The sequence below is a fragment of the Myxococcus sp. CA051A genome (assembly GCF_013336705.1).
In the GTDB taxonomy this organism is placed as follows: Bacteria; Myxococcota; Myxococcia; order Myxococcales; family Myxococcaceae; genus Myxococcus; species Myxococcus llanfairpwllgwyngyllgogerychwyrndrobwllllantysiliogogogochensis.
In genome coordinates, this window is sequence record NZ_JABUMS010000017.1 from 1 (window position 1) to 56142 (window position 56142).

General features: G+C 69.4%; 48 protein-coding genes and 1 rRNA gene (1 of these 49 only partly in view). 27 read left to right on the plus strand and 22 right to left on the minus strand.

Features of this window, described 5'->3' with window-relative positions; translation table 11 throughout:
• Positions 1-3: 3 nt before the first annotated feature.
• Positions 4-120: ribosomal RNA gene (gene rrf / locus HUA74_RS35640) — 5S ribosomal RNA — on the plus strand.
• A gap of 164 nt (positions 121-284) precedes the next feature.
• On the opposite strand, the gene HUA74_RS35645 is transcribed toward rrf, so the two are convergent.
• A complete protein-coding gene (locus HUA74_RS35645) occupies positions 285-1256 on the minus strand; it encodes a quinone oxidoreductase (RefSeq protein ID WP_174458139.1) in 972 nt (323 codons plus the stop codon).
• A gap of 536 nt (positions 1257-1792) precedes the next feature.
• On the opposite strand from HUA74_RS35645, the gene HUA74_RS35650 reads away from it, so the two are divergent.
• Complete coding sequence (locus HUA74_RS35650; protein WP_141642761.1) at positions 1793-2239, plus strand: hypothetical protein; 447 nt, start codon at positions 1793-1795, stop codon at positions 2237-2239.
• 4 nt (positions 2240-2243) lie between these two features.
• On the opposite strand, the gene HUA74_RS35655 is transcribed toward HUA74_RS35650, so the two are convergent.
• Entirely contained in the window at positions 2244-2444 is a 201-nt protein-coding gene (locus tag HUA74_RS35655; protein WP_174458140.1) for a SlyX family protein, read from the minus strand.
• A 64-nt stretch (positions 2445-2508) separates the two neighbouring features.
• Here HUA74_RS35655 and HUA74_RS35660 point away from each other — a divergent pair, with 64 nt between their 5' ends.
• On the plus strand, positions 2509-2808 hold the full coding sequence (locus tag HUA74_RS35660; RefSeq protein ID WP_141642763.1) for a hypothetical protein: 300 nt from the start codon (positions 2509-2511) through the stop codon (positions 2806-2808).
• Between the two features lie 22 nt (positions 2809-2830).
• On the opposite strand, the gene HUA74_RS35665 is transcribed toward HUA74_RS35660, so the two are convergent.
• Together HUA74_RS35665 and HUA74_RS35670 are read right to left on the minus strand one after the other, a co-directional pair.
• Positions 2831-3733, minus strand: a complete 903-nt coding sequence (locus HUA74_RS35665; protein ID WP_174458141.1) for a tetratricopeptide repeat protein — start codon at positions 3731-3733, stop codon at positions 2831-2833.
• 131 nt (positions 3734-3864) lie between these two features.
• The gene (locus HUA74_RS35670; protein ID WP_141642764.1) at positions 3865-4209 is read right to left on the minus strand and encodes a DUF2007 domain-containing protein; all 345 of its coding nucleotides are present in this window, start codon (positions 4207-4209) and stop codon (positions 3865-3867) included.
• 265 nt (positions 4210-4474) lie between these two features.
• Between HUA74_RS35670 and HUA74_RS35675 the strand changes: the two genes are divergently transcribed.
• Positions 4475-6418 (plus strand): ATP-binding protein, encoded by a 1944-nt coding sequence (locus HUA74_RS35675; RefSeq protein ID WP_174458142.1) that lies wholly within the window; start codon positions 4475-4477, stop codon positions 6416-6418.
• A gap of 24 nt (positions 6419-6442) precedes the next feature.
• On the opposite strand, the gene HUA74_RS35680 is transcribed toward HUA74_RS35675, so the two are convergent.
• Positions 6443-6865, minus strand: coding sequence for a hypothetical protein (locus HUA74_RS35680; RefSeq protein ID WP_141642766.1), 423 nt, complete (start codon positions 6863-6865; stop codon positions 6443-6445).
• A gap of 215 nt (positions 6866-7080) precedes the next feature.
• Here HUA74_RS35680 and HUA74_RS35685 point away from each other — a divergent pair, with 215 nt between their 5' ends.
• Positions 7081-7293, plus strand: a complete 213-nt coding sequence (locus tag HUA74_RS35685; protein WP_174458143.1) for a hypothetical protein — start codon at positions 7081-7083, stop codon at positions 7291-7293.
• An 82-nt stretch (positions 7294-7375) separates the two neighbouring features.
• On the opposite strand, the gene HUA74_RS35690 is transcribed toward HUA74_RS35685, so the two are convergent.
• Genes HUA74_RS35690 through HUA74_RS35700 form a run of 3 tightly spaced genes read right to left on the minus strand, consistent with a single transcriptional unit; the run spans position 7376 to position 11291 of the window.
• Complete coding sequence (locus tag HUA74_RS35690; RefSeq protein ID WP_141642768.1) at positions 7376-8215, minus strand: hypothetical protein; 840 nt, start codon at positions 8213-8215, stop codon at positions 7376-7378.
• Positions 8212-8979 carry a hypothetical protein gene (locus tag HUA74_RS35695; RefSeq protein WP_174458144.1) on the minus strand — a complete coding sequence of 256 codons (768 nt, stop codon included), beginning with the start codon at positions 8977-8979 and terminating at the stop codon, positions 8212-8214. The genes HUA74_RS35690 and HUA74_RS35695 overlap by 4 nt, the downstream gene beginning before the upstream one ends.
• Positions 8976-11291 (minus strand): TonB-dependent receptor, encoded by a 2316-nt coding sequence (locus HUA74_RS35700; protein ID WP_254625415.1) that lies wholly within the window; start codon positions 11289-11291, stop codon positions 8976-8978. The genes HUA74_RS35695 and HUA74_RS35700 overlap by 4 nt, the downstream gene beginning before the upstream one ends.
• Before the next feature lie 1276 nt (positions 11292-12567).
• Here HUA74_RS35700 and glpD point away from each other — a divergent pair.
• Both glpD and HUA74_RS35710 read left to right on the plus strand, forming a co-directional pair.
• Positions 12568-14265 (plus strand): glycerol-3-phosphate dehydrogenase, encoded by a 1698-nt coding sequence (gene glpD / locus HUA74_RS35705; RefSeq protein ID WP_174458145.1) that lies wholly within the window; start codon positions 12568-12570, stop codon positions 14263-14265.
• A 228-nt stretch (positions 14266-14493) separates the two neighbouring features.
• Positions 14494-16269, plus strand: coding sequence for a S8 family serine peptidase (locus HUA74_RS35710; RefSeq protein WP_174458146.1), 1776 nt, complete (start codon positions 14494-14496; stop codon positions 16267-16269).
• 12 nt (positions 16270-16281) lie between these two features.
• Here HUA74_RS35710 and HUA74_RS35715 read toward each other — a convergent pair whose 3' ends face one another.
• Complete coding sequence (locus HUA74_RS35715) at positions 16282-16773, minus strand: anti-sigma factor (protein ID WP_174458147.1); 492 nt, start codon at positions 16771-16773, stop codon at positions 16282-16284.
• Positions 16770-17387 (minus strand): RNA polymerase sigma factor, encoded by a 618-nt coding sequence (locus HUA74_RS35720; RefSeq protein ID WP_174458148.1) that lies wholly within the window; start codon positions 17385-17387, stop codon positions 16770-16772. The genes HUA74_RS35715 and HUA74_RS35720 overlap by 4 nt, the downstream gene beginning before the upstream one ends.
• Before the next feature lie 148 nt (positions 17388-17535).
• Between HUA74_RS35720 and HUA74_RS35725 the strand changes: the two genes are divergently transcribed.
• Entirely contained in the window at positions 17536-18762 is a 1227-nt protein-coding gene (locus HUA74_RS35725; RefSeq protein WP_174458149.1) for an acyltransferase, read from the plus strand.
• 53 nt (positions 18763-18815) lie between these two features.
• On the opposite strand, the gene HUA74_RS35730 is transcribed toward HUA74_RS35725, so the two are convergent.
• Together HUA74_RS35730 and HUA74_RS35735 are read right to left on the minus strand one after the other, a co-directional pair.
• Positions 18816-19106, minus strand: coding sequence for a FruA-associating protein, FapA (locus HUA74_RS35730; RefSeq protein WP_174458150.1), 291 nt, complete (start codon positions 19104-19106; stop codon positions 18816-18818).
• Positions 19107-19247: 141 nt separating this feature from the next.
• Positions 19248-20294: an NAD(P)-dependent alcohol dehydrogenase gene (locus tag HUA74_RS35735; RefSeq protein WP_174458151.1), complete on the minus strand. Its 1047-nt coding sequence runs from the start codon at positions 20292-20294 to the stop codon at positions 19248-19250.
• A gap of 102 nt (positions 20295-20396) precedes the next feature.
• Between HUA74_RS35735 and HUA74_RS35740 the strand changes: the two genes are divergently transcribed.
• Positions 20397-21332 (plus strand): LysR substrate-binding domain-containing protein, encoded by a 936-nt coding sequence (locus tag HUA74_RS35740; protein WP_174458152.1) that lies wholly within the window; start codon positions 20397-20399, stop codon positions 21330-21332.
• Positions 21333-21346: 14 nt separating this feature from the next.
• On the opposite strand, the gene HUA74_RS35745 is transcribed toward HUA74_RS35740, so the two are convergent.
• Entirely contained in the window at positions 21347-23419 is a 2073-nt protein-coding gene (locus HUA74_RS35745) for a BTAD domain-containing putative transcriptional regulator (RefSeq protein WP_174458153.1), read from the minus strand.
• Between the two features lie 249 nt (positions 23420-23668).
• Here HUA74_RS35745 and HUA74_RS35750 point away from each other — a divergent pair, with 249 nt between their 5' ends.
• From HUA74_RS35750 to HUA74_RS35775, 6 genes are all read left to right on the plus strand, one after another.
• Positions 23669-25255 carry a bifunctional 3-(3-hydroxy-phenyl)propionate/3-hydroxycinnamic acid hydroxylase gene (locus HUA74_RS35750; RefSeq protein WP_174458154.1) on the plus strand — a complete coding sequence of 529 codons (1587 nt, stop codon included), beginning with the start codon at positions 23669-23671 and terminating at the stop codon, positions 25253-25255.
• A gap of 192 nt (positions 25256-25447) precedes the next feature.
• Entirely contained in the window at positions 25448-26590 is a 1143-nt protein-coding gene (locus tag HUA74_RS35755) for a M4 family metallopeptidase (RefSeq protein WP_174458155.1), read from the plus strand.
• A gap of 3 nt (positions 26591-26593) precedes the next feature.
• Entirely contained in the window at positions 26594-26929 is a 336-nt protein-coding gene (locus tag HUA74_RS35760; protein ID WP_174458156.1) for a protealysin inhibitor emfourin, read from the plus strand.
• A 64-nt stretch (positions 26930-26993) separates the two neighbouring features.
• The gene (locus tag HUA74_RS35765; protein ID WP_174458157.1) at positions 26994-27392 is read left to right on the plus strand and encodes a BlaI/MecI/CopY family transcriptional regulator; all 399 of its coding nucleotides are present in this window, start codon (positions 26994-26996) and stop codon (positions 27390-27392) included.
• On the plus strand, positions 27389-28993 hold the full coding sequence (locus tag HUA74_RS35770) for a transglycosylase SLT domain-containing protein (protein WP_174458158.1): 1605 nt from the start codon (positions 27389-27391) through the stop codon (positions 28991-28993). Before HUA74_RS35765 ends, HUA74_RS35770 begins: the two co-directional genes overlap by 4 nt.
• Before the next feature lie 86 nt (positions 28994-29079).
• Entirely contained in the window at positions 29080-30591 is a 1512-nt protein-coding gene (locus HUA74_RS35775) for a hypothetical protein (RefSeq protein WP_174458159.1), read from the plus strand.
• A gap of 174 nt (positions 30592-30765) precedes the next feature.
• Here HUA74_RS35775 and HUA74_RS35780 read toward each other — a convergent pair whose 3' ends face one another.
• On the minus strand, positions 30766-31410 hold the full coding sequence (locus HUA74_RS35780; RefSeq protein WP_174458160.1) for a TetR/AcrR family transcriptional regulator: 645 nt from the start codon (positions 31408-31410) through the stop codon (positions 30766-30768).
• 72 nt (positions 31411-31482) lie between these two features.
• On the opposite strand from HUA74_RS35780, the gene HUA74_RS35785 reads away from it, so the two are divergent.
• Together HUA74_RS35785 and HUA74_RS35790 are read left to right on the plus strand one after the other, a co-directional pair.
• Positions 31483-32298 (plus strand): alpha/beta fold hydrolase, encoded by an 816-nt coding sequence (locus HUA74_RS35785; RefSeq protein WP_174458161.1) that lies wholly within the window; start codon positions 31483-31485, stop codon positions 32296-32298.
• A 43-nt stretch (positions 32299-32341) separates the two neighbouring features.
• Positions 32342-33352 (plus strand): PHB depolymerase family esterase, encoded by a 1011-nt coding sequence (locus HUA74_RS35790; RefSeq protein ID WP_254614098.1) that lies wholly within the window; start codon positions 32342-32344, stop codon positions 33350-33352.
• Between the two features lie 61 nt (positions 33353-33413).
• Here HUA74_RS35790 and HUA74_RS35795 read toward each other — a convergent pair whose 3' ends face one another.
• Positions 33414-34370: an MBL fold metallo-hydrolase gene (locus HUA74_RS35795; RefSeq protein WP_174458162.1), complete on the minus strand. Its 957-nt coding sequence runs from the start codon at positions 34368-34370 to the stop codon at positions 33414-33416.
• 65 nt (positions 34371-34435) lie between these two features.
• Here HUA74_RS35795 and HUA74_RS35800 point away from each other — a divergent pair, with 65 nt between their 5' ends.
• Positions 34436-35326 carry a LysR family transcriptional regulator gene (locus HUA74_RS35800; RefSeq protein WP_174458163.1) on the plus strand — a complete coding sequence of 297 codons (891 nt, stop codon included), beginning with the start codon at positions 34436-34438 and terminating at the stop codon, positions 35324-35326.
• Positions 35327-35350: 24 nt separating this feature from the next.
• Here the strand turns inward: HUA74_RS35800 and HUA74_RS35805 are convergent, their stop codons facing one another.
• Positions 35351-36331, minus strand: a complete 981-nt coding sequence (locus tag HUA74_RS35805) for a protocatechuate 3,4-dioxygenase (protein WP_254625407.1) — start codon at positions 36329-36331, stop codon at positions 35351-35353.
• 131 nt (positions 36332-36462) lie between these two features.
• Between HUA74_RS35805 and HUA74_RS35810 the strand changes: the two genes are divergently transcribed.
• From HUA74_RS35810 to HUA74_RS35820, 3 genes are all read left to right on the plus strand, one after another.
• Positions 36463-37284 carry an NAD(P)-dependent oxidoreductase gene (locus HUA74_RS35810; protein ID WP_174458164.1) on the plus strand — a complete coding sequence of 274 codons (822 nt, stop codon included), beginning with the start codon at positions 36463-36465 and terminating at the stop codon, positions 37282-37284.
• Between the two features lie 148 nt (positions 37285-37432).
• Positions 37433-38503, plus strand: coding sequence for a virulence RhuM family protein (locus HUA74_RS35815; RefSeq protein ID WP_174458165.1), 1071 nt, complete (start codon positions 37433-37435; stop codon positions 38501-38503).
• A 227-nt stretch (positions 38504-38730) separates the two neighbouring features.
• The gene (locus HUA74_RS35820; RefSeq protein ID WP_254625408.1) at positions 38731-42462 is read left to right on the plus strand and encodes an ATP-binding protein; all 3732 of its coding nucleotides are present in this window, start codon (positions 38731-38733) and stop codon (positions 42460-42462) included.
• Position 42463: 1 nt separating this feature from the next.
• Here HUA74_RS35820 and HUA74_RS35825 read toward each other — a convergent pair whose 3' ends face one another.
• The gene (locus HUA74_RS35825; RefSeq protein WP_174458167.1) at positions 42464-43426 is read right to left on the minus strand and encodes a hypothetical protein; all 963 of its coding nucleotides are present in this window, start codon (positions 43424-43426) and stop codon (positions 42464-42466) included.
• 184 nt (positions 43427-43610) lie between these two features.
• On the opposite strand from HUA74_RS35825, the gene HUA74_RS35830 reads away from it, so the two are divergent.
• Complete coding sequence (locus tag HUA74_RS35830) at positions 43611-44702, plus strand: isopenicillin N synthase family oxygenase (protein WP_174458168.1); 1092 nt, start codon at positions 43611-43613, stop codon at positions 44700-44702.
• A 25-nt stretch (positions 44703-44727) separates the two neighbouring features.
• On the opposite strand, the gene HUA74_RS35835 is transcribed toward HUA74_RS35830, so the two are convergent.
• Together HUA74_RS35835 and HUA74_RS35840 are read right to left on the minus strand one after the other, a co-directional pair.
• Positions 44728-45915, minus strand: a complete 1188-nt coding sequence (locus tag HUA74_RS35835) for a hypothetical protein (protein WP_174458169.1) — start codon at positions 45913-45915, stop codon at positions 44728-44730.
• Between the two features lies 1 nt (position 45916).
• The gene (locus tag HUA74_RS35840) at positions 45917-48532 is read right to left on the minus strand and encodes a TonB-dependent receptor domain-containing protein (protein WP_174458170.1); all 2616 of its coding nucleotides are present in this window, start codon (positions 48530-48532) and stop codon (positions 45917-45919) included.
• A gap of 358 nt (positions 48533-48890) precedes the next feature.
• Between HUA74_RS35840 and HUA74_RS35845 the strand changes: the two genes are divergently transcribed.
• Together HUA74_RS35845 and HUA74_RS35850 are read left to right on the plus strand one after the other, a co-directional pair.
• Positions 48891-50249: an amidohydrolase family protein gene (locus HUA74_RS35845; RefSeq protein ID WP_174458171.1), complete on the plus strand. Its 1359-nt coding sequence runs from the start codon at positions 48891-48893 to the stop codon at positions 50247-50249.
• 140 nt (positions 50250-50389) lie between these two features.
• The gene (locus HUA74_RS35850; RefSeq protein WP_174458172.1) at positions 50390-51601 is read left to right on the plus strand and encodes a murein transglycosylase A; all 1212 of its coding nucleotides are present in this window, start codon (positions 50390-50392) and stop codon (positions 51599-51601) included.
• 19 nt (positions 51602-51620) lie between these two features.
• On the opposite strand, the gene HUA74_RS35855 is transcribed toward HUA74_RS35850, so the two are convergent.
• Positions 51621-52937: a thioredoxin domain-containing protein gene (locus HUA74_RS35855; RefSeq protein ID WP_174458173.1), complete on the minus strand. Its 1317-nt coding sequence runs from the start codon at positions 52935-52937 to the stop codon at positions 51621-51623.
• 262 nt (positions 52938-53199) lie between these two features.
• On the opposite strand from HUA74_RS35855, the gene HUA74_RS35860 reads away from it, so the two are divergent.
• Both HUA74_RS35860 and HUA74_RS35865 read left to right on the plus strand, forming a co-directional pair.
• Positions 53200-53850, plus strand: a complete 651-nt coding sequence (locus HUA74_RS35860; protein ID WP_254625410.1) for a hypothetical protein — start codon at positions 53200-53202, stop codon at positions 53848-53850.
• Positions 53851-53916: 66 nt separating this feature from the next.
• Positions 53917-54138, plus strand: a complete 222-nt coding sequence (locus HUA74_RS35865) for a hypothetical protein (RefSeq protein ID WP_141642801.1) — start codon at positions 53917-53919, stop codon at positions 54136-54138.
• Between the two features lie 7 nt (positions 54139-54145).
• On the opposite strand, the gene HUA74_RS35870 is transcribed toward HUA74_RS35865, so the two are convergent.
• The gene (locus HUA74_RS35870; RefSeq protein WP_174458175.1) at positions 54146-54745 is read right to left on the minus strand and encodes a CDP-alcohol phosphatidyltransferase family protein; all 600 of its coding nucleotides are present in this window, start codon (positions 54743-54745) and stop codon (positions 54146-54148) included.
• Between the two features lie 207 nt (positions 54746-54952).
• On the opposite strand from HUA74_RS35870, the gene HUA74_RS35875 reads away from it, so the two are divergent.
• Positions 54953-55948, plus strand: coding sequence for a DUF4846 domain-containing protein (locus tag HUA74_RS35875; RefSeq protein WP_174458176.1), 996 nt, complete (start codon positions 54953-54955; stop codon positions 55946-55948).
• Positions 55949-56051: 103 nt separating this feature from the next.
• Here the strand turns inward: HUA74_RS35875 and HUA74_RS35880 are convergent, their stop codons facing one another.
• Positions 56052-56142, minus strand: the final stretch of a protein-coding gene (locus HUA74_RS35880; protein WP_174458177.1) for a fatty acid desaturase family protein. It continues 977 nt past the right edge of the window; only the last 91 of its 1068 coding nucleotides appear in the window; its start codon lies beyond the right edge, outside the window — the gene reads right to left on this strand; its stop codon occupies positions 56052-56054.

Below are 56142 nucleotides of genomic sequence, written 5' to 3' on the forward strand. Positions count from 1 at the left end.
TTTTCCGGTGGCTATGTCGGAGGGGTCACACCCGTTCCCATCCCGAACACGGAAGTTAAGCCCTCCAGAGCCGATGGTACTCCGCGGGAAACCGCGTGGGAGAGTAGGTCGCTGCCGGATTCTTTTTAAGAGAAGCCCTCGTCGCCTCGTGCGACGGGGGCTTCTCGCTTTTGTGCGTCTGGAGTTTCCGACGCCGCGAGGGGCCCCGTGCCCGCTTCGGCCGCCAGGGCGCCCGCGGGCTTGCGGCCCGAGGCCACCCCCGAGGTCTGACGGCACGCGCGGTTTCAGGGCACTCGCAGCACCACCTTGCCCACCGTCGCGCGCGACTCCAGTCGCTGGTGGGCTTGCGCGGCTTCCTCCAGCCCCACCACCAACCCCAGCTTCACGCGCAGCTGCCCTCCCGCCAGTGCGCTTCCCAGCGCCTCGCGCGCCCGCCGCTGCAGCGCGGCCGGGTGTGGCGTGCGCAGCCAGTACGCGCTGACCTTCAGCGACTTCGCGTACAGCGTCTCCACCTCCACCGCCGCTGGGGGACCGCTCGCGCTTCCGTACGCCACCAGGTGCCCGAAGGCCGCCAGCGACTCCAGGCTGCTTGCCCACGTGCTGGCACCCACGGAGTCCAGCACCACCTCCACGCCAGCTCCTTGCGTGACGGTGCGCACCCACTCAGCGACTGAGGCGGTCCCTCCGTAGACAAAAACCTCATCGGCTCCGGACTCGCGCGCGAGCTTTGCCTTCTCCTCGCTGGAGACCGTTCCGAGCACTGTCGCACCTGCTTGTTTCGCGAGCTGGATGGCCAGGAGTCCAACTCCTCCCGCCGCCGCGTGAATCAACACCCGCTGGCCCTGCTGAAGCTGCGCCGACGTGTGTATCAGGTGCCAGGCCGTGAGCCCCTGGACCAGCAGCCCCGCGGCCTCCTCGAACGAGACGTGTTCAGGAAGCTCGAGCAGCTCCTCTTCGGTGGTTGTCGCGAACTCCGCGTAGCTGCGCGGCGCGAGGGCCACCACCCGGCGACCCACCCACTTCGCATCGACCCCTGGCCCCACCCCGTCCACGATGCCGGCGGCTTCGCTTCCGAGGATCCTGGGCAACGGCGAGGTCGCGTCATACAGGCCGCGACGCCGCTCCGTGTCCGCGAAGTTCACCCCCGCGGCCTTCACCCGGATGCGGACCTCGCCCGGACCCGGAGTTGGCTCGGGTACTTCGTCCAGGCGTAGCACTTCCGGCCCCCCTACCTCGTGATAGCGAATGGCTTTCATGCGAAGCCTCTAACGGCGCGCCTTGTTTCATGCCGCTGCTCTCACCGCCGGCTCGAACTCGCCGCTTCCAAGTACCTCCTCGAACGAGACGCGGCTCGTGCTTCGTCTCCCCGGGCCCGTCTCGGGCAGCGGAGAAGAGGCTCGTGCTTCCTCCCCCCAGGCTCACCTCGGGCGGCAAGACGAGGCTCGTGCTTCCGTTTCCCCAGGCTCGCCTCGGGCGGCAAGACGAGGCTCGTGCTTCCTCTCCCCAGGCTCACCTCGGGCGGCAAGACGAGGCTCGTGCTTCCTCTCCCCAGGCCCTCATCGGGCGAAACGAGCCTCGTGCTTCCCACTCCCCAGGCCCTCATCGGGCGAAACGAGCCTCGTACTTCTTGCGAGGACCGGCTCAGGTCCGTTGAGGCTGTCGGTGTTCCGCTGTCGTTGGTGCACGCGGCGGAAAAAGAGACGGAACAGAGGAGGGAACGCCTCGTGTGGCTGGCCTCGCCCCACGTGGCTTGCTTGAGTGGTGGCCCCCTTCACGCAGAGGAGCCTCCCGCATGAAGCTGCTTCGTCCCTCGCTCGGTGTTCTGCTCGCGGCCGGATTCTTCGTCACGCCCATGAGCTCGGAAGCCGCCACGGTTCGCCTTGGGCTCGGAGCCGACTATTGGATTGATCAGAGCGCGGCCTTCAGCTTCCTGCTCGGCGTGGAAGGCCGTATCACCGGACCGATCTCCGTCGGAGCCCGCTTCGGCGCGGCACTCATCACGGATGGCAATGACGTGGGCATCCCCCTGGACCTCGTCATTCGCGCCAACATCACCAGCGCCAAGGTCTACGTAGAGGGGCTCGTGGGCCCTTGGATCGTCATGGGCCGAGGAGACGCGCTCCGAGCCCATGCGGCCTTCGGCTTCGGCCTCCAGGGCAAGGCGGCCAGCATCGGCGTCGAGGTGGGCTACCTGGAACCCGACCCCGTCATCGGTCTGCGCCTGGGCTACAAGTTCTGACCCCTCAGTAGTGGGGCGGACGCTCGTGCTGCCGGGCATCCACCAGCCCGGGCTCCGCCTCCAGCTTCTTCTTCAGCATGTCCAGCTCCACTCGCAGCGCTTCGATGACTCGCTGCTGCTGATAGAGCACGTCGCTCAGTTCCTGCAGCGTCTCCTGCTGCTGCATGTAGCGAATCTCCAGCTCGGCGATGCGCTTCTCGTCCATGGGGCCTACCCTTACCCCGGAGAAGCCCTCGTCGTCCCCCCTCGTCCCACGCTCCCGTCTCGCCATGAACGTCCAGGAACACCTGCAGAGGGCTCGCGAGCTCCTCGCTCGAGGACAACCCGAGCTGGCCGAGTCCGCGCTCAGCGATGCCATCGATGCCTCCGTCGCCGCGGACGACCTCATCCTGCTGACACAGGCCCGCTTCGCGCTCGGAGAGTTCCTCTTCCAGCAACAGCGCGACGACGAGGCGCTCGCCTACCTCCAGGCCGTCGTCCGCACCGAACGCGTCGATGGCGCCGTGGACCCGGAGGTCAAGGCCTCCGCCCGCATGCTTCGCCAGATTCGAGGAATCGAGCCTCGGTGAACATGCCGGAGTCCCTCCCGGGTCAGGGAATGCTGCACGACTGTCGAATCAGCTCCATCCGCCCCGAGAAGCGTCGCTCCAGGTCCATTCGCGTCAGTCGCGCGTCCTCAATGAGCCTCGCCTGGAGCTGAAGCGCGCAGAGTGCCGCGAGTGACTTGGGGCTTCCCAGGTCCAGTCGGTCCGCCTGCCTCAACGCGTCCTGCGCGGCATCCAGCTCCCCCACGCGAAACAACGCCAGCCCCAGCTCGAACTGCGCGAGCGAGAGTCGGGGGTCTTCCTGCGTCGCCTTCCGGAACACCGCCACCGCCTCCGTGTCCTTCCCGTCCGCGCTCAGCACCAGGCCTTGCTCCACCAGCAACCGCGCCCGGGGCACCTTGCCTTGAAGCGCCTCCAGCACGGACAGCGCCTCCGAAGGCTGCTCGGCCGCGCGCAGCAGTCGCACATACCGCAAGCCAATGAGCGGATCCGCGGGCGCCTTTCCAAACGCGGCCTTCATCGCCTCGCTGGCTCCCACCACGTCTCCACTCTTCTCCTTCAGCTCCGCTCGGAGAATGTCTGGTCGCGCGTCACCAGGTGCCACCTGGACCGCTCGCTCCAGTGAGGCGCGCACACAGCGCTCCATCCGCTCCATGTCGCAGATGCGCGCGAGCAACAACTGTGTCTCCACCGCCGCCGGCTCCCGCCGCTCCGCCTCCTGGGCCAGCTCACGGGCCTCGGCGGGCGCGCCTTCGAGCAGCAACTCCGCGGCCTCCCGCAGCTCGGCGGCGGTCGCCTTCGGATGCGCTCGCAGCGGAAGCAGCAGCTTCACCCGCGCCTCCACGCCCTGCGTCACCCGGGCGATGGCCAGCTCCTGCTCGGGCATGTTCCTCGGCAACAGGAGCGGGATGAGGTGAAGCAGCACCGCCACTCCACACACAATCACCATGCCGCGCAGGCCTCGTCGGCGCCCGGGGTGGGTGACAGCCGCGTCGGCGCGCGATGAAGGCGCGTCCAGCGGCTCCTGTTGCCCTGCTTCCGTCCTTCGCACTTCCCGTCTCCCCGAGCAGGCGTCGCCGCTCACACCGCGCGAAGTCGGGTCCGCAGCCCTCGGGGCAGCTCCACCCCGCAGCTCCAGCACAACTCGAAGTTGCCGGGGTTCTCCTCCCGACAGCCCGGGCACTCCACCGTGCGCGACGCTTCCTCTTCGTCCTTCTTCAGCTCCGCCACCACTTCCCGCGCTTGCTCCACGTCGCCGGGAAGAAGCCAGAGCTCCACCCACGTCTCCCCGCTCGGAATCTCCCCGCTCAGTGGAACGAGGGCTTCGCCGCGCACCTCCACGGACATTCCCTCGGCTTCCAGCGTTCCCGCCAGCAACCGCGCCTCTCCCACCGTGCGGTGCACGGAAAACTGCACACGCGTCATGTCTCTCTCTTCACAGAACGCGGGGCGCTCGGCAACCACACCCTCCCTCCTGCTCGTGCCTTCACTCACCGCTGCCCGCTCGTCTGCTTATTGTTCATGCTTTGTCACATGTCACCTGGCCCGCGCGCCCCCGGTTCTCCCGTGTTTGCCTTTCACCGCGAGTCCAGGTGAAGATCCGCGCCGACAGGCTGTCGCCTCGAGAGTCTCCCTGCGCTCCTGTCATCCGGTGTGTGAAGCCTTTGTCCAGGAAGCGAGACGCCGTCCGATGCGTGCGCACGCTCTCCATTTCCGACTGGCCGCCCTCGCGCGCCCCGTGTGGGCTCGGCACGGGGTGGCCGTGCTCTGCGCGGGTTCCGCCTGGGCGCTGCCGTGGGTGCTGGGGCCTCTTCCCGCGTCCCTGGGGGTCCTCTGCTCCATCGCAGCGGTCCTCGTCGCGGCGCTCGTCGGTGGCGCGGGCCCCGCCTGGCTGGCGACGCTGTTGGGCTCGTTCGCCGTGGCCTCCAGCGCCTCCCCGAGCCCTGTCGCCACTGTCGCCTTGGAGATCGCCCTGTTCCTCGCCGTGGGGGGACTCGTTGGCCTCCTGGCGCGGCGGCGCTCCATGGGGACTGGCGCCATCGGGTCTTCCTCGCTTGAACGCGCGCCCGCTCCGTCGCACGAGGTGCTGGAGGCTCGCCTGCTGCGGAGCCTGGGCGACGCGGTCCTGGCCACGGATGCGAATGGCATCGTGCGATACCTCAATCCCGCCGCCGCGCAGCTGCTCCAGTGTCCAGAAGAAGAAGCTGTCGGAGCCCCCCTGACGAAGGTGCTGCGCTCCCGACCTGAATCCGGCTCGTTCCCCATCCGCCACCCGACGACGCCCGCGTCGTGGTCCCAGTGGCCGCGCGCCTTGAAGCGACGTGACGGCGGAGAACTCCCCATCGAGGAGTGCATCGCACCGCTCAAGGGGCGCGACGGTGAGGACCTCGGCGCGGTGTGGATGTTCCGCGATGCGACCTCGCGTCGGCAGCTCGAACTCGAACGCTCGCAGTTGCTCGCGCGCGAGCATGCCGCGCTGGGCGAAGCCCAGGCTCAACGCGAGCGCATGGAGTCGCTCTTCCTCCAGGCCCCCACCGCCATCGCCGTCTTCCATGGCCCCGACCATGTCTGCGCGCTGGTGAATCCCCAGGCTCGCGCCCTGCTGGATGTCGATGGCGCCGCCATCGGCAAGCCGCTGCGTGACGTCCAGCCCTCGCTGGACCCGGGCATGCTGCGCCTCCTCGATGAGGTCTATCGCGAAGGGAGGCCCTTCTCCGGTCGCGAAGTGCCCCTGGCGTCCGCCTCGCCCTACGTCACCCCCTCGCTCTCCCGACAGCAGCGGTTCCATGACTTCACCTGGCAACCGTGGCGCGATGCTCGCGGCGTCATTCAGGGCGTCATGGCCGTGGCCGTGGAAGTCACGGGGCTGGTGGTGGCTCGGCGCGCGGCGGAGGACCTGGCTCGGGACCTGCGCGAAGCCGTCCAGGCCCGTGACGAGTTCCTCTCCATCGCCAGTCACGAGCTGCGCACACCCATCACCTCCGTCCAGCTCCAGCTCCAGTTCCTCCTTCGCGCGGCACCCGCCGTGGATGCCGAGGGCACCGTCTCGCTCGTGCACCGTCGGGTCGACGCCACGCTGCGCTCCGTGGCTCAACTGCATCAGCTCGTCGCGACGTTGCTCGATGTGTCCCGCATCCGCGCGGGACGGCTCGACCTGCATCGCGAGCCGGTGGACCTGGCCTCGCTCACGCAGGACCTGGTCTCCCGCGTCCAGGAGGATGCGGCGGGCGCGCGGTGCTCGGTGCGACTCGTCGTGGCCGAGCCCCTGGTCGGCTCCTGGGACCGGGTGCGCGTGGAGCAGGTCATCACCAACCTGCTCTCCAATGCCTTCAAGTACGGCGCGCAACGGCCCGTGGAAGTCCACGTCACCCGGGAAGGAGACTTCGCGCGGCTGAGCGTGAAGGACCAGGGCATCGGCATCGCGCTCGAGGACCAGTCGCGCATCTTCCACCGCTTCGAGCGCGCCGTGTCCCAACGCCACTACAGCGGCTTCGGCCTGGGCCTCTGGATTGTCCGGCAGATTGTCGAGGCCCTCCACGGCGACATTCGCGTGGAGAGCCGACCCAACGCCGGCTCGACCTTCATCGTCCGGCTGCCCCTGGAGAGCGCCGTCACCGTCGACGCCTCCGCGTGAGAAGTGGCGGTGCTCGGGCCTCGGCTACTCTTCCTGACGAAGCTGGTGCGGTAGCACCGCGTGCGCGTGTCGCGGCGCCCTGGCGTGCAGCTCCCGCGTCAGCAGCGCATCCAGCTCCCCGAGCAGGGCGTCGTAGTGCGGCCCCGCTCCGTGCGCGGGCAGTCGCTCCGTGGCCAGGCGGACCCGGGGTGACTCTTCGTCCTCGAAGGCGAGCGTCACCGCGAGGCCATCCGGCCCTCCCGCTTGGGGAACGAGCACCGCGGGCGCCGGCTGCCGAGTCGCCTCCTCCAGAAGAGGTGCCAGGCTTCGCGCCTCGTGCGGAGTGAGGTCTCGCTCCGATATCACCTCTCCCTGCTCCAGGACCCACAGGTGCTTGAGTCCTTCCACCCTCAGTGCCTGGGCCGCCGTGTTCGTCCGGCCGCTGCGCTCATAGGTCATCGTTCTCACGCCCATCACCTCCGTGGGAGGGAGGTAGGCACTCAGGCGCGCATCGCCATCCCCGCACGTACGAACGGAGGCCCGCAACGCCGGGGACCCACCGCGCGGACGTACGCTTCATGACAGCGTGGCGAGCCCGCCGTTCGAGTGTCCCTTCGCGAGCCCCTCTCTACGGTGCGGCCCTCTCGAGCAACTGTCTGCTCGGGACTCCGGAGGACTCGTCCATGGGCAACAAGGGAAGTGGCAAGACGCCGAGCGCGAATGACCAGCGCTCCGATACGAAGAATCCCAACAACCCGTCGCAGAAGTCCGCGCAGGACAACCGCTCCAACCAGATGAACCCGAACCACGGGGGCAGCAAGAGCCCCCCGTCCACGACTCCGGGCGGCACGCCTGGCGGCAATGGACGCCCCGACCCGTCGAAGAACAATCACTGATTGCATCAGTCGTCCCATCTCCGGCCGGACCAGCGAACCGGAGATGGAACGACGGGGGCCACTGTGTCCCGGTGGCCTTGCTTCAGCGTGCCTTGGGCGAGCACTCGCCCTCGCCACGGAAGTGGCCCGCGGTGCGCACCAACGCCGTGACGAAGTCGCGCAGGTTGCGCACGTTGCCCGCGCCACCCGTGCCGTACTGCTCCGCCGGCAGCTCCGTGAGGTCCACCGTCGCCAGCTCCTCCAGCGTCACCACACCGTCCGGACCCGCGATGCCCAGCCTGTCCGCCGCCGCCATCGCGTCGAAGCGCATCTTCGCGTCCGGCGACTGGAGGTCATCGAAGAAGAGGTGGTCGCCGTGGATGGTGAGCTGCACCGTCTCCTCGCCATCCTTGGGCACCGTCACGCCCGCGCCCAGCTCCGGGCTCTCGCAGCGCTCGTAGAGCGTGTTCGTCTTGAAGCCCCAGTCGAACTGCTTCGTCACGCCACCCTTCGTCGCGGTGCCCACCACGAGCAGGCTGAGGCCCTCCGTCTTCATCCGCTCCACGTCCTGCGCGTCCGCGTTGCCCGCCACGGCGCTCGCCACCGGGGCAATCGCGTAGCTGATGTCGTCCCACTCGCGCGCGTCCAGGTCCTTGAAGGACTCCACCACCACCGGTCCCGGCTTGTGCACGTCGAACACGCGGGCCTGCGTCTGCTGCGCGGCCACGTCGTCCTGCGTCTTCACCTTCACCTCGCTCAGCACCACGACGAACTTCGAGAAGCGCACCGTCCAGCCGTCGACGAAGCCCGCCTCCTCGCCCACCGCGGCGGGAATCTCCTTCTCGATGTAGTCCTCGCCATAGGTGGTGAACGTCACGTTGCCCGTGCCATCGCTGCACGCGACGAGTCCCAGGCACGACAACCCCAGCATCCAGTTCTTCATTGCACGGCTCCTTCTTCCCACGTCACCACGTAGGCGGTTGTGTCTTCCACGCCCCGCAGCAGCGCGTTGCGCGCCTGACTGTCGGCGGGGAAGGTGTAGACGCCATCCGCGTCCGGGTCGGTCGCGGTGGCGAAGTCGATGCGGTCCATCCACTTCCTCAGGTCCACGGAGATGCGCACCCGGCCCATCTCCGTCCCGAGGGACTTCTCGAAGCGCACTCCGGCCACCGGCTTGGGCAGGTCCGCGTCCACATCGAAACGCACCTGGCCTCCATCCGGGTTCGTCGCCGTGCCGACCACTCGCACCGCGTGGCCCTTCAGGGCGCCCTGCGCGTCCGTGGGCGTCGCGAGCGTCAGCTCCAACGAGCCGTACTCGCCCGTCACCGCGCTCGCCGTGCCCATGACGCTGACACCCCCGAGCAGGTCCACCGTGTGCGTCTCCAGCAGTTCGCCCAGCGCGTCGCCCGGCACGTAGTGGCCCGGATGCGCGTGCGCCGTCCCGCCGATGAGCGAGTACCAGTCGAAGCGCGGTGTGGCGCGGCTCGACAGCAACACGCGGCCCTCGAAGAAGCGCACCGGACCCACGGAGACGTGCGCGGAGTCGAGGACGATTCGCCACCCTCGCTCGTTGGGCTCCTGTGACAGCGTCGCGGCCGTCACCTCCACGGGAAACGCGCGGCGCTCCGCCTCGCTGCCACAGCCGAACGACAGGGATGACGCGGCGGCCATGGCCACCGCGCTCTTCAGCATGCGTCCGCGATTCATAGATGGACCTCCAAGGTGAGCGAGGCCATCCGAGGCGACCCCGCGGTGAAATGTCTGGCCGGCACGAGGCTGGCCGGTGCGCTCGGGTTGAAGCGCGAGCTGTAGACGAACTCGCCATCCCTCCAGCGCGAGTCGAGGAGGTTCCTCACCTCCAGCCGCAGGCCCAGCTCTCCCCGGCGCAGCCCCATCTCCGCGTCCGCGAGGAACACCGCCTGGCTGCGCTCGTCGAAGGGCAGGGGACGCGGACCGAGGAACGTCAGGCCCGTGCCGATGGAGAACAGGGTGCCCTCTCCACCGAGCCACTCCACCGGGCGCTCCCAGCCGATATCCGCCCTGGCGACGAGCGGCGCGAAGTAGGGCAGCAGCGTGTCCGTCGCCGTCACGTAGGCGTGCGCCACGGTGCCACTGAGCGCCGCGACGATGCCGGGCAAAGGACGCGCCTGGAGCGACGCCGTCACTCCCGAGCGCAGCGTCTCGCCTGTGTACACGGTGGTGCCCACCGTGTGGTCGAAGAAGAAGTCGTTCTCCACCTGCGAGCCGAAGACGCTGAGCTGCGCGGCCCAGCGCTCGCCGTCCTTCCTCGCTCCCACTTCCGCGCCGTGCACGGAGACGAAGGGGGCCCGCTCACCTTCGGACAGGCTGCGCGCCTGCGGAGAACGGAAGCCATCGCCATAGCTGGCGAACAACCTCCACGCATCCGCGCCGTCTGACAGCGCGTACTCCACGCCCGCCTTCGCGCCCAGGTGCACTCCGAAGGCACTGCGCGAATATCCCTGCCCGTCATAGAAACGCGGGTCCCGGAACGCGAGCGCGTCGAAGACCTCCACGCCCAGCGCGTCCGCGCGACCGCCCAGGCGCAGCGCCCAGCGACCGAGCGCCATCCTTCCCTCCGCCCAGCCCCAGACGTTCGTTTGCGTGAAGCGCGCGTCGATTTCGTCGGAGAAGAACGTGCCGTCCGACTCGCGATAACGACGCTGCGATTGCTCCACGCCGTCTCGCCGCGCGCCCAGGCCCAGCTCCAATGTCACGGGGCGGCCGAACGCCGTCACGCTTCGACGGTGCTCCGCTCGTGCTCCGAGCACCGTGGCGTCGTTCGTCTGCTCCAGTCCGTCACCCCGGTCGTCCACCCGGTAGCCGGTGAAGTTGTTGCGCAGGCGCAGGTCCGAGATGATTCCGAAGAGTTCCAGCTTCGTGCGGCCCTTGCCTGCTCGGGGCAGGTCCACGCCGAGCAGCAACTGGTGGCGGGACACCGTGCCTCCCTGGCGCGGCGTGGACGCGGAGAAGAAGTCGCTGTTGCCCGTGAGCAGGTCGTCCTCGCGCACCACTCCGGGCGAGTCGAAGCGCGTGACATAGCTGCCGCCGAGCGCTCGTACCGTGAGCCCGTCTCCGAGTCGCGCCGTCGCCTGCGCGAGCAGGGATGCCCGGCCGTAGCCTCGCTGTGTGCCGTAGCCCTTGCCCTCACCGAGCTCCACCGCGGCGAAGGTTCCCGGGTCGTCTCCGGGGCGCACCGTGGCCACGAGGCGACGCTGGCGGTACTGGCCCAACGTGCCCGCGAAGTGGACGCCCTGCTCCTTCACGCCCAGGTCCATCCGCACCGAGCCGGCGACCGCGAAGTCACCCTGTGACGCGCGATAGGAGCCCTCGGTGACTTCGATGGACTGGACGACCTCGGGGATGACGAAGTTGAGGTCCGCGTAGCCCAGCGCGTGGATGTGGCTCACCTCGTTGACTGGCAGGCCCGCGACATCCAGCTCCACGTCCTGTCCGTGCAGCGCATCGAAGCCGCGCAGGAAGAGCTGGTGGGCCTTGCCCTCGCCACTGTGTTGCGAGGCCACGAGCCCCGGGATGGCGCGCAGCAGGTCGACGGCGCTGCTGCGGGGTGCCGCGTCGAGGATGTCCCGGCCCAGGGTGACTTCCGACGCGCTTCGCGCCGTCCTGGTGCCTCGGACCACGGTGCCTGGTGCTGACGGTGATTCGGGTGTGCCCGCGGTGGCGGTGTCCTGGCTCGCGGGGGGAGTGCTGGCTTCGTCTTGCGAGGCCGTGAGGGGGTTAGGGGCCGCCTCACGCTCATCCGCGGGGAAGGTTGGCGCGGACGTGGCGTTGCCCGACGCCTCGGACTCCTGCTTGCCGTCGGCCGTACCCCCATCTCGGGAGGCTTCGTGCTCACGCGTGGCTTCCGTGTTCGTCACACGGAGGGGCTCGGTGGTGGACGCAGCCTCCGTGCGCACGGAGGACTCCTGCGCCATGGCGACGCAGGGCAGGCACAACGCCAGGAGTGGGGTCGACAATACGGCCAGGACACGCACGGACATGGAGACACCCACGGCTGGACGGCCACGCTCCGCGCCCTCGTGCACGCGGACCTCGCGTGACACCGCTGGCTCATCGTCGTGACAGCCCGCCGTCGTGGAGACGGGAAGCAATGTGCGAGAACACGTGAACCACCCCGTGCTCACCTCGCGCACGACGTGCACGAGAGCACCGGGCTCACGCTCGAAGGATTCGGGGGATGATTCGCCGACCCCGGACTACGGGCCTTGTGGCATCGCCGTCGGTCGCGGCGACGCTCCGGGCGCGACAGCTGGCCCACGCGCGACTTCGGTCACCCACGAGACCCAGCGCACGGCGGGCACATGGACCATGGCCCACGTCGTCGCCACCGCGCTCAGGTGCTCCACCGAGCCTGTCAGGTGCTTGTGTCCATCCTGACCGTGACCCTCACGCCGATGACCGTCGGTCTCCCGTGGCCTCTCCGGCGACAGGGGCGACGCTTCGGCTCGGGCTCCGTGCGAGTGGGCCTTGTCGCCATGGGCGTGGACATGCGCTGCCCCTCCCAGTCCTCCCGCATGACCCACCACCGCATGCAACACCGGCGCGACGGCAAGCCCGTACACCAGGACCATCAGGCCCAGGCTCGCGAGGTCTCGTCGGTCGTGGGGATTCAGCAAGGCTCGGTCAGCGGGTGGAGAGGACGGTGGCCGCCTCCTACCCGGCTTCCTCCATGCACGCAAGGCAGCGACCGACGTGATGCCCGCCATTCAGCACAATGAATGACATGCAGGATTGCTCGCGTGAACGAGCACTACACACGCTGGCATCGACAGGTCGCTTCCGTGGTTGTCGCGATGCCGATGACGACGCTGGCGCCATCAGCGATGCCGTGGAACGTGTCTCTGTCTCCCGCGCCGACGGACCGACGTCGATGACCCGCGCGGGACGACGCTGTTTCACTGTCCTCGTCCGGGTGCGGCGTTCCCGGTGTGTGACGCGCGGTGAGATACCCATGTCGGCGTGCTATACGGACAGGGCCCGTCGTCCGGATGTCTGGCGCGTCGTCGTGCGCTCACAACACCCGTGGGTGAGGGCAGGGGCCTCCGGGCTCAGGTGTGCCCGCGCGGGGTCGGCGCCACGGTCCGTGGGCTCCCTCGGCCCCGCCCCCCTCCAGGACGAGCCTTCCGCCTCCACCGCGTCACTCCACCCAGGAGGTTGTCCACCATTCCTCCCTCGCGGATGTGGGTGCTGTGGTCCGCTTGACGCGCCGCATTGATTCCCGTGTCACCGGGGGCGGACCGTTATTACAATCCGCGTGTGCGTTCTGAATCCGCGGCGCTTCGCCAGCAGTCCACCGAAGGGGTCATCCCACCGACGAAGCCTCGCTCCGAGCGGCTGAAGTCCCTGGCCACCGAGGAGTTCGATGTCCTCGTCATCGGAGGTGGCGTCACCGGTGCCGGCACCGCGCGCGATGCCGTCCTGCGCGGCCTCAAGGTGGCGCTCGTCGAGCGCGAGGACTTCGCCAGCGGCACCTCGAGTCGCTCGTCCCGACTCATCCACGGAGGCCTGCGCTACCTGGAGCACGGCCACCTGGGCCTCGTCTTCGAGTCCAGCATCGAGCGCCAGCGCCTGCTCAAGCTCGCACCGCACCTGGTCCGCCCGCTCGCCTTCGTCTGGCCCGTCTATGCCGGCGCCCGCGTGCCTCGCTGGAAGCTCAACGCGGGCCTCATGCTCTACGACGCCCTCTCCCTCTTCCGGAACGTGAAGGGCTACAAGCGACTCAACCGCGAGCAGCTCCACGCCGCCGAGCCCGCCCTTCGCACCGACGAACTCAAGGGCGGCGCCCGCTACTACGACGCCGCCACCGATGACGCTCGTCTCACCCTGGCCAACGCCCTGGGCGCCTCCGAGTCCGGCGCCGTCGTCCTCAATCACGCCTCCGTGCAGCGCCTCACCGTCGTGGACGGCCACGCCCGAGGCGCCGTGGTGGTGGACCACCTCACGGGCCAGGAACTCACGGTGCGCGCTCGCGCCATCGTCAACGCCACCGGCCCGTGGAGCGATGAGATTCGCAAGCTCGATGCCTCCGGCGGCAACGTGCACGCGGTGCGCGGCAGCAAGGGTGTCCACATCTCCGTCCCTCGCGAGCGGCTGGGCAACCATGATGCCCTCACGCTGCTGTCCCCCAAGGACGGCCGCGTCATGTTCGTGCTGCCCGCCGACGTCTTCACCATCATCGGCACCACGGAGACGTCCACGCGCGCCCACCCGGCCGAGGTGCGCGCCAGTGAGACCGATGTCGCGTACCTCCTCGAGTCCGCGAACGCCTTCTTCCCCGAAGCCCACCTCACCCGCGCCGATGTCGTCAGCGCCTGGGCCGGCATTCGTCCCCTCTCCGCCACCGGCTACCATGGAACCCAGGCCGACCCGGGCAGCGCCAGCCGCGAGCACCACATCGACGTGAGCCCCACCGGCGTGCTCGCCATCAGCGGCGGAAAGCTCACCACCTACCGCGTCATGGCTCGCGATGTCGTGGACGCCGTGGAGCGTCAGCTCGGGCAGCCTCGTCGCAAGTCGCCCACCGAGACGCTGCCGCTGCCCGGCGGAGACATCCCCCGCATGGACGCGGAGCTCGCCGCCGCGCGGGAGACCATCGGCGACGCCGCCACCGCCACCCACCTGGTGCGCGCCTATGGCAGTCGCTGGCGCCGGGTGTGGGACCTCACCCGCGAAGACGCCTCGCTGGCCCGGCCGCTCGCCGAGGGCCTGCCGTACCGCGCCGCCGAGGCCGTCTGGGGTGTCACCCACGAGTTCGTCCACTCGCTCTCCGACCTGCTGATCCGCCGACTCAAGGTCGGCTTCGAGACGCGGGACCTGGGCCGTGGTGCCGCCCAGGTGGCGGCCGAGGTCATCGCACCTCGCCTGGGGTGGGATGCCGCGGAGACCCAGCGGCAACTCGACACGTATGCCTCCGACGCGCTGCGTATCTTCGGTGTCGACAGCGCCGAGTCCTGAGTCGGTCGAAGTCGCTCGCCCAGCGTTCGCCGGTTCACGCCTGCGTGTCTCACTCCGTGAGAGAGACGTCTATCGCCTGACAGGCCCGCGAGCGGCCGGACGGCCAGCGTGCTTAACTTGCGCCCGGGGACTGGGACGCGATGTGCTCCCGTTCACCCCGGCCGATGCATCCACGCCGGCGCTGATGACGTACCTGTCCGCTGGCCGGGATGCGCAAGGAGAACGACGATGAAGCGTTGGGTCTGGCTCGGGTTGCTCGGTGGGGCGGTGGCGTGCACCAAGGTGCCAGAGCGTCCTCCCGTGGAGACCGAGGACGTTTGTCCCGGCACCGAGGAGATGTCGCTTCCCACGCGCTCACAGTCGTCGCTCGACGCGGAGGACGGCTCGGAGTCGGTGCTCATCACCTTCCGCCCCCGGGTGTCCGCCAGCGCCATGGCGAGCACCGACGCCTTCGCCGAGGACGCGCGACGCGTGGGGGCCCACGTCAGCCACCGCTTCCCCCGCATCAACACCATCGCCGCGAACGTGACGCCCGAGGCGCGCGCGGCGCTCGCCAACAATCCGGACGTGCTGAGGGTGGAGCTCAACCGCCCGGTGCACGCGTTTGGAATGCCGAGCCTCTCTCCCTCGCTGTGGCAGGGCGCGCTGCCCCCCAACACGCGCGGCTCCACCGGTGAATACACCGACGGCTTGAAGGCCGTGCAGGCGCCCCAGGTCTGGGATGCCAACGGCGACGGTGAGCTGGACGTCGGCGCTCCGTCGGGCACGAATATCAAGGTCTGCATCATCGACAGCGGCTGGGACAGCCGGCACCCGGAGCTCGCGGCCGCGTACATCGGCGGCAAGGACTTCCTCGACGGAGACGATGAGCCGCTGGACCAGGGCAAGGTGGACGGCGTGCTGCAGTGGGGCGGCGGTCACGGCATGCACACGGCGGCCACCATCGCCGCGCAGCTCGGCGCGGGCGCGCACGTGCGCCCCGGTGAGGAGCCCAACGGCGTGGCGGGCGTGGCGCCCACCGTGTCGCTGCTCGTCGCCCGTGTGCTGAACGTCAACGGTGACGGCAACACGGCGAACGTCATCGCCGCGATAGACTGGTGCGTGTCGCAGGGCGCGAACATCGCCTCGCTGTCGCTCGGGTCGGTTGCCGACTCGGACGCGGAGAAGCTCGCCTTCGAGAAGGCGCAGGAAGCGGGCGTGCTGGCCATCGCGGCCACGGGCAACCGAGGCACCAACGAGACGTCCTATCCGGCTGGCTACGATACGGTGATTGCCGTGGGCGCGGTGGACTCCAACAGCGCCTGGGCGCCCTTCTCGCAGTACGGCGACTTCGTGTCGCTGGTGGGGCCGGGCGTGGGTGTGCTGAGCGCGACCATCGTCGGCGGCGCGCCGTACGGTGACGTCCAGGCCGCGGGGACGCGCTACGCTTCCGAGCCGCTGGAGTACACCGCCGTCGGCGTCTACACGGGGAAGATGGTGTACTGCGGCCTGGGCGAGCGCGTGTCCTCGTGCGGTCAGGGCGCCACCTGCGACGGGTTCGTGGCGTTGGTGGACCGGGGAGGTGGCATCCTGTTCCAGGAGAAGGCGCGCAACGCCATCCGCGCGGGCGCCAAGGCCATCATCATCGGCAACAACACCACCGAGGGTGGTGGGGGCTTCACGCTCACCGACCCCGCCGAGTACTGGGTGCCGACGACGGCCGTCACGCTCGCCTCCACCAACACCCTCAAGGGACTCGCGGGGCAGGACGTGACGGTGGACGTGTCCGGCCTGGACTACCTGCGGCAGTCGGGCACGTCCATGGCCACCCCGCACGTGGCCGGCGTCGCCGCGCTGGCGTGGAGCGCGTGCCCCGCGCTCACCAACGTCCAGTTGCGCGCGGTGCTTGAGGAGAGCGCGCACGATTTGGGCGACACCGGCAAGGACCAGAAGTTCGGCTATGGGCTGGTGCAGGCCTGGGACGCGGTGGAACTCGCGAAGCAGCGCTGCCCGCCCGCGCCGTGAGTCGCGCGGGGCTTAGTCCCCGCGCAGGGCCACCATGGGTGAGGCGATGAGGCACGCGCCCACCCGAGCCTCCAGCGCGGCGGCGGCGTCCTCGCACGCCTCCACGCCGGTGGCGACGATGAGCTCACGGCTCCACGGCTCCTCCGTCGTGCCGCCGACTCCGGTTCCGCCCCGAGGAAGGCTGAGGCCCACGAAGGCCACGGCCGCCGCGGCGGCCATCGCCATCTTCCCCCAGTGTCGCCACTGTCCCTCGCGCCGCGCGTGACGCACGGGCGCCTGGGGCTCGTGGGCGAGTCGGGCCTCCAGCACGGCGAAGCTCAGCGCGGGCCGGGCGGGCTCGCGGCGCGCGCGCTGGGCCATCCACCCTCGCTCCAGTCGCTGCCACGCCAGCGCGTGTTTGCAGGCCGCGCAGCCTTCCGCGTGCGCGCGCACCCGCGCGGCGTCCTCCGGTGCCAGCTCTCCTGCCAGCAGCGCGTCCAGCTCGCTCTCGCGGCACGTGCTCATGGGCGTCCTCCTCCGACGTGCGCCGCCAGTTGCTCGCGCAGGCGCAGGCGCGCGCGGTGGATTTCGTTCTTCACCTTCGGCAGCGACCAGCCCATCACCGAGGCAATCTCCTCATAAGCAAGCCCGTGGTCGATGCGCAGCAGCAGCGCCGCCCGCCGCTCCGCGTGCAACATCCCCAGGGCCTCCGTCAAAAGCCCCGCCAGCTCCTGGTCCAACAAGAGGTCCTCCGGCGACGGCGTGGGCAGCACCGCCTCCACCTGGTGGGCGTGCTCCTCGTCCGCCACGTCCACGTGGACCCCCCGGGTGCGACGGGACTCCAGATAGACATGCCGGGCGATGCCTAGAAGCCACGAGCCCACCCGGTCCTCGTCGCGCAGCGCGCTCAGCCGCGCATGGGCGCGCACGAAGGTCTCCTGGGTGGCCTCGTCCGCGGCGGACTCGTCGCGCAGGAGGTCTCTCAAGAAACGCCAGACGCCCGGGGAGTGCCGCTCGAAAATCGTGCGGAAGGCAGCGGGGTCTCCCGTGCGCGCCCGGCGCAGCAGGCCTCGCTCCCCATCCGTGTCGGATGGAGGCGCACCCACCAGGACCATCTTCACCGCGGAGAGAAGAGCCACGGCTCCACGGTGTCACGAGTCGCCCGGGAGTTTCAGCGGCCCTGTCGAATCTGGATTCGACAGGGTGTCACGCGTGCCCGCCTGGTCTTCTCCCGAGGGCCGGGAGCCAACCTTGTTGGGGAACTGGCGTTGTTGGTATGAGAATCCCATGTCTTCCGATTACGCCCGCCCGGACGCGGCTCCGGCGGCGCACGCTCCGCGTCTGCATGGGCATCTGCCCGTGCTCGACGGTGTGCGGGGCCTCGCGGTCCTGCTGGTCGTCTTCTTCCACACCACGCACTTGAGCGACCAGAGCGTCGCGGGGCGTGCCATCTGGTGGCTGGCCGGTGCGGGCTGGACGGGCGTGGACCTGTTCTTCGTCCTCTCCGGCTTCCTCATCACCGGCATCCTGTGGGAGGCGAAGGGGCAGACGTATTACTTCCGCAACTTCTATGCGCGCCGCGTGCTGCGCATCTTCCCGCTGTATTACGCGGCGCTGGCCGTCTCGTTCCTCGTCCTGCCGTCGCTGGCGGGGCGGCTGAACCTGGACGAGCGCATCACCACGGACGGCGCCGTCTGGTACCTGCTCTACTTCTCCAACTTCTATCAACTCTTCATCGACACCACGCACCCCATCCTGGGCGTGGTGTGGTCGCTGGCGATTGAAGAGCAGTTCTACATCGTCTGGCCCTTCCTCATCGCCGCCGTCTCCTACAAGGGCGCCATCCGCCTGTGTCTTGGCACCATCGCCATGGCGGTGGCGGTGCGAGTGGGCCTCACGCTGTACGGTGCCAGCGAGGAGAGCACCTACGTGGTGACGTTCTGCCGCGTGGATTCGCTCGCGCTGGGGGCGCTGTTGTCGCTGGCGCTGCGACAGCCGGAGGGCAAGGGGCTGTCCGCCTTCCCGTGGATGCGCTGGGCGCCATGGCTGGCATTGCCCATTGTCGCGGCGGTGATTGTGCTGCCGGTGGGCCCGGCCTTCAAGACGGTGCTGCGCACCGGCGGCTACACGGCGGTGGGCATCCTCTACACGGTGCTGGTGTACCGCGTGGTGGCCGCGAAGCCGGGCACGCTCCTGCACCGCTTCTTCTCCAACCGCGTGCTCCTGATGTACGGCAAGTACAGCTATGCCATCTATCTGGTGCACTCGCCGCTGGATGCCATCCTCCGGCGCACCGTGTTGAAGACGCCGCTGAAGGAAGTGGGAGGCTCCGACTTCCCCATGCAGCTGCTCTTCTACGTCGTGGCCGCGTCGCTCTCGCTGGGAATCGCCCTGGTGAGCTGGAACCTCTTCGAGAAGCACTTCCTCAAGCTCAAGGACTACTTCCCGTACAGCGAGCGTCCGGCTCCGGCCCCGACTCCGGCCCCGAGCAGCACTCCGGGCGCCGCGAGCTGAAGCGGAAGTCGCGCGCGGGAGTCATTGCGTCCCGCGCGCCGTCGTGCGCGCCGTCAGTCCGGCTGGATGAGCGCCTTGGCGACGAGCAGGGCCCACGCCTCGGCGGAGTCCAGTTCCGCGCGGGCGCCGCAATAGCGGTCCATGCTCTCGTCGGAGCCGTCTCGCAGGAAGATGGCGTCATGCAGCTCGCGCTGCGCACGGCTGAGCCAGAGGCTCGCCTGGAGCCGCAGCTTGGCCGCCGCGTGGGGGTCCTTCAGCGACTGACCAGGCGTCAGCAGCTCATGCTCTTCGGGATACAGCACCGTCATCTTGTTGTAACCGGCATGCTCAAGTGTCGTAGTCATGGTTTGAGAATGTGAACCGAGCGCCGAGCAGGCACCTGTCCGCTCGGGCAGGTATCTGTCTTGTAGCGAGCACACGGCGCCCAGAAGCCATCCAGAGCGGAAACTTCCGGACGGTGCGAATTCTGTGCGCCGCGTCAGGCTTTACTTCAGGCTCTTCATGTCGATGACAAACCGGTATTTCACGTCACCCTTGAGAAGCCGGGTGTAGGCGTCATTCACCTGCTGGATGGGAATCACCTCCACGTCGGAGACGACGCCGTGCTCACCGCAGAAGTCGAGCATGTCCTGGGTTTCCTGGATGCCGCCGATGCTGGAGCCGGAGAAGTTGCGGCGCTGGCCGATGAGGGCGAAGGGCTGGACGGGCAGCGGCTTCTCCGGGACGCCGACGAGGACGAGGCTGCCGTCGATGCGCAACAGGCGCAGGTACGCGTTGATGTCGTGGGGCGCGGAGACGGTGTCGAGCACGAAGTCGAGCGTGCCCTCGCGCGCCTTCATCTCCGCCTCGTTGGAGGAGACGACGACTTCATGGGCGCCCAGGCGCAGCGCGTCCTGCTTCTTCTTGTCGGTGTGGCTGAAGACGATGACGTGCGCGCCGAAGGCCCGAGCGAACTTCACGCCCATGTGTCCCAGTCCGCCCAGGCCGACGACGCCCACGCGCTGACCGGCCTTCACGTTCCAGTGCTTCAACGGAGACCAGGTGGTGATGCCCGCGCACAGGAGCGGCGCGGCGGCGGCCGGGTCCAGGTTCTCCGGGACGCGCAGGACGTAGGCCTGGTCGACGACGAGCGCGCTGGAATAGCCGCCCTGGGTGGGCTGCTGGCTTTCGCGCTCCCGCGAGTTGTACGTGTAGGTCGGCCCGCGCTCGCAGTACTGCTGGAGGCCCTGCTTGCAAGCATGGCAGGTGCGGCAGGTGTCGACCATGCAGCCGACGCCGACGGAGTCGCCGACCTTGAACTTCTTCACGTTGGCGCCGACGCGCGTGACGCGGCCGATGATTTCGTGGCCGGGGACCATGGGGAAGATGGAGCCGCCCCACTCGTCGCGGGCCTGGTGGAGGTCGGAGTGGCAGATGCCGCAGTACTGGACGTCGAACTGGACGTCGTCGGGGCCGGGCTCGCGGCGCTCGAAGTTGAAGGGGGCCAGCGGGGACTTGGCGTCCTGGGCGGCGTATCCGAGAACGGGAATCATGGGAGGTCCTTGATGGGGGTGAGCGAACGCATGGAATATGCGCGGGGCCCCCCATTCGCGAAACCAGTGGAATCAGGACACGTCATGTAGAAAAACTTCGCAATGGCCTTCACCCCGCTGAACGCGCTGAACGCATTCCTCGCCGTGGCCCGCAGGCGCAGCTTCGCGGCGGCGGCGGCGGACCTGGGCGTTTCCTCCTCCTCGTTGAGCCAGTCCGTCCGCCAGCTCGAGGCGCGACTGGGCGTGGCGTTGCTGACTCGCACCACCCGCAGCGTGGCGCTCACCGAGTCGGGGCGTCGGCTGATGGAGAGCGCGGGTCCGTCGGTGGACCAGGCGCTGGCGGCGCTGAAGGTGGCGGCGGCCCAGCCCGGCGAGGTGACGGGGCTGGTGAAGCTCACCGTGCCGACCGTGTCCGTGAGCCACGTCGTCGCGCCGGTGCTGACGCGCTTCCTGGCCCGCCATCCCCGCGTGGAGGTGGAGCTGCGCGTCGAGGACTCCATGGTGGACATCGTCTCCGAGGGGCTGGATGGCGGCATCCGCTTCTCCGAGTCCCTGGAGCGGGACATGGTGCAGGTGCGCCTGTCGGAGGGCTTCCGCTTCGTGGTGGTGGGCTCGCCCGCATACTTCAAGCGCCGCGGTGTCCCAGAGAAGCCGCGCGACCTGCTGACGCATGACTGTCTTTGCATCCGCTCCGGCACCACCGGGGCGCTCTATCAATGGGAGCTGGAGCGCGGCGCGCGGAGCTGGCGCGTCCCCGTGCGGGGGCCGCTGGTCACCTCGAACCACCACGCGTTGATGGAGCTGGCCGAGTCGGGGGTGGGCTTGATGTATGCCTTCGAGCCGGAAATTGCGGACCGGGTGAAGCGGGGCGTGCTGCGCATCGCGCTGGAGTCCTATGCGGCCCACGTGGATGGCTTCTTCCTCTACTTCCCCAGCCGCTCCCACGTGTCCCCCGCGTTCCGCGCCTTCGTGGACGTGGCGCGCGAGGTGACCTCGGAGCCGCGGGCTTCCGAGTCGCGTCCCTCGCGCACCCGCTAGCCCGGCGGGGGAGCTCAGGCGCTGGGGATGCCCCGGGCGCGGGCCCTGACACGGGCGGCTTCCTCGAAGGCGCCGGCTTCCTCCAGCGCGGTGGCGGCGCGGAAGTACAGCAGCGCGGCCTCCATGTGTCGGAAGGCGGAGGCCTCTGCGTTGGCGGCGGCGACGAGGTAGGGCGCGGCGCGCTCCGGCTCCTTGCCCTCCAGCCAGTGCTGCGCGACGACGACGGGGGCGGCCTTGCGCTGCTCCAGCGCGCTGGCCAGCCTGCGATGGAGCAGGGGAATCAGCGACGGGGGAATCGTCTCCCGCACCACCTCGAAGAGCAGGTCATGGGTGAAGCGCTCTCCGCGCAGGATGTGCGCCGCCTCCAGCTCGGAGACGTGCGCGGCGAGCGTCAGCGGCGTCATCTCCAGGACTTCGACGGCCAGCTCCAGCTCGAAGGACGTCTTCGCGAGCGCCGCCAGCCGGGCGACTTGAAGCGCCTGGGGGGACAGCCGCTCCAATCGCTGTTGAATCAAGTCCCGGCCCCGGCCGGAGGGGTGGATGTGTTCGGGCCAGCCCCGCTCCAGCCCGCCCGACTCCAGCAGGTGGCGCAGCGCCTCCATGATGAACAGGGGATTGCCGCCCGTGTAGCGCATCACGTTGTCCGTCAGGCTCTCCGCGCCCGCCAGCTCCAGGCTCCCCAGCAGCGAGCCCACCGCGTCCGTCTGCAGTGGCTCCAGCTCGATGACGATGGCGAGCCCCGCCTCCACCAGTTGCTGGATGCAGGCGACGGCCACCGGGGACAGCTCGCCCTTGCGGAAGGTGTCCACGAAGTGGGGGAAGGCGCCCCCCGGCTGCGTGTCGTGGCGACGCGACAGCATGAGCAGGGCGAACTCCGCGGTGGCCGCGTCCATGTACTGCAAGTCATCCGCGACGATGGCGTCCAGCCCGGCGCACAATTGGTAGACAACCTGACAGTTGGCTTCCAGGAAGCGGCTGCGGTCCGCCTCGTCCACCATGGGCGAAGGCAGTCCCTCCGGGCCGGCCAGGTCTGGCATCAGCCGCGCCAGCTCGCGGCGCACCCACGGCTCCAGCTTGGGGTCCGGACGCCGGGCCAGAATCTGTCGCAACAGCCGCACGTGCGTGGAGTAGGCCACGTGCATCTCTCCGGGGCGCGACTCCAGGATGAGGTGGTTGCCTCGCGAGGCGGCGAAGTCATGCGCCAGCCGCGTCTTTCCCACCCCGGGCTCGCCGCTGAGGAAGATGGTCAGCCCCGCTGCCCAGGCCTCCTCCATCCGCGCCCACTCCCGCTCGCGCCCCACCAGCACGGGCGGACGCAGCACGGACAGGGGCAGCTTCGCCGCCAGCGCGCGCGGGGCGTGGGACGCGGTGGGGCCCCGCTCGATTTCCCGCGCCAGCGCCACCGTCTGCGGCAGGGGCTGCGTGTCCAGCTCCTCGCGCAGCAGGCGACGACAGCGCTCGAAGGCGTTGAGCGCGGCCATCCGGTCTCCGGACACGTAGTGCAGCCGCATCAGCCTGCGCCACGCCTCCTCCGAATACGGGTCCATGCCCAGCAGCTTCTCCGCCAGCACGAGCGCGCCGGACAGGTCCCCCGCGCGCTCGCGGGCCTCCGACTCCGCGGACGCGGCCCGCCGGCGCAGCTTGTCCAGCCGCTCCCGCGCGCTCTCCAGCCACGCCTGGAACTCCGGGCAGTCGTCGAACTCCAGCGCGGCCAGCAGCACGCCCTCCTGCTCCAGCACACGCGCGTGGCGCCCGGCCAGGGCATGGGCCTGGAGTTGAGAGGCGTCAATGGTGATGCCTTCCACCAGCGACAGGACATCCCCGCCCTGCACCAGCTCCGCGCCCGTGGACAGACGCAGCCGGCGCAAGAGCTGTCGCATGTTGTTTCGGGCGGTGACTTCGCTGGACTCGGCCCACAGCAGGCCCGCGAGACGGTACTTCGGGTGCGGGCCTTCCAATGCCAACCACGCCAGCACCGCGGCGGTGCGGCGCTCCAGGGGCAGGTGTGCGCCGTCGTGCCGCAGGCGCGCTTCGCCGAGCAGCTCCAGATGAAAGACTTGCGTCTTCACCGCGTCGTCGCCTGCCATGGCCTCCGGAGTTCCAAGAATGAGAGAGCGCGTTTCGCGTAACGTAACACGTCGCACCGGATGCTCCCTCACGGGTAGGGATGACCCCAGGCAGGGTCCGAGGTACCGCCTGCTTTCCCTCTCGAATTTCCAGGACACGGCAGCTCGCCGTCACGAACGGACGACGTTGCGAAACCTTTCGTGCGGTCACACCCTGGTCACACCTCATTCGTTATTGATTGCTCCAGACTGAATGGACCGGGGGCTCTCATGGTTTGTGACAAGCAGCAGGCCGACATGGAGGTTGATGTCATCATCAGCGGCTGCGGTCCCGTGGGAGCCCTGACATGCAATCTGCTGGGCTCCCTGGGCGTGCGGACGCTGGTGCTGGAGCAGGACCTGGCGCCGCATGGACAGCCGCGCGCCTTCTCCTGCGATGACGAGGCGTTGCGCATCTACCAGTCCACGGGCCTGGGCGCCGAGCTGCAGAAGGACATGCGGGAGAACCGGTTCGCCGAATACGTGGGTGAGACGGGCAAGCGCTTCGCGGAGGTGCACACCGGCTCGGCGGATTTCGGCTTCGGCTACTCGCCGCTGTGGTTCTTCCACCAGCCGAAGGTGGAGGGGGTGCTGCGCGAGGGCATGGGGCGCTTCCCCCACGTGAAGCTCCAGGTGGGCGCGAGCGTGGAGAGCCTGGAGCAGGACGCGGCGGGCGTGACGGTGCGCTACCAGCTCTTGCAGACGGGCGAGACGCGCACGGTGCGCGGGCGTTACTTGCTGGCATGCGACGGCGCGCGCAGCGGCGTGCGCAAGGCGCTGGGCATCAAGATGTCGGGGCGGGCCTACGGGGAGCCCTGGCTGGCGGTGTCCGGCTCGGTGGAGGGTGACGCGCCGGAGCTGTGCCGCTTCGTGTGCGACCCCAAGCGCCCCGCCTTCGTCGCGACGGGCGCGGTGGGCCAGTTCCGGTGGGAGTTCATGCTGATGCCGGGCGAGACGCGCGAGGAGATGGAGCGGCCGGAGACCATCAAGAAGCTCCTGGCGCCCTACATCGACCCCGAGCGTGTCCACGTGGAGCGCGCGCAGGTCTACACGTTCCACTGCCTCAACGCGGCGCGCTGGCGGGACGGCAACGTCTTCCTGCTGGGTGACGCGGCGCACACCATGCCGCCCTTCATGGGTCAGGGGCTGGTGTCCGGCATGCGCGACGCGTCCAACCTCGCGTGGAAGATTCAGCGCGTCGTCCGGGGCCTGGCGCCGGCGTCGCTCCTGGACACCTACGAGGAGGAGCGTCGCCCGCACGTGGAGGCGGTGCAGAAGCTGTGCGTGCGAGTGGGCCATCTCTTCCTCGCTCGCAACCGCTGGGTGGCGGGTGCGCGCGACATGGTGATGCGCGCGCTGCAGCGCATCCCCCGGGTGCGCCGCTTCATCCAGGGCTTCGAGTTCAAGCAGCCGCCGATGCACGAGCGCGGCTACTACCTGGGCGGAGGGCACGCCCCGGAGTCTGCGGAGGGCACGTACTTCATCCAGCCCAAGGTGCGGTTGCAGTCCGGCAAGGAGGTGCTGCTGGACGACGCCATCGGCAACGACTTCGCGGTGTTGTGCCGGGCCAACGCTCCCTCCGCGCAGGTGGCGGCGGCGCGCGGGCTGGCGGAGGCCCTGGGTGCGCGGCTGCTCGCCGTCCAGTCGTCGGGCGCGGACGGGAGCGAGGTCCCCGCGGTGGAGGACATCACCGGGAAGCTGGGCGACTGGTTCTCGCGCCATGACTCGGACGTGGTGGTGCTGCGGCCGGACCGCTTCGTCTTCGGCGCGGTGAAGGCGGAGCGCCTGCCGGAGCTGCGCGACGCGCTGGGGGTGTGACGGACCCTCGCCCGCGCGCCTCGTGGATATCCGAGGGGTGCGCGGGCCCCCCGTCCCACGGGGGCGCGGTGTGGCGCGACGCGCGTCGCAGGCAGGGCGTGGGAGCGCGGGAAGACAGTGGGTGCCCGAGTGCTCGACGCGACGCCGAGGTCCCTACCTTCAGGGCTGAGACGCTCATGAGGGGGGACCTCGATGACGACGCGCGGCACGCGGCACATTCATTCCATTCATTGCATCCTGCCTCCGTATCTCCTGCGCTCCATCGCGGAGAACGGCACGCCGCAGCAGCGCGTGAAGGCCCTGCACACCGTGGCCACGGACAGCACCTTCCGGGCGCTGCGCTTCGCGGGAGGTCGGGTGGCCGCCTCCGCGTCATCGGTCCGCCGGATGCCGGCGATGATGGTGGAGTCCCAGCGACAGCGGAGCATCTACGACTTGAAGGGCGAGGAGGCCTTCCCCGGGACGCTGGTGCGCTCGGAGGGGCAGGGGCCGTGTGGAGACACCGCAGCCGATGAAGCCTTCGAGGGCCTGGGCGCCACGTATGACTTCTTCTGGGAAATCCTCGGGCGCAACTCCATCGACGGGGATGGAATGCCCTTGCAGGCGTATGTCCATTACGGGCGGGACTACGACAACGCCTTCTGGGACGGGCGTCGCATGGTGTTCGGCGACGGGGATGGTGAGTTGTTCAATCGCTTCACCATCGCCCTGGATGTCATCGCGCACGAGCTCGCCCACGGCGTGACGGAGGATGAAGGGCCGCTGTGGTACTTCCGGCAGGCGGGCGCGCTGAACGAGTCGATGTCGGATGTCTTCGGCTCCCTGGTGAAGCAGCGGCTGCTCGGCCAGACGGTGGACCAGGCGGACTGGCTCATCGGAGCGGGGCTGCTGGCGGAGGAGGTGGAGGGCACGGCCCTGCGGTCCATGAAGGAGCCCGGGACGGCCTTCGACGACGACGTGCTGGGCAAGGACCCGCAGCCCGGACACATGCGCGACTACGTGAACACGTGGGAGGACAACGGCGGGGTGCACATCAACTCAGGCATCCCCAATCGGGCGTTCTGCCTGACGGCCATGAGCCTGGGAGGCAGCGCGTGGGAGCGCGCGGGACGCATCTGGTACGAGGCCATGAGGGACCCGCGCATCATGCCGGACACGAACTTCTCCGACTTCGCGCGCATCACCGTCATGGCCGCCACCCGGCTGTACGGCGCGGGCAACGAAGAGGCGGCCGTGAAGGAGGCCTGGGAAGAGGTGGGCATCCGCGTCTCGCGCGACAGGGTGTCCATCCCTCAGTGGGGGCCGGGTGGTGGTGGCGTCCAGCCGGGAGCCTGAGCCGTGTCGCGTGACAGCGTTCGCATCCAGCTCTCGCAGGAGGGAGGGCTCGCCGCCTTCCCGGGGCTCGCTCGCCCGAGGAGCGTGGAGCTGGGCGAGCTTCCCGCCGAGCAGGCGGAGGCGATTGAACAGGGGCTGCGCGACGCGCGCTTCCATGAGCTGCCGTCCGTGGTGGAGGGCTCCGGCTCGAGGGGCGCCGACCAGCGCCAGTACACCCTCACCGTGGAGGAGGGGACGCGGCGACACTCCGTGAAGCTGGTGGAGCCCGTGGAGGACCCCCACCTGCGCGAGCTGCTGTCCCTGGTGAAGCGCGCCACGCGCCGCCGCGGTGGACACTAGAACTAAGGGCTTAGTTGACGAAGAACTAAGGTCTTAGTAGTAATGCTGGCCACGGAGGACACCCATGGCCAGACAACCCGAGCCCGAGGCGCCCCGGCCGCTGACGCCGGTGGAGCTCGAGCTGATGCACATCGTGTGGAAGCAGGGCGAGGTGAGCGTGGCGGACGTGCTGGCCGCGCTGCCGGCGGAGCGCGCGCTGGCGTACACGTCCGTCTCCACCGTGCTGCGCATCCTGGAGCAGAAGGGCGTGGTGGTGAGCCGCAAGCAGGGGCGGGGACACCTGTACTCGGCCACGCTGCCGCGCGAGACGTATGAGGCGCAGAGCCTGCGCCACCTGGTGGACACCGTCTTCGATGGAACCCCGTCCGCGCTCGTGGCGCGACTGGTGGAGGCGGTGCCGCTGGCGCCCGACGAGGTGGAGCAGATCCGCAAGCTGCTGAAGGGCAAGGCGGGCAAGTCGTGAGCGGCCTCGTGTCCTTCTATCTCGCGGTGGCGCTGCTGCTGCCGGTGGCGTTGCTGCTCGCATGGGGGGCGCTGGCGCTCCTGACGCGGCTGGGATGGCCGCTGTCCGCGAGGCAGGCGCTGCGGGTGGGGCGCGGGGCGCTGGCCCTGGTGCTCCTGCTGCCGCTCCTGGCGATGGGCGCGCGGGCGCTGGCTCCCGCGGGGCCACTGTTCACTTTCGAGCGCTCGGTGGCGCGACAGGCGGAGCGGCTTCCCTCCACGGTGTGGAAGGGAGGCGCGAATGTCTCCGTGCCCGTGGCTCGTGGGACTGCCTCCGTGCCCGCGTCCATCTGGATGCTGTTGTCACTGGGTTGGTTGTCTGGAGCGGGGCTCTTCATCGGGCGGGCGCTCGTGCGTCATGGGCGACTGTTGCGTCGACTGGAAGCGCTGCCCCGGGTCCGCTCGGTGGGGCGCGTGGTGGTGGTGCTCGGGGAAGAAGGGACTCCGGCGTTCTCCGCGTGGTTCCCTCGTTGGGGACAGCGTCCGTGCGCGTGGGTGGTGGTGCCTCCCGCGCTGCTGGAGGACGCGGAGTCGTTCCGGCTCACCGTGCTGCATGAGCTTCAGCACCACCGTCAGCGCGACACGCACCTGGCCCTGGGGCGACTGGTGCTCACGGGGGCCTTCTTCTGGCATCCGGCGGCGCATGGGTTGTCGGCGTGGCTCGCGTCGCTGCAGGAGCTCGCCTGTGACGAGGCGTTGGTCGCGAGCGGCCGTGCCCAGGCCCAGGCCTATGCGCGCTGTCTGCTCCAGGCTGCGCTGCGTCTCCCGGGCGCTCCGCCCGTTCCCGCCGGTGCCACCGGCATGTCTCATCCCACGCAGAGGAGAATCCACATGCTGTTCCAGCCGCGTCCCCGCCGCACCCATGCCGTCCCCGCGCTGCTCGCCGCGCTGTCCCTGCTGTTGCTTCCCGTGGCCGTCCTGGCGCAAGGCGCGGCGCGTGGCCGCGCGGTGACGCAGGCCGATGCGGAGGCGCTCGCCCGGACGAGTCAGCCTCGGGGGGATTTGCCCATCGTGGTGGATGCGAAGGTGGTGGAGCACCTCAACCGCCTGGTCGGCACCGACAAGGGCCGCGCGTTCATGAAGCGGGCGCTGGAGAACCTGGGGACGCACCGGGCCGCGCTGACGGCGACGCTGCGCTCGAAGGGGCTGCCCGAGGGGCTGCTGGCGGTGGCGGTGGTGGAGTCGGCGGTGACGAACATGCCGGAGACGGATGGTCGGCCGTCACTCGCGCCCGGAATGCGTGGGGCGGGCGTGTGGATGTTCATCCCGGAGACCGCGCGTCGCTATGGGTTGGAAGTGAGCGCGGCGCGTGACGAGCGACTGGACGTGGCGCGTGAGACGCAGGCCGCGTCGGCCCTGCTGTCTGACTTGCATGCGCGCTATGGCGACTGGCGATTGGCGCTCGCGGCGTACAACCAGGGTGAGAAGAAGGTGGACCAGGCACTGACCGAGGGTGCCAGCCGCGATGTGACGGCGCTCATCGCGGGTGGTCACCTCAATGACTACGTGGCCACCGTGCAAGCCGGACTGCTCATTGTCCGCAATCCGCATCTGTTGGACTGAGGTGCCGGGCCCGCGTGTCGCGGGGCCTCACGGGATTCGATATGGCGCGCTATAAGGTGCGCGCTCTCGCTGGTCCCGGGGTCCACATGCGAAGACGCATCGTGTCTGGAGTCTGTCTCGCCACCTGGTCGTTCTGTGTCCTGTCCGCCTGTGCTTCCACGTCCTCTGGAAGCGCGGCTCCCAGCAGCGTGAAGCCTGAATGTGGCGAGGCGCCACGGGGGCTCGAGGCGCTGCTCAAGCCCGGTGGGCTGGTCCTCTTCGGAGAGATGCATGGCACCGAGGAGGTGCCCCGCTTCGTGGGCGACGTCGCGTGCCACGCGTCCGTCCAGGGGCTGGCGGTTCGCGTGGGGCTCGAGATTCCCTCGGAGGAGCAGGGCCCGCTGGACGCCTTCCTGGCGGAGGATGACGCCCAGAAGAGCCAGGCGGACCTGTTGCTGCGCCCCTTCTGGATGCGGGATGTCCAGGATGGGCGCAGCAGCAAGGCGATGCTCCAGTTGTTGAGCCGGCTGCGCGAGCTGCGTCGCTCCGGCGCGAAGCTCACCGTCGTCGCCTTCGACGTCGCGAAGAGCGCGGACCGGGACGGTGAGATGGCGAAGAACCTCCTCGCCGCCCTCTCGAAGGGCGCGGAGGACCTCACGCTGGTGCTCGCGGGCAACCTCCATGTGCGGCTCGAGAAGGGCACGCCGTGGGATGCGAACTACACCCCCATGGGCTGGCACCTCGCCCAGGCGAAGCTCCCGGTGACGTCGCTGAACAACAGCTACACCGGTGGCAGTGCCTGGGTCTGTATGGGCCAGAACGCCGTGTGCTCGGCATACCCGATGAAGGGGAAGGACAAGGGCGAGCGTCCGTTCGTCGAACACGCGGCCTCTGTCGAGAATGGCTATCACGGCGTCTTCCACGTGGGCGCCATCACCGCCTCCCTGCCCGCGGTGGAGTCGAAGCAGGGCGCGGGCATCAACGTCCAGGCGGTGTCGCTGCGCGCCCAGGGCGACGCGGCCTATGACGCGAAGCAGTTCGCGCAGTGCGCGAAGCACTTCGCCGAGGCGGCCCGGGTGGACTCCTCGAAGGCCGCGTCCGACGCCTACAACGAGGCCTGCTGCCACTCCCTGGCGAAAGACGCGGACGCGGCGGCCATCACCGCGCTCCAGCGCGCGGCGAAGCATGGGTATTCGAACTGGCAGCACGTCCGGCGCGACGAGGACCTCGCCCCCCTGCGTGCGGACGCGCGCTGGGCCCCGCTGATGGCCCAGGTGAGGGCGAACCTGATGGCCGCGGCGCCGCCCGGTACCAACGCGGAGCTGTATGGCCTCTACCTGGATGACCAGGACGACCGACAGGATGAGTCAAAGATAGACTGGGCGGTGGTCGGTCCCCGGGACGTGAAGCGCCTGGCCCGCGCTCGCCAGCTCCTGGAGGAGGGCAAGGTCCAGAGCGCGAAGGACTCCTTCCACGCCGCGCTGCTCTTCCACCACGGCAAGGATGTGGCGGACTTCAAGCGCGCGCACACGCTCTTGCTCAAGGCCGTGGAACTCGACCCGAAGGACGGACTGGCTCGCTGGCTCACCGCCGCCGCCGAGGACCGGCTGTTGACCTAGCAGGGCAAGCCGCAACGCTACGGAACCCAGCGCGAGCAGGTGAACGGGAAGTGGCGACTCGCCCCGGTCGACCCCTCGGTCTCGGACGAGGAGCGCGCGAAGTGGGGCGTGCCGCCGCTGAAGAAGTTGCAGACGGAAGTGGAGGCCGCGAACGCGACCCCTCCGTGAGTCCCCTCACCGCGCCGCGCCATCTCCCAGCATGCGCAGCGCCAGCTCCGCGTGGAGCTCCGAGAGGGTCTCCACGTCGAGCGCGCCGCCTTGCTCGTACCAGTAGGGCAGGCGCACGCCCATCGCGGAGATGGCGGCGGCGGTGACGCGGGGATGGGGCGGCGAGAAGCTCTTCTGCGCCACCCCGCGCTCGATGACCTCCGCCAAAAGCGCGGCGGACTTGTCCCGCAGCGCCACCGCCGGCGCGGCCAGCTCCGGCGTCAACGCGTACAGCTCCTCGTTCACCACCACCGCGAGCTGGGGATGCAGCGCATGCGTTCGCGTGTGCGCGCGGACCAGCGCTCGCACCTGCTGCCTCGGCTCGGGTGCTGATTCCTTCAGCGCCGTCTGGAGCGCCTCGTGGTGCGCCTCATGACCAATGCGCACCAGCTCCGCGAGCACGTGCTCCTTCGAGGCGAAGTGCGCGTACAGCGCGCTCGGCTGCAGCTCCAGCACCTTGGCCAAATCGCGGATGGATGTGTCGTGGTAGCCGCGGCTCGCGAAGAGCTGGAGCGCCGTCTCCAGGATTCGACGTCGGGTGCCGTCCGACGGAGCTGACGGCGGGAGGCTCGCCGGCTGGGCGCGGAGCCGAGAGCGAGTGGGTGTGCTCATGTGGGTTCTTGTTAAACGAACGTTCGTTCAGATAGGGTGGGCCAACGTTACTTCCGCGCCTGGAGTTCGAGGATGTCCACGTTGCAGCTCGAAGGCTTCACTCTCCACTACGAAGAGTCGGGTCAGGGCATTCCTGTGTTGCTGCTTCACGGGCTTGGCTCCTCCGGAGTCGACTGGGAGCTGGTAACGCCACGGCTGGTAAACGGTTACCGACTCGTTGTCCCGGATGCGCGGGGCCACGGTCGCAGCGGTCGCCCGGCTGGTGCCTACGGGGTGCCGCTCTTCGCCCGGGATGTGGCCGCGCTCTGCGACGCGCTCGGCTTGAAGCAGGTGCACGTCATCGGCCTGTCGATGGGCGGGATGATGGGCTTCCAGCTCGCGGTGGATCGGCCGGACCTGGTGCGCAGCCTGGTCATCGTCAACAGCGGCCCGGAGCTCGTCGCCCGCACGGTGCGCCGCAAGTTCGACTTCGCGCTGCGGCTGACGCTCCTGCGCTTCCTGGGTCCCAAGGCCCTGGCCAAGGTGCTGGCGCCCAAGCTGTTCCCCAAGCCGGAGCAGGAGTCGCTCCGTCAGCGCGCCATCGCCACGTTCTCCGCCAATGACCCGGATGCCTACCTGCGCGCGACGCGTGGGCTGTTGGGCTGGAGCGTCATGGCGCGGCTGAAGGACGTCACCTGTCCGGTGCTCGTGCTCCACTCCGAGCGCGACTACACGCCGCTGTCCGCGAAGCAGGCCTATGTGGACCTGCTGCCCCAGGCGCGGCTCCACGTGCTGGCGGACTCCGGCCATGCCGCTCCGCTGGACCAGCCCGGTCCGCTCACCGACGCCGTGGAGGACTTCCTCCGCGCCGTCGGCAGCGATGCACCCGGCACCTCGCTCGGCGCCTGAGCCGAGCAGCGAACCCGAGCTCCACAACCCAGGAGGCATGACGATGTCGATGCATCGACGTGGTGTCGCACTCTCGCGGTCGCTGTTTGTACTCACGGTGTTGCTGGTGCTCTCCACGGGAGCACCCGCGTACGCCGGCTCGTGGGTCCATGGCAACTATGTGGGCGCATGGGGAGCCCGGGGCTACCAACTCTGGGTCCCCACTGGCTACCAACCGGGGACACCGCGCCCCCTGCTGGTAGCGCTACACGGCTGTCTCCAGAACCCGGACCAGTTCGCGGGACTGACGCGCCTGAACGAGAAGGCGGATGCGGAGGGCTTCCTCATCCTCTATCCGAACCAGGCGACGTTCGTGAACGCGACGCAGTGCTGGAACTTCATGCTCGGCAACAACCAGGAGCGCGGCACGGGCGAGCCGTCGCTCATCGTCGGCATGGTGGAGTTGATGAAGCAGCGCTACTCGGTGGACGCGCGCCGCGTCTACGTGGGCGGCGTGTCCGCGGGCGGCGTGCTCACGACGACGCTGATGTCCTGCTACTCGGATGTGTTCGCCGCGGGCATGGTGGGAGCGGGCGCCATGTACAAGGCGGCCACCACGGTGTCCGGCACGGCCTTCGCCATGCTCTTCGGCAGCATCTACTCGCCGGATGACAAGGGGAAGGACGCGTGGGTCTGCTCGGGCCGGCCGCGTCGCACGGTGCCGGTGCTCGTGGTGCACGGCACCGAGGACAGCGTCGTCAATCCCCTCAACGGCGAGCAGGCCGTGAAGCAGTTCCTCCAGACGAGCGACTACGGCGATGACGGCGTGGCCAATGACAGCGTCAAGGGCACGCCGACGAGCACGCGGACCTTGAGCGTCCCCGGTGGCCGTACCTACGTCGTGAAGGACTACGTCTACGGCGGTGAGCTGGTGGCCCAGAAGTACGAGATTCGCGGCATGGACCACGCGTGGCCGGGAGGCAATGCGAGCTACCCCTTCGCCGACCCGGCCGGCCCCGACGCCACCACGTTCATGTGGGACTTCTTCAAGCAGCACGCGCTCGACCTGCCGTAGCCGCGCGGGACTTCCACCCGCGCTCCTCGAGCGTCGATGAGGAGCGCGGGCCTTTTCCGAGTCAGTGCTTGTGGCCGAAGCGCACCGCGACGTTCGGGTGCGCGGCGGCGAAGGCGCGCAGCTTCTTGAAGCTCTCGGTGCCGCGCGTCGCGTCGGCGGTGAAGGTGCCTGGCTCCACGTCGTGCTCCCAGCCCCAGCGGGTGTGGCTGGCGTCGCCCAGGAGCAGCACGGGGCCCTTCGTCGAACGCACCAGGTACGCGGTGCTGCCCGGCGTGTGGCCCGGCACCCAGAGCGCCCACACGGAGCCGTCACCGAAGATGTCCACCGCGCCCTCGAAGAGTCCGCCCGTCTCGGCGGCGTAGGTCCACTCGGACAGCGCGGCCTTGCCCGCGAGCGCGCGGTCCGTGTTGGGCTTGATCAGCACGTTGAGGAAGGCGCGGGCCTCCGCCTCGCCCGGGCCGGTGTAGACGGGGGTGCCCGCGGGCACGTCGGCCATGCCGGTGAGGTGGTCCAGGTGCAGGTGCGTGAGGAACACGCCGGCCAGGGGCTGGGGCTGCTTCGCCAGCCACTCGCCCAGCGGCTGGTGAACCTTGAGCTTCTCCAGCTTCATGGCGCTGGCGACGATGCCTTGCATGGCCGCCTTCTCCGGCGCGTCCCGCAGGGCCGTCTCGATGCCGGTGTCGACGATGAAGAGCCCCTTCGTCGGGTGGCGCAGCGCATGGAAGAAGACCTGGATGGGCTCATCCCCGTCCTCCAGCTTCGCCGCCTTCGCGGTGGGGTGATTCAGGTTGATGAGGCCGCTGCGCGCCACGGCCCAGTCGGAGGACGCCACGGACTCCAACTCCACGGGGCCGGGCTCGTCCAGCACCGCGAGCAGGTCATTCGCGGGCCGCGCCGCGCCGAGCGCCGAGCGCTGGTGGGGGTGCGAGGTGGCCGCCACGCCGACGACTCCGAGGATGACCGCACCGAGGACGAGGACGGCGAGGACGGAGAGGGTGATGCGCTTGACGTTCTTCATGAGCGCCAAGGTATCGATGCGTTGATGCATGGGAAATGGCCATTTTGGTATGAAGCCATCCAAATATGGATATTCCGTGGGATGACGCGCGGCTGTTCCTGGCCATCGCGGAGACGGGCAGCTTCAGCGCGGCGGCGAAGCGGCTGCGCATCGGCCAGCCGACGGTGAGTCGCAGGCTGGCGGCGCTCGAGTACGAGGTGGGGGCGAAGCTGTTCCGGCGGAGCGTGGACGGCGCGGCGCTGACGTCGGCGGGGGAGCGGCTGCTGCAGCCCGCGAGGAAGATGGCGGAGTGGGCCGGAGAGCTCCAGCGCGCCGCCGAGTCGGCCGACTCCTCGCCCCAGGGGTTGGTGCGCGTGACGGCGAGCCCCTTCGTGAGCTTCGACTTCCTGGCGCCCTTCGCGGGCCACGTGGCGCGCAAGCACCCGGGGCTGCGGCTGGAGGTGCAGTCGTCGGTGAACTACGCGGACCTGGGGCGCGGGGAGGCGGACCTCGCGCTGCGCACGCGGTCCACGAGGAACGCGGACCTCACCCGCGTGTACACGTTGGAAGTGGAGACCGCCGTCCTCGTCTCCAAGTCGCTCAAGGCGACGCTGCCGAAGCGGCCGACGCTCCAGGAATTGCCCTGGGTGGCGTGGGCTCCGCCATTCGAGGCGATGTCGCCCAATCCCCAGTTGGAGTCGCTCATCCCGAACTTCGCCCCCGTCTTCACCGCGGACAACTTCCTGGTGCTGCTGGCGGCGGCGGAGGCGGGCGTGGGCGCGATTGCGCTGGGCCATGTCACGCACCGCTTCAGCCAGCAGCGGGAGCGCAACCTGGTGCCGCTCGACATCGACCTGGGGCCCTACAAGAAGAGCCAGCTCCACCTCATCTGCGCGAAGTCGGCCCTGGAGATTCCTCGCGTGCGCAAGGTGTCGGAGCTGTTGGTGGAGGAGCTGGAGCGCGCGAAGTCGCGCTGACTTCGCGCGCTCGGAGACGCGGGCTCAAGGCATGGGGGGCATGCCGCCGTCCCAACCCGGCGGAGGGCCACCGGGGCCTCCGTCGCCACCCGGCGGAGGCCCGCCCGGACCACCACCGCCTCCGCCGCCTCCTGGAATCTGGCACTGCGCGGTGTCCAGCGAGGAGCGGATGATGAGCGTCTTCCACGCGAGCATGGCGCCGTCCGCCTGGCGTGAGGTCTGGAAGAGGTAGTTGCCCACGGACTCGGCGGACACGACGTTGTCGTTGGCGTTCGTCGTGTCTCGCGGTCCGCGCGTGTTGTAGAGCGGCTGGTGGTTGATGACGTCGTCGTTGAGCGCGTCGTCGAAGAAGAGCTGCGACGTCACGTACTCCGCCTCGCCCACGCGAATGGTGAAGTGGATGTGGACGGTGCGGCTGCTGTACCAGCCAGGGAAGCAGGTATCGAAGTCGGCGCGGCCGTCGGCGTCCGTCACCTGCACGCCTCGGAACCACCGGGCGGACGTGGCCGTCGGGTCGTCCGAGGTGCAGAAGGTGCTGGCGTCCTCGCCCGAGTAGAGGCCCTCCGGCGCGGCGTGCCAGATGTCGACGGAGGCGCCCTGGATGGGCTCGCACGCCTCGTTCAGCACGCGGAAGGCCAGCCGCACGGGCAGGCCGTCGTGGCCCTCGCTGATGTCCTTGCGGACCAGCGTCCGCGCATAGCAGGGGCCCAGGGTGGCCGCGCAGGTGAGGGCGCAGGTGGTGCCCGCTTCGTCCGTGAAGGGGTTGGCGTAGGTGCCCGCCATCACCGCGGTGCCGCCGGTGGCCCAGTCGGTGGCGGTGGTGCCCGCGTCGGTGTTCGTTCCGGAGTCGGTGTCTCCCCCGGTTCCCGGGGTGCCCGAGTCGTCCGCGCCACAGGCGAGCACCTGCACCAGCGGTATCGCCGCCAGCGTCAGGCCCATGCCGCGCAGCACCCTTCGGCGGGACATCACCGAGGTGAGGGTGTCCTTCCTGTCCTGGTCGCTCATCGCGAGTCCTCTCCTGGGCCGGTGCGAGTGGGGAGGTCCGGTCCATGTCGCCCGTGTTCTCGGGCCCGAGAATCGCTATACCCAGGGAGTTCTTAAGCAGACCTTACGTGCCACCCACGGAGACCGGCCGCATGACGACACTCAAGGGGAAGACGCTTTTCATCACCGGGGCCAGCCGAGGAATCGGCAAGGCGATGGCCCTCCGGGCGGCGCGCGACGGCGCCAACATCGTCATCGCCGCGAAGACGACGGAGCCGCACCCCAAGCTGCCGGGCACCATCTACACGGCCGCGGAGGAAATCGAGAAGGCGGGCGGTCGGGCGCTCCCCTTCGCGGTGGACATCCGCGACGAGAAGCAGATTGCCGCGGCGGTGGCGAAGGCGGTGGAGACGTTCGGCGGCATCGACATCCTCATCAACAACGCGAGCGCCATCAGCCTCACCGGCACGGAGGACACGCCGATGAAGCGCTATGACCTGATGCATGGCATCAATACGCGCGGGACGTTCGCCTGCTCGCAGGCGTGTATTCCGCACCTCAAGCGCTCCAGCAATCCGCACATCCTCAACAACTCGCCGCCGCTGAACATGGAGGCGCGCTGGTTCTCGCCGCACGTCGCGTACACGATGGCGAAGTACGGCATGAGCATGTGTGTGCTGGGCATGGCGGACGAGCTGCGCCCGGATGGAATCGCGGTGAATGCGCTGTGGCCGCGCACGGTCATCGCGACGGCGGCGGTGCAGAACCTGCTGGGCGGTGAGGAGACGATTCGCGGCAGCCGCTCGCCGGACATCATGGCCGACGCCGCGTACGCCATCCTCACCAAGCCGAGCAAGAGCTTCACCGGCAACTTCTGCATCGACGAGGACGTCCTGCGCGCCGACGGCGTGACGAACTTCGACACGTATCAATCCGTGCCCGGCGCGGAGTTGTTCCCCGACTACTTCCTCTGAGGGGTGGATTGGTACGGCCCATGCTTCCGGTTCGGGAGCGTGGGCCGTGCGTTGAGTATTCCGGCAAGGGCCCAAGGCGAGGAGGGTGGCGAGATGGCGTGGGAGTCCGAGCAGGGTGTGACGTCGAGTGTCGCGAGGAGCCGCCAGGATGAGCGGTGACGCCAAACAGGGAGGGCCCGGTCCGGGAGAGTTCCTGGTCTACGTGGGTGAGGATGGTGTCTCGAAGGTCCACGTGCGGCTCGTCGAGGGCACCGTCTGGCTGACCCAGAAGCAACTGGCCGAGCTTTTCGGCAAGGACGTGCGAACCGTCAACGAGCACCTCCAGAACATCTACGAGGAGGGAGAGCTCGACCCGGTGGCAACCCTCCGGAAATTCCGGATAGTTCAAATGGAGGGTACCCGGGAAGTCGCGAGGCTGGTGGAGCACTACTGCCTGCCCGCGATTCTCGCGGTCGGCTACCGGGTCCGCTCCACTCAGGGGACGCGGTTCCGGAAGTGGGCCACGGCCCTGCTGGACGAGTACCTGGTGAAGGGCTTCGTGCTCGACGATGCCCGCCTCCAGTCCGCCGCCTCGTTGGGAGAGGACTACTTCGACGAACTCCTGGAGCGAATCCGGGAGATTCGAGCGTCGGAGCGTCGGTTCTATCAAAAGCTGACCGACATCTACGCCCAGTGCAGCGTCGACTATGACGCCCAATCGGATATCACCCAGACGTTCTATGCGACGGTGCAGAACAAGCTGCACTGGGCCATTCATGGCCACACCGCCGCGGAGCTGATTCGAGAGCGCGCCGACGCGAGTCAGCCCCACATGGGACTCGCGACCTGGAAGCACGCTCCCGAAGGACCCATCCGGAAAGCGGATGTCACGGTGGCGAAGAACTACCTCACGGAGCCCGAGCTGCGAGAACTCAGCCGTGTCGTCACGATGTATCTGGACTACGCGGAGGACCAGGCCCGCCGCCGGCGCCCCATGACGATGGAGAGCTGGGTGGCGAAGCTGGATGGCTTCCTCCAGTTCAACGAGCGGGACGTCCTGTCCCACGCGGGGCAAGTCAGTCACGAGCTGGCGACGGCCCACGCGGAATCCGAGTTCGACCGGTATCGCGAGAACCAACGGAAGCTGGAGTCGAACCTGCCGACTTCCGACTTCGACCGGGCCGTGGAGAAGACGAAGCAGCTCGAATCCAGGACAGGGGGCCGAGGCAAGAAGCCATGAGTCGGCTGCTCCCGGGCGGCGAGCCCGCCTGCCCCGGGGGTGGGCGGACCACCGGTAAAATGTTCGGGAGAAGAGGCTCCATGCGGCAGTGATTGCGTGCTTGTGGACGCGACACTAGAAGCCCAGGTCACTTCCATTCTTCCGAACGAGCACTGATGTCCGCGCCGGACTTCCCCAAACAGCGAGCCACGGCATTCCAGGAAGGGCACCTCGGCGGAGCCGGCGAGATGGCGGAGTTGGTCCGCTCCAAGGACTGGTCCGCGACACCGCTAGGCCCCCTCTCCGGCTGGCCCACGAGCCTGAAGACGATGGTGGGCGTCGTCCTGGGCAACCGCTTCCCCATGCTGCTGTGGTGGGGACCCCAGATGCTTCAAATCTACAACGACGGTTACCGGCCCGTGCTCGGCCTGAAGCACCCAGGCTCGCTGGGCGCTCCCGCCTCCGTTGTCTGGGCTGAAATCTGGGACGTCATCGGCCCCATGGCCCAAGGCGTGCTGAAGGGCGGACCCGCGACATGGAGCGAGCACCTTCCGCTCTTCATCAGCAGCCGAGGCTTCATCGAGGAGACGTTCCACACCTTCTCGTACAGCCCCGTGTATGACGAAGCCGGCCAGGTCGGCGGTGTCCTCGTCACGGTGCAGGAAACCACCGAGCAGGTGCAGGACAACCGCCAGCTCAAGATGCTGGGCGAGCTGGCCACCAGCTCCGCCGCCGCGAAGACGGCCGAGGAGGCCTGTCAGACCGCCGCGTCCATCTTCTCCGGCTACGACCAGGACCTGCCCTTCACGCTGCTCTACCTGCTCGACGATGCCGGCACCGAGGTCCGGTGCGTGGGCTCCAGCGGCATGGAGGGCTACGCGGGCTCCGCGAAGCCCGCGCACTGCGCCTTCAACGGCGTGACGGACCCCGACGGCTGCTGGCCCTTCGTGGAAGCGGCGCGCACCGGACGGGAGGTCCTCGTCGATGACCTGGCCTCGCGCTTCGGGGACCTCCCCATGGGCCGCTGGGGAACGGCGCCGACGCGCGCGGTGGTGCTGCCGCTGGCGCGCTCCGGGCAGCCACATCCGTATGGATTCCTGGTGGCCGGCGTCAGCCCGCGCCGCGTCCTGGATGACCGCTACCTGGGCCTCTTCCGCCTCACCGCGGACCCGGTGGTGACGGCCATCGCCAATGCCCGCGCCTACGACGAGGAGCGTCAGCGCGCCGAGGCCCTCGCGGCCATCGACCGCTCCAAGACGGCCTTCTTCAACAACGTCAGCCATGAGTTCCGCACGCCGCTGACGCTGATGCTCGGCCCCACCGAGGACGCGCTGGCCTCGCCCTCACGCGCCCTCTCCGGCGAGCCGCTGGAGACGGTTCACCGCAACTCGCTGCGGCTCTTGAAGCTGGTCAACTCCCTGCTCGACTTCTCCCGTCTGGAGGCGGGGCGCATCCAGGCCCACTACGAGCCGGTGGACCTGCCCGCCCTCACCGCGGGCCTCGCGAGCGCGTTCCGCTCCGCGATAGAGCGCGCGGGCCTGCGCTTCGACGTCGACTGCGCGCCGCTGCCCGAGGACGTCTACGTCGACCAGGACATGTGGGAGAAGATTGTCCTCAACCTCCTCTCCAACGCGCTGAAGTTCACCTTCGAGGGGACCATCCGCATCTCGCAGCGGTGGACGAATGGTCAGGTCGAGCTCCAGGTCTCCGACACGGGCATCGGCATTCCGGAGCAGGAGCTGCCCCGCGTCTTCGAGCGCTTCCACCGCGTCCAGGGCGCACGCGCGCGCACGCATGAGGGCTCCGGCATCGGCCTGGCGCTCGTACACGAGCTGGTCCGCCTCCATGGCGGCACGCTCGGCGTGACGAGCACGGAAGGCAAGGGCACCACGTTCACCCTGCGCATCCCCTCCGGCGCGGACCATCTGCCGAAGGCGCACGTCGGTGCTCGTGACTCGCGGGCCGTCACGGCGCTGGGCGCCGCGCCCTATGTGAACGAGGCCTTGCGCTGGCTGCCAGGCGGGCTGGAGGTGGAGTCGCTGGAGCTGGGGGCCGAGGTCTCCTCGGCGCAGAACGTCGCCAAGGGCGCGCGCATCCTGCTGGCGGACGACAACGCCGACATGCGCGAGTACCTGACGTCGCTGCTCTCGCGGACCTGGGAAGTGGAAGCGGTGGCGGACGGCCTCGCGGCGCTGGAGTCCGCGCGCGCCCGACCTCCAGACCTGGTGCTGACGGACGTGATGATGCCGGGGCTGGATGGCTTCGGCCTGCTGCGCGAGCTGCGCGCCGACGAGCGGACGCGCGGAGTGCCCGTCACCGTCCTCTCCGCGCGAGCGGGTGAGGAGGCTCGCATCGAGGGTCTGCGCGCCGGCGCCGACGACTACCTGGTGAAGCCCTTCTCCGCGCGCGAGTTGATGGCGCGGGTGGAGACGCAGCTCACCAAGGCGCGGTTGCGGTCCATCCAGGAGGCCCATGCCCGGCTCCTGACGCGCGTCTTCACGTACGCGCCGGTGGGCATCTGCATCCTGAAGGGGCCCGAGCACATCTTCGAGTTCGCCAACGCGGGTTACCTGCGGCTCGTCGCCAACCGCCCCGTCGTCGGCCAGCCCATCGCGAAGGCGCTGCCGGAGCTGGCGGGCCAGGGCATCTTCGAGCTGCTGGACAGGGTCATCGCCACGGGCGAGCCGTACATCGGCCGTTCGCTGCGACTGATGATGGTCTCCGGTGAGGGGGGCCCTCCGCGCGAGGTGTTCTTCGACTTCGTCTACCAGCCGATGCTGGACGACGAGGGCCGGGTGGACTCCATCGTCGTGGTGGCCTTCGACGTGACGGACCTGTCCAACGCGCGCCGCGAGGCGGAGGCGGGCAGCCGCGCAAAGGACGAGTTCCTGGCGATGCTCGGCCATGAGCTGCGCAATCCGCTGGCGCCCATCCTCACCGCGCTCCAGCTGATGCGGCTGCGCGGCGGTGACGGCGCGGAGCGCGAGCGCACCGTCATCGAGCGACAGGTGCATCACCTGGTGCGACTGGTGGACGACCTGCTCGACGTGTCCCGCGTGACGCGGGGCAAGCTGGTCCTTCGCCGTGAGCGCGTGGAGCTGGCGGAGGTGGTTGCGAAGGCCATCGAGCAGTCCAGTCCGCTCCTGGAGGAGCGCGGCCACCACCTGGTGGTGGAGCTGCCTCGCCATGGCCTGTTGCTGGACGCCGACGCGACGCGACTGGGGCAGGTGTTCTCCAACCTCCTGACGAACGCGGCGAAGTACACGGAGCCCGGTGGGCGCATCACCATCACCGGGACGCGAGAGGGTTCGGAGGTGGTGGCCTCCGTCCAGGACAACGGCAGCGGCATCACCCCGGAGATGCTGCCGCGCATCTTCGACCTCTTCTTCCAGGAGCGGCAGGAGCTGGACCGCTCGCAGGGCGGACTGGGACTGGGGCTCGCGATTGCCCGGAGCCTGGCGGCCCAGCACGACGGCACCATTCAGGCGAGCAGTGATGGCCGGGGACAGGGCAGCACGTTCACCGTGAGACTGCCCGCGCTGGAGGCCCTGCCCGCCGAGGCGAGCGTGGCCTCCGCGGTCGCGGCGCAGGAGGTCGTGCCGATGCCGCACCGCGTGCTGATTGTCGACGACAACCGCGACGCGGCGGACGTACTCGCCGAGGCCCTGGACATGCTGGGCTGCGAGACGCGCGTCACCTACGACGGCCCGAGCGCGCTCCAGGTGGCGCCGTCCTTCTGCCCGGAGCTGGCGCTGCTGGATATCGGCCTGCCCGTCATGGACGGCTACGAGCTGGCGCGCAACCTGCGCACCCAGCGCCCGGACGGGGGCCTCCAGCTCATCGCGGTGACGGGGTATGGCCAGGAGTCGGACCGGCAGCGCTCGAAGGAGGCGGGCTTCGACGCGCACCTGGTGAAGCCCATCGACTTCGCCACCCTGGGCTCGTTGCTCAAGCGCCTGAACTCGGCCCGCTCCAATTGACTCACCCCGCCGAGCGCGCGGCCTCGCTCGGCGGCGGTGCCCAGGTGGCATTGAGCGAGTGGATGGTGCTCACCGGGATGTCGAGCAGGAACATGTAATAGAGGGCGCGGTGCTGGTCGTTGACCTCGTCCTCGAAGGCGCCGAAGCCGCTCACCGAGTAGACGGTTCCGAGCAGCTCCGTGCCGGTCGTGGGCTGCTGGTACGTCAGCGCGTTGTCCCGGAGGGTCCTCAGCGCGGCGTCGACGGCCGCCTTGCACAGCAGGCCACACGCGGGGCCGCCGGGGTACAGGGACATGATGGACGTCAGCCCTTCCTCGGTCCACGCGCGCGGCACCACGTCGAGCGCGTTGTAGTAGCGCTGGGCCTCCGGGAAGGCGGCGTCGAAGGCCTCGGCGAAGGCGGGATTGCCCGCGGTGGGCGCGGCGAAGGTGACGGGGAGCACGGACACGTTCGTCAGCGCGCCCTGGAGCCACGCGGCCAGCACGGTGGCCACCTGTCCCCCCAGGCTGTGCCCGGTGACGAGCAGCGACGTTCCCTGGGGCAGCCCCTGGAGGAACGTCAGCAGCGCGCCGCCGCCGGGGCCCACGGACGAGGACATGGCCACGACGTTCTTCCACACCTCCACGGCGCCCTTGGAGATGGCCGCATCGGCGGGAAACGACGGCGCGGTGAAGGGCAGGGGCTCCTGGGGGTTGATGTTCTTGTCCTGGAGCAGGTCCTCGATGCGGTCGAACAGGGTGCCGCGCACCACCACCGCGCAGTCGCCGCTCGTGTTGGCGGCGACGTAGACCAGGTCCTCGCCGTGTGTCGCCGGGCCCCACGTCACCTGCCAGCCCTCCGTGAGGGTGGCGGACAGGGCCTCGTTCATCAGGGTGTAGCGCTTGGAGTTCGAGTCGAACTGGCCCAGGTAGGAGACGGCGCAGAGGGTGATGCCGAGCTGGGAGGGATTGTTCGCGGAGGCCATGGTTCTTCCTTCAGGACAGGGAGCCGGAGACGCTTGCCCCCATTGTGCACCGGCCGGGGGCTTCGTCGCCGTCCTCGCGCGCGGGGACTCGGCTATGCTGGGGCCCTCCGCATGGCCCTGGAAGGGCACGGCGCGCGTCGCCCCCCTTCCACGCGGTCCGGGGAGAAGAGACGAGGCGTTCGGGATGAGCAGCGATGTGGCGGGAGCGAAGGACGGAGTGGTGGTTCTCGATTACGCGAAGCTGGTGGCCGGCGCGGACCTGTCCGCCGACATCGAGCGCGCGTATGGGTATGACGGCATTGGCCTGCTCATCGTCCGGGGCATCCCCGGGCTGGTGGAGCTGCGGCAGGGGTTGTTGCCGTTGGGCTTCCGGTTCGCCGCGCTGCCCAATGACGTGAAGGACCGCTACGTCCACGAGCGCAGCAGCTATTCCTTCGGCTGGAGCCACGGCAAGGAAGTGCTCAAGCCTGGCCAGTTCGACGAGTTCAAGGGCTCCTACTACAACAATCCCCAGTACGACTCGCCCCAGGTGGATGCGTCGCTGGTGGAGAAGTACCCGGAGAACTACCTCCCCAACGTGTGGCCGGACCCGGACTTTCCCGCGCTGCGCCCGGCCTTCCAGGCCCTGGGGCGGAAGATGGTGGACGTGGGGTTGCTCGTGGCGGCGCAGTGCGACCGGTACGTGACGGCGCGGCTGGGCGAGAGGCTCTCGCCGGATGCACAGCTGGCGCGGACCATCCGCGAGTCCCGTGCGTGCAAGGCGCGGCTGCTCTACTACTTCGCCATCAACGAGGACTCGACGCCGCGCACGCGCGATTCCTGGTGCGGCTGGCACAGTGACCACGGTTCGCTGACGGGGCTGTGTCCGGCCATGTACTTCGATGCGGAGCCCGGGGCCTCGGAGCCGACGCGGCAGGACATCGCGGTGCCGGACCCGGAGGCGGGGCTCTACGTGCGCACGCGCGGTGGCGAGGAGCGCAAGGTCGTCATCCCCAAGGACTGCCTCGCGTTCCAGATTGGAGAGAGCGCGCAAATCGTCACGGGCGGACTGCTGCGCGCGACACCGCACGCGGTGCAGGCGCTGGCGCACCCGGCGAGCCGCAACATCTCCCGCTCGACGTTCGCCGTCTTCATGCAGCCCGATAACGAGGAGCGCCTGCGTCCGCCCGAGGGCACGGACCCGGCGGAGCTGCGCGTGGGCGCCTTCCAGCCGGGCATGACGTTCGGCGACTTCGCCCGCGCCACATTCGCGAAGTTCTACAACCCCTACGCGTGACGCGCGGCGCGCGCGGGGTGTCTCCTCAAAAGACAGACACCTCGCGCAGTTGGTGGAAGTAGCCGCGCATCGGTGGGTTGCTGGACGGTTTCGCGGTGAAGATGCGCACCCGGTCCACGAGCGGCGTGTCTTCCCGGAGGGGCGCGTCGACGTCGCGCTCGAAGGCCACCTGCGTGTTCCTGTCGTCCGTGTGGGGCGGGGTGTCGAGCGCCAGAATGAGGGTGTCCTGGCCCAGCGGCTGCCATGCGCCGCCCTCCAGCGAGCCCTCGACGTGAAGGACCTCTTCCATGAACGTGCTGTTGTGGCCTCGCACCAGCACGCGGCGGGGATGGACGGGCTCCCGCAGCCGGATGATGAGCACCTGCTCCAGCGCGCCGTACATCGGCGTTGGCACCTTGACCGACTCGAGCTTGCCGTCGGTGAAGGGACACGGGTCCACGACGCCGTCATCCGTCTCGCAGGGCTGTCCCCGGCTGAAGGGGATGCGTCCCGTGAAGGGCAGCGGCACCGGGGGCGCCTCATGCACATCCACGTATTCCAAGACGCTCAGGAACCAGTCGCGCCAGCCCTCGGCTCGGGCCTGCACGAAGGCGAGCGGTGGCGCGAAGTCCTCCAGCATCTCCGGCCCCAGCCACGCCTCGCCGGAGCGCTTCTCCTGGCTCCACACCACGCCGGACTCGCCACGCGCCTGCACGAAGTAGCCGTGCTCGGGGATGTCCGCGAGCGGCGGCACGTCCACCCACGTCAGGCGAACGCCGCCCGAGTCCTCGCTCGCACGCAACTGGCTGTCCCAGCGGCGAAGCGGCGGCAGGTCCACGTCCCTCATGAAGTTGAAGGCCAGGAAGTCCCTCGCGCCGTCCAGGGACGGCAGGTGGAGCTGGAAGGCGCTGAGTCTCGCCCAGGGGGATGGGCGATCCAGTTGGTCCGCGCCGGTGTCGCGCGCGGTCAGCTCGTGGAGGAACAGTCCTTGCGCGTCCGGAGTCACCAGGGCCCAGGGCTCGTACGCGAGTGTGAGGCGTCCACTCGGAGCTTGTCCTGGGATCGGCTGGGGTCCATCCAGCCGGCGCGGACGCATCAGCGTGAGCGGAGCGCCGCGCCAGGGTGAGCCGTCGGACTCCAGCACGGTGCCGGAGAGGAAGACGGGAGACTCGGGCTCCAGCGCGCAGCCCGCCGAGGTGATGACGCAGGCGAGCCCCATGAGCAGGTGGCGCATGTCAGAAGGTCCCCTTGACGCCGAGCGTGGGCAGAATCACCGGGATGCCGAGGCTCTTGCGCTTCAGGCCCACGGGCTCGCCTGCATCTTCCTCGTAGCCATAGTCGCGGGTCAGCACCTCGCTGCGCGCGCTGACGTTGAAGACATCCAGGTACACATCGAGCATGAAGTTGTCGAAGACGAGGCTGCGTGAGGCGCGGAAGTCGACGCGGAAGAAAGACGGCAGTCGGTCCACCGCGTCGCGGCTCACGGGTTTCCACTCGGGCTCGCCGTCCTCGCCCAGGCCCTCGCGCATGGTGCGGTAGCCGAACTGGCCCGTCTCGGGGCGGCCGGTGTTGAAGTGCGCCACCGCGCCCACGGTGACGAAGTCGAAGCGGTAGCTGAGCGCGGCGTTGACGGAGTGCGCCTGCTCGAAGGCATAGGGCAGGTAGCCCTCCGCCATGCCGAGCTCCTCGCCATCCGGGCCCACCTTCGCGTAGCGCGTGAAGCGCCGGCTCTGGTTGAATCCATACGTGAGCCAGCCGAACCAGCGTCGCCCCAGTGGCCTTCGCACCATCAGCTCCACGCCGTAGCTGTGGCCCCGGCTCTCCACGTCCTCGGCTTCGAGTCCCCGACGCCGCAGGTTGCTCACCACGTCTTCGAAGTTGAACTCCAGCGTGCGCAGGAGCGGGTTGAAGTACGCCTCCGCGGAGATTTCCCACTCCGAAGATGGTCGCCACTCCGAGCCGAGCGAGAACTGCGCCGCGCGCTGGAGTCCCCGCTCCAGCGCGAGCATCTCTCCGGCGGGCACGGGGAGCAGCACCGTCGCGGGCTGGTGGTACAGGCCCGCGCCTGCCTTCAGCGTGAGCGTGTCCGTGAAGGCATGCCGCACCGCGAGCCGAGGCTCCACCGCCAGCCGCGTCGTGTCCCCGAAGCCGTGGTAGCTGTCCAGCCGCAGGCCCGGCACCAGCGTCCACCGCGGGGAAGGCCGCCAGGTGAGCTGCGTGCCCACGCCCGCGAAGGTGCCCAGGATGCCAGGGCGCGAGTACGCGTCCTTCCCGTCGACCGGGCCCACGGGGCGGAACAGGCCGGTGGCCACCATGCTCGCGTCGCGTCGCTCCAGGTGTCCGAAGACCTCCAGGTTCAGCTCGGAGGACAGCTCGCGTGTGTAGCCCGTGCGCAGGGCGACGCTGCCCTGGGTCAGCTCGTAGCGGCCGGGCGCGCTGCCGCCCTTGTTGTAGGCGAGGCTCAGCCGGTCATACCCGAGCGTCAGGCCCACCTCCGCCTCGCCTCTCGCGAAGGGGTGGCGACCGCGCAAGTCGAGCCGGTGGAACAGCAGGCCCACGCCGCCCGAGCTCTGCGTGGGGATGCGCGCCGTGAGTCCCACCGCGTCCGATGTGCCGAGTGCGAGGACTCGGAGGTTGCCCTGGCCCACGCGCTGCTCCACGCGCGTCTGGTAGTCCCAATAGTCCGCGTACAGCTTGGGCTCGCCGGGCTCCGAGTACACGTTGCCGCCTATCGTGGTCGACGACGGCCCGGTGAGGCTGTTGGCGATGCGGGTGATGAGGAGGCCCGTGTAGCTGATGCGCGCGGCGGCGGTGACGGTGGTGCTCGTCTCCGGGATGGGGACCTCGAGGAACGCGCCTGCGTGGATGAGGTCCAGGTAGGCGCTGCCGTGCAGGCCCTCTTCGCGCGGCCGGCTCACGTGCGCGTCCACCGCGCCGCCCAGCAGGCTGCCGTAGCGCGCGGAGGGCACACCGACCTGGAAGTCGAGCGACTCGACGAGGTCCGGGTACACCACCGCGTTGCCGACGAGCAGGTGATAAAGGAAGGGCACGCGCACGCCGTCCACGTAGAAGGCACTGGCGGCGGGCTGCACTCCGCGCACCACGGGATAGGAGAGCCCCGAGGCCAGCGCCGTCACACCCGGCATGAGCATCACCACGCGGAACGGGTCGCCCATGGTGCCGGGGACCTCGCGCAGCTCCTGCTCGTGCAGCGTGACGCGGGAGACCTCGGTGCGCGGCCGGTCCGCGCGCACCACCGTCTCGTAGGGGTTCACCGCGAGCGGCTCCAGCGAGTACAGCACCTCCAACTGCTGGCTCGCGTCGAGCGTCTCGGTGAGCATCAGCAGCCGATGTCCGGGCGCGGTGATTTTCAGCGCATGCGCGCCGGGGGGCAGCTCCAGTCGGAAGAATCCCTGGGCGTCTGTCTCCGTCGTCGCCGCGTCGGCGCGCACGGTGGCTCCGGCGATGGGCTTGCGTGTGCCCTTGGCTCGCACCCGGCCGGTGAGCACCGCGCGGAGGGCGGCCACGGGGGGCGGCTCGAAGCGATAGGTGAAGGGCAGTCGCACCGCGACGGGTTGCCCTTGTGAGGTGGCCGGGTGGAAGCGCAGGCGGGGCGCGGCGTGCAGCGCGGCCTGGGCGAGCGCGGAGGGAGGCTCGCCCACGATGCGGGCCTCGACGACGTCACCGGCCTCGTCGACGGTCAGCTCCAGCTCGACGGTGACGGGCGCGTCCAGGTGGAGGCCTTGAGGCAACCGCGCGGGAGCGTCCTCGGCCAGGGTGGGGGGAATGAGCGCGGAGAGCGGCGAGGACTCGGTGCCGGGCAGCGGAGTCGTCTGGGCACGAAAGGGCACTGCGACCAGGGCCAGGGCGAGAAGAGACGGTCCGAGTCGCGTCATCGTGGTGGGGGCGGGGGTGTGGGCGCTGAAAACCTCCTATACGTGACCACAACGGAAGTCAGGTTGTCGCGGGCCGTGTGGCAATGACGTTCATCTGGCAATGAGTTCATCTCAGGTGGACGGTTTGCCCGAGGCGACTGGCGCAATACCCATCCACGGCCACGGCACCCAGGATGAAGGCGGCGGCCGCGGCGATGTTCCCCTTGCGAGGACTCTGTTGGAGCGCGGGCCCCAGGCTCGCGAAGGGCCGGTGCTTGCCTTCGCACTCCGGCAGGGCGAGCGTGGGGCTTCCCTGTCGTTCAGGAGCGGCGCGATGACCCTGGGTTCCTGGCGTTCGTTGTGTCTGGTCGTGAGTGTCCTGCTGTCCTGGGGGCTGGCTGCTCCGGCGAGGGCGCAGGCGACCGGGCCCGAGCGGGTCGCGGTGCGCGCGGCGAGGCTGTTCGACGGCAGGAGCGCGAAGCTCGTGACGAAGGCCGTGGTGCTCATCGAGGGCAATCGCATCCAGGCGGTGGGCTCCGGCCTGGCCATTCCCGAGGGCACGCGGGTGCTCGAGTTAGGGGACGTCACCCTCCTGCCGGGACTCATCGATACACATTCGCACCTGCTCACGAACCTCGAGTTGGGAGGGGATGGGTCGAGCATGGAGCTGCAGGTGGCACGGATGAGCACGGCCGAGCGTGCCTTGATGGGTGCGAAGCTGGGGCGCGAGTTGCTGGAGGCGGGCATCACCACGGTGCGGGACGTGGGCAACTCCGGTGTGAATGGGGATGTGGCGCTGCGCAATGCCATCCAGCGAGGCTGGGTGGAGGGGCCGCGCATCTCCGCGTGTACCCGCGCGCTCGCGCCGCAGGGTGGACAGTTCGGGCAGCTCCAGCAGCCCGTGCAGGGACTCATCGACCAGGAATACGTCACCGTGACAGGCGTGGACGAGGCGCGCCGTGCCGTGCGGCAGGCGGTGTATGACGGCGCGGACTGCATCAAGGTCATCGTCGACAATGGCCACAACATCCTCTCGGTGGAGGAGCTGAAGGTCATCGTCGAGGAAGCGCATCGGGTGAAGCGCCCGGTCGCGGCGCACACGACCAAGGACGACAGCATCCGCGCGGCGGTGGAGGCGGGGGTGGACTCCATCGAGCATGGGTATGCGTTGCCGGATGACGTGCTGGCTCCGATGGTGCGCAAGCGCATCTTCCTCGTGCCCACCGAGGGACCGCTGGAGATTTGTGAAGAGTTTCCTTCGGACGCGGGTGACGCGGAGGCGCGGCGCGCCATGAAGGAGCGCTGCCAGAAGCTCGTGGCCAAGGGGTATGAGCGCACGCGTCGAGCCGTGGCGGCGGGCGTGCGGTTGGCGGCGGGCTCGGACATGTACCTCGCGGTGCCAGGGCAGACGCGTGGCGCGTCCACGATGCGCTCGCTCACCGCCCATGGTGAGGCGGGCCTTCCGCCGGTGGAGGTCCTGCGCGCGGCGACAGCGAACGCGGCGGAGCTGCTGCGCATGCAGGACCGGGTGGGCACGCTCGAAGCGGGAAGGCTCGCGGACCTGATTGCCGTGAACGGCGACCCGTTGAAGGGCCTCAAGGCGCTGCGTCAGGTGCGCTTCGTGATGAAGGACGGCAAGGTGGTGGTGGACGCCCAGGGAGCGCTGTCCCCGGTGGCGACGCCCGCGCGCTGAGAGCTGGCGGAGCGCTCCTCGGAGCCAGGCGGGGTGGCGCGTCGATGGCGCCGCGCTCATGCGTTTCGCGAGGCCGCGGCCCTCTGGCACGCTCCTCGGAAGTGTCGCGAGGGCTCCGGCTGGAGTAGTTACCAGGGGCCATGCTCTCCCGGTCCGCTCGACGCGTCTCGCTCACGGTGCTCCTCCTCGTCTGCGCCTCCTGTGCGCGCGTGCCGCGTCCAGCGGTCACCCGTCCCCAGGAAGCACTGGTGGAGTTCTCCGACACAGTGAAGCTCGTGGACGACGGCGAGTCGGCGTCCCTGCGCATCGCGCTGGACCAGAGCCTCATCTGGCTGCGCACGCGGCCGGTGGACCAGCGCTTTGTCTACGGCCCGCGCGAAGTCACGGCCGGAGAATTGGTATCCGCCCTGGAGCGGCTGCGCGCGCGCCTCACCGACGGCATGTCCTCGCTGGAGGTGTCGAAGGCGGTGATGGAGGACTTCGACCTGCTCGAGTCCTCTGGAGGCGAGGACGGCACCGTGCTCTTCACGGGCTATTACGAGCCCGTGCTCGAAGCGAGCCTGTCGCGAACCGACGAGTACCGCGTCCCCGTGCTGTCCGCGCCCGATGACCTCATCGAGGTGCCGCTGGAGCCCTTCGCGGAGCGCTTCGCGTCAGAGCGCGTCTTCGGGCGACTGGAGGGCAAGCGACTGGTGCCCTACTGGAACCGCGCCGAGATTCGCGGCGGCAGGCTGAGCCCGCGCAAGCTGGAGCTGGCCTGGGTGAAGGACCCGGTGTCGCTCTTCTTCATGGAGGTGCAGGGCAGCGGCACCCTGCGGCTGAATGACGGCGGCGAGCGTCGCGTGGGCTACGCCGCGTCGAATGGCCGTCCGTACCGGAGCATCGGCGCCCTGCTCATCCAGGAGGGAGTGATTCCCCGAGAGCAGATGTCCATGCAGGCGCTGCGAGCGTGGCTGGCGGCGAACCCCACCGAGCGCGACCGCGTGCTGGACTACAACGAGTCCTATGTCTTCTTCCGCTTCCTGCCCGGCGCGGCGGTGGGCTCCTTGGGCAGGGAGGTGACACCGGGCCGCTCCATCGCCACGGACGCGCGGCTGTTCCCCAAGGGCGGCCTGGCCTTCATCCTCACGGACCACCCGGTGAAGATGGCGGATGGTTCGGTGCAGTGGAGGCCGCTGTCGCGCTTCGTGTTCAACCAGGACACGGGCGGAGCCATCCGGGGCGCGGGTCGCGTGGATGTCTTCTGGGGCCGAGGCCCCGAGGCGGAGCTGGCCGCGGGCATGATGAAGCAGAAGGGGCGGCTGCTCTTCCTGGTGCCCAGGCCCCGCGTCCCGGTGGTGGAAGCCCGGTGACGCGAGGCCCGGAGGTGGCTCAGCGCTGGGCCACGCCGGCCTTCTTCAGCTCCTCGTCGATGATGCGACGGAAGTGGTCGATGGGCATCGCGCCGACGATGGGGCGGCCGTTGACGAAGAACGTGGGCGTCCCCCCGGCGCCCACCCTCGTGCCCTCGGCCGAGTCCAGGTCGATGCGCGCGTCGAACTTCCTGGCGTCGAGCGCGTTCTTGAAGCGCGTCACATCCAGCCCGACCTGCTTCGCGTAGCCCTCCATCGCCGCCCGGTCGAGCTGCCGCTGGTTGGCGAAGAGGAGGTCGTGGAACTCCCAGAACTTCCCCTGCTCGTGCGCCGCCATGGACGCAGCCGCGGCGAGCTTCGCGTTGGGATGGTTGGGCAGCGGCTGGTGCTTGAAGGCCACGCGCAGCTTGCCCTCGTACTCCTTCTCCAGCGCCTTCAGCGTGGGCACCGCGCGAGAGCAGAAGGGGCACTCGAAGTCGGACCACGCCACCAGCGTGACGGGCGCGTTGGCGGGGCCGCGCGAGGGCGCCTCACCCACCTCCACCTGCTGCCGGGGCAGCTCCGCCGGAGCGGGTGGCGCGGGCGGGCGCTCCACGCCGCGCTCGATGATGCGCGCGTAGACGTCCGCCTTGGGCACGCCACCCTTCACCAGTGCCTCCGCCTTGTTCAGTTCCTCGTCCACCACGCCGGTGAAGACCGTCAGCGGCTGGGCGCCGTTGATGAAGCGGCCGTTGACGAAGAAGCCCGGCGTCCCGGTGGCGCCAAGCTGAATCGCCATCGCCTCATCCCGGCGGATGCGCTCGGCGAGCTTCGGCTCCGCCAGGTCCTGCTTCCAGCGGGCGACGTCCAGCCCCAGCTCCTTCGCGTAGCGCTCCAGGTCCGCGTCGGACTGGGCCCTCGGGTTGGCGAAGAGGACGTCATGGTACTGCCAGAACTTCCCCTGCTCTCCGGCGGCCAGCGCCGCGACCGCCGCGGGCCGGGCGCGCGGGTGCATGTCCAGCGGGTGGTGCTTCATCACCACGCGCAGCTTGTCGCCATAACGCTGCTGCAACTGCTTCACCGTGGCGTGGCCGCGAGCACAGAAGGGGCACTCGTAGTCGGAGAACTCCACGAGCGTGACGAGCGCGCTCTCCTCGCCGTGGATGAGCGAGCCATCCACCGGCACCTTGTAGACGACGGGAGAGATGGGAGGGCGCTGGCGGTCAGAGGGTTGGGCCACGGCGGCTGGCGTGGGAGTGGTGCCCTTGGGGGCAGCGGCGGGCGCCGACGTGCGGCCTCCCACGAATCCCAACACGAGCCCCACCACGAGGCTCACCCATACGGATGGCTTGCTCACGACACGACTCCTGGAAAAGTGACGCCACGGAGTGCGCCGAGCGCGCCGAAAGTTTCAGCGCTCTTTTTCGAGGACCTGGGTGCGAGTCAGGCCGACCTGTCGGCCGGAGGACCTGGCTTCAGGGGAGAGGGCCATCCAGCGCTGCCCTGGTGGCCTGCTCTCGGGGCGCTTGCCCGCCATTTCGGCGGTTGTCCATGAGCGGGCAGGCCCCACCTTTGTGGAGGAAGGGAGGCCGTGCCTCATGCGAGGGAAGGTTGCCTGGATGGCGGTCGTGGTCGCGAGCCTGTCGCTCATGCTGTGCGCGGGGGGCTGTACGGCGGAGGCGCAGTCAGCGTCCGAGGAGGCACGGCCGCCGGCCGCCCCCTCGGAAGTGAAGCCGGTGCCTCCGTCAGGACAGACGCCGACACCCGCCGAGGTGTCCGAGCTGTGGAACAGCATGTCGGGGTTGCGCGCGGAGGTCCGCCAGCTCCGCCAGGAAGTCTCGAAGCTGCGCACGCAGGTCGGCGCCCAGGCGCAGGGCACGGGCGGCTCGGGCACACAGGCGCGGGCGGGTTCCGAGCCGGATACCCAGGCGCGCGGCACGGGGGGCGCTGGCACCGCGCCACGACAGGTGGAAACCGACGTGCCGCCCGCTGGCTCCAACGTGCCGGCGCCGACGGGGACGGCGGTGGTGATGGCCACCTTCACGGGGGCGGTACGCTCGGTGGCTCCGCCCGACGTCGTCATCGCGCAGGACAGTGGAGAGCCGCTGACGCTGGAGGTGACTCCGCGGACGCGGGTGCTGCGCAACGGAAAGAGCGTGGGCTTGCGAGACCTGGACCCGGGAGATCGCGTCAGCGCGGTGGTGGACATGGTGGGTGAACACGAGACGGTGGAAATCTCGGTGCTCCGGAAGGAGGACCCGGACAATTGAGACGCGGGAGCGACCCGTCAGTCGCTCGCGTTCAGGTTCGTCGTCGCTCGCAGGGAGGTTCCCGTCATGACGGCCTTTGACCGATACCGCGCACTGCTGCGCAAGTTCGAGAGTGTGCGTGCGCGAAATCCACAGGGTGGTTCGCCCGAGGAGGATGCCTTGTTGGACGACCTGGACGATGTCTGGTCGGAGATGAGTGAAGGCGAGCGCGCCGCCGCATCCCCCGAGCGCGACCGGGCCCTGGGGCTCTCGGATTCGCAAGACTCCGCGTCTCCACCTCCGGGCTGAGGCGCTTCTATTTACGGGCCGTGGGGAGAGGCGTTCCCCGCGGCCCGTGTTCGTCGGAGCGCGGGACAGGTGAAGCCCCCCGAGCCCTCATCCGGGAGCGCAGCACCGCGCGCGTGTAGTCCACCACCGAGGCGAGCGACAGCACGGCGATGAGCGCGACGAGCGGGCGCACAGCGGGGGGAAACAGCAGCACGCACAAGAGCGTCACCAGTTGCAGCGAGGTGACCACCTTGCCGAGCATCCGCGCCTTGAGCTCCACCCGCCGCAGCTTCGGCACCAGTCGGGTGACGATGAAGCCCACCGCGGTGCCGATGTCCCGCACCAGCAACAACAGGACCTCCGGCAGGGCGATGAGGCCGTCGAGGTAGCAGACGAGGATGGCCGTCACCATGAAGGCGCGGTCGGCCACCGGGTCGATGAGCGCGCCCAGTCGCGTGGCCAGGCCCTTGTGTCGCGCAATCCAGCCGTCGAGGAAGTCGGAGAAGGCCGCCAGCACGACGAGCGCCGCGCGCACCTTCGCGTCGGACTCGACGATGAAGGCCACCGCCATGGGGAGGCGGGACAGGGACAGGATGTTGAGCAGCACGAGGCTCGCCTGGCGGCGCATCTTCGTTCAAAGGTAGTGCACGAGCGTCATCACGCACCTGCCGGGGAGGAGGAGGTGTCGTCGAGTCGTCGGTCATCGCCCCGGCGGAGAGCAGGCGACCTCACGCGCGTGCGCATTCCACGAAACGCGAGGCTGCGAGGGAACCTTCGAGCGGCGAGAATCCTCCCATCCGGAGCGCCGCTCCCCACCTGCCTGGAGTCTCCCGTCGTGACCGCATCCGAGTGTCCGCCCCTTTCCCCGTCCTCTCCACTTCGCACCGGGGCGGCGTGGCTCGCCCGGGCCTGTCTGGTGGCGCTGTTGTGGCCAGGAGCCTCGGGGGCCAGCCCGCTGGCGCCGCGCCTGCGGGGCACGGTGCTCGCGACGGCGGCTTCACGGGCCCCCGAGCAGTCCACCGCCTCCTCCGAGCCCCGCGCCCCCACGCGCGAGGAGCTGGCGCGCTATGGCTGGCTGGCGAAGGACGCCCAGGTCCGTCCACTGGAGCTCGCCATCCCCGCGCCGGAGGGCTACACGCGCGTGACACTGGAGGCGGGCTCGTTCGGCGCGTGGCTGCGCGGCCTGCCCCTGCGCGCGCAAGGCACGCCCGTGCTGCACTTCCGGGGCGGAGAGGTGTTGCCCGGCGACGATGCGCGACTGGCAGCGGTGGCGGAGCTGGACATCGGCTCGGCCAATCTCCAGCAGTGCGCGGACTCCATCATCCGGCTGCATGCGGAGTGGCAGTGGTCCAGTCAGCAACGGGAGCGCATCGCCTATCGCTTCACCAGCGGACACCTGGCCTCGTGGCCGAAGTACGCGGCGGGAGACCGGGCGCGCATCGCGGGCTCCAAGGTGACGTGGGCGAGGAGCGCGGCGGCGGACAGCTCTCGCGCGGCGTTCCGTTCCTACCTGGACCTGGTCTTCACCTACGCGGGCACGCTGTCACTGGAGAGCGCCAAGGGGCGTCCCGCGCGAGACGAGCTGCGTGGCGGGGACTTCTTCGTGCTGGGCGGCAGCCCGGGGCACACGGTGCTGGTGCTGGACGTGGCGGCCGACGCGGGGGGCCGCCGCGTGGCGCTCCTGGGGCAAGGCTTCATGCCCGCTCAGGACTTCCATGTCCTCTCCTCGGGAAATGACTCCGTGGGGCCCTGGTTCCCGCTCGATGCCGACGCGGTGAGCACGCCCTTCTGGAAGCCCTTCCCGTGGACGTCGCTGCGTCGCTTTCCGTGAGGCGTGTCGTCGACCGGTCGTTCTCCGCGGGGCCCCCACCCCGACGGTGACTGACAGCGGCCAACGCCTCGCTCGCCAGGGCGATGCGTGCGTCGTCACGAGGCTACGAGTGCAGCGGCATCCTCACGCCCGAAGCCGGAGTCGGCGTCGGCGTGGTGGCGGGCAGGGCCTCCGCGACGGTGGCGGGCTTGCGC

Bases quoted from the DNA above. Each gene is read 5' to 3' on its own strand.
- HUA74_RS35790 (WP_254614098.1), top strand. From the start codon at position 32,342: ATGTCGATGCATCGACGTGGTGTCGCACTCTCGCGGTCGCTGTTTGTA.
- HUA74_RS35670 (WP_141642764.1), bottom strand. From the start codon at position 4,209: ATGACGCGTGTGCAGTTTTCCGTGCACCGCACGGTGGGAGAGGCGCGG.
- HUA74_RS35660 (WP_141642763.1), top strand. From the start codon at position 2,509: ATGAACGTCCAGGAACACCTGCAGAGGGCTCGCGAGCTCCTCGCTCGA.
- HUA74_RS35645 (WP_174458139.1), bottom strand. From the start codon at position 1,256: ATGAAAGCCATTCGCTATCACGAGGTAGGGGGGCCGGAAGTGCTACGC.
- HUA74_RS35795 (WP_174458162.1), bottom strand. From the start codon at position 34,370: ATGAAGAACGTCAAGCGCATCACCCTCTCCGTCCTCGCCGTCCTCGTC.
- HUA74_RS35690 (WP_141642768.1), bottom strand. From the start codon at position 8,215: ATGAAGAACTGGATGCTGGGGTTGTCGTGCCTGGGACTCGTCGCGTGC.
- HUA74_RS35800 (WP_174458163.1), top strand. From the start codon at position 34,436: ATGGATATTCCGTGGGATGACGCGCGGCTGTTCCTGGCCATCGCGGAG.
- HUA74_RS35810 (WP_174458164.1), top strand. From the start codon at position 36,463: ATGACGACACTCAAGGGGAAGACGCTTTTCATCACCGGGGCCAGCCGA.
- HUA74_RS35725 (WP_174458149.1), top strand. From the start codon at position 17,536: ATGTCTTCCGATTACGCCCGCCCGGACGCGGCTCCGGCGGCGCACGCT.
- HUA74_RS35685 (WP_174458143.1), top strand. From the start codon at position 7,081: ATGGGCAACAAGGGAAGTGGCAAGACGCCGAGCGCGAATGACCAGCGC.
- HUA74_RS35820 (WP_254625408.1), top strand. From the start codon at position 38,731: ATGGCGGAGTTGGTCCGCTCCAAGGACTGGTCCGCGACACCGCTAGGC.
- HUA74_RS35850 (WP_174458172.1), top strand. From the start codon at position 50,390: ATGCTCTCCCGGTCCGCTCGACGCGTCTCGCTCACGGTGCTCCTCCTC.
- HUA74_RS35765 (WP_174458157.1), top strand. From the start codon at position 26,994: ATGGCCAGACAACCCGAGCCCGAGGCGCCCCGGCCGCTGACGCCGGTG.
- HUA74_RS35650 (WP_141642761.1), top strand. From the start codon at position 1,793: ATGAAGCTGCTTCGTCCCTCGCTCGGTGTTCTGCTCGCGGCCGGATTC.
- HUA74_RS35735 (WP_174458151.1), bottom strand. From the start codon at position 20,294: ATGATTCCCGTTCTCGGATACGCCGCCCAGGACGCCAAGTCCCCGCTG.
- HUA74_RS35750 (WP_174458154.1), top strand. From the start codon at position 23,669: ATGGTTTGTGACAAGCAGCAGGCCGACATGGAGGTTGATGTCATCATC.
- HUA74_RS35665 (WP_174458141.1), bottom strand. From the start codon at position 3,733: ATGGTGATTGTGTGTGGAGTGGCGGTGCTGCTTCACCTCATCCCGCTC.
- HUA74_RS35815 (WP_174458165.1), top strand. From the start codon at position 37,433: ATGAGCGGTGACGCCAAACAGGGAGGGCCCGGTCCGGGAGAGTTCCTG.
- HUA74_RS35805 (WP_254625407.1), bottom strand. From the start codon at position 36,331: ATGAGCGACCAGGACAGGAAGGACACCCTCACCTCGGTGATGTCCCGC.
- HUA74_RS35860 (WP_254625410.1), top strand. From the start codon at position 53,200: ATGGCGGTCGTGGTCGCGAGCCTGTCGCTCATGCTGTGCGCGGGGGGC.
- HUA74_RS35695 (WP_174458144.1), bottom strand. From the start codon at position 8,979: ATGAATCGCGGACGCATGCTGAAGAGCGCGGTGGCCATGGCCGCCGCG.
- HUA74_RS35825 (WP_174458167.1), bottom strand. From the start codon at position 43,426: ATGGCCTCCGCGAACAATCCCTCCCAGCTCGGCATCACCCTCTGCGCC.
- HUA74_RS35655 (WP_174458140.1), bottom strand. From the start codon at position 2,444: ATGGACGAGAAGCGCATCGCCGAGCTGGAGATTCGCTACATGCAGCAG.
- HUA74_RS35700 (WP_254625415.1), bottom strand. From the start codon at position 11,291: ATGTCCGTGCGTGTCCTGGCCGTATTGTCGACCCCACTCCTGGCGTTG.
- HUA74_RS35870 (WP_174458175.1), bottom strand. From the start codon at position 54,745: ATGCGCCGCCAGGCGAGCCTCGTGCTGCTCAACATCCTGTCCCTGTCC.
- HUA74_RS35715 (WP_174458147.1), bottom strand. From the start codon at position 16,773: ATGAGCACGTGCCGCGAGAGCGAGCTGGACGCGCTGCTGGCAGGAGAG.
- HUA74_RS35865 (WP_141642801.1), top strand. From the start codon at position 53,917: ATGACGGCCTTTGACCGATACCGCGCACTGCTGCGCAAGTTCGAGAGT.
- HUA74_RS35830 (WP_174458168.1), top strand. From the start codon at position 43,611: ATGAGCAGCGATGTGGCGGGAGCGAAGGACGGAGTGGTGGTTCTCGAT.
- HUA74_RS35675 (WP_174458142.1), top strand. From the start codon at position 4,475: ATGCGTGCGCACGCTCTCCATTTCCGACTGGCCGCCCTCGCGCGCCCC.
- HUA74_RS35730 (WP_174458150.1), bottom strand. From the start codon at position 19,106: ATGACTACGACACTTGAGCATGCCGGTTACAACAAGATGACGGTGCTG.
- HUA74_RS35755 (WP_174458155.1), top strand. From the start codon at position 25,448: ATGACGACGCGCGGCACGCGGCACATTCATTCCATTCATTGCATCCTG.
- HUA74_RS35710 (WP_174458146.1), top strand. From the start codon at position 14,494: ATGAAGCGTTGGGTCTGGCTCGGGTTGCTCGGTGGGGCGGTGGCGTGC.
- HUA74_RS35745 (WP_174458153.1), bottom strand. From the start codon at position 23,419: ATGGCAGGCGACGACGCGGTGAAGACGCAAGTCTTTCATCTGGAGCTG.
- HUA74_RS35845 (WP_174458171.1), top strand. From the start codon at position 48,891: ATGACCCTGGGTTCCTGGCGTTCGTTGTGTCTGGTCGTGAGTGTCCTG.
- HUA74_RS35835 (WP_174458169.1), bottom strand. From the start codon at position 45,915: ATGCGCCACCTGCTCATGGGGCTCGCCTGCGTCATCACCTCGGCGGGC.
- HUA74_RS35775 (WP_174458159.1), top strand. From the start codon at position 29,080: ATGCGAAGACGCATCGTGTCTGGAGTCTGTCTCGCCACCTGGTCGTTC.
- HUA74_RS35780 (WP_174458160.1), bottom strand. From the start codon at position 31,410: ATGAGCACACCCACTCGCTCTCGGCTCCGCGCCCAGCCGGCGAGCCTC.
- HUA74_RS35785 (WP_174458161.1), top strand. From the start codon at position 31,483: ATGTCCACGTTGCAGCTCGAAGGCTTCACTCTCCACTACGAAGAGTCG.
- HUA74_RS35740 (WP_174458152.1), top strand. From the start codon at position 20,397: ATGGCCTTCACCCCGCTGAACGCGCTGAACGCATTCCTCGCCGTGGCC.